Source organism: Paraburkholderia sp. BR14320, assembly GCF_040948665.1.
Lineage (GTDB): Bacteria > Pseudomonadota > Gammaproteobacteria > Burkholderiales > Burkholderiaceae > Paraburkholderia > Paraburkholderia youngii.
The window spans coordinates 55,641-111,489 of record NZ_JBFPKG010000016.1; the positions used below are offsets into that span (position 1 = coordinate 55,641).

Sequence of the window (55,849 nt, forward strand, 5' to 3'; positions counted from 1 at the left end):
TATCGTCGCGGTAAAAACTGCGCAGATACGTGTACAGCCAGTCCGTGCCCCGCGCCCGCGCCTCCACCGACAAATCCGGCGGCGTCGCCCCGAACCACGCTTTCGCGTCGTCCGGGCGCATCGCCACGGTCATCGTGTTGCCGACCTTGTCGGTGGTGAACAGCAGATTCGCCTGGACTTCGTTCGGCGTAATGCCGAGATCGGTCAGGCGGTTGTAGCGCATCAGGTTCGCGCTGTGGCAATTCAGGCAGTAGTTTACAAACAATTGCGCGCCGCGCTGCAAAGAAGCGAAATTGTTCGTGTTGTCCGGCGCGCGATTGAGCGGGAAATTCTCGTCCGCGTGGACCGGAGCGGCCAGCAGCGCAAGCACAGTCGCGCCGACCAGCGCGCACATCGAAAGCAGTTTTTTCATCTTCGTGTTCTCCTGGCTCGCGATTAGTGAGGCTTGAACCGCACCCGTTCCGGTGGCTGCTTGAACTTGCCAAGCCGCGTCCAGAAGGGCATGCCGAGGAAAAAAGCGAAGTAGACCAGCGCGCAGATCTGCGCGATCAGCGTCGCGGCGGGCGATGGCGGCCGCGTGCCGAGGAAGCCGAGCGTAAGGAACGCGATCACGAAGATCCCGAAGAAAACCTTGTGGAAGAACGGCCGGTAGCGAATCGACCTGACCGGCGAGCGGTCCAGCCACGGCAGGAAGAAGAGCGAAATCACCGCGCTGCCCATCACCACGACGCCCCAGAACTTCGATTCGGTGAATACCATCGCGACGATCACCAGCACCGCGAGAACCGGCAACCCGATCTTCCACTTGCCGCGTGCGCGCACCAGCGCGAGCAACCCGAGTAGCGCGATGACGATCATCAGCACGATCTTGAATGGATCGGTGGTGGCGCGCAGCATCGCATAAAAAGCGGTGAAGTACCAGACTGGCGCAATTTCCGGCGGCGTCTGCAGCGGATTCGCGGGAACGAAGTTGTTCGCTTCAAGGAAGTACCCGCCCATTTCCGGCCCGAAGAAGATGATCGCCGCGAAGATCAGCAGGAAGATCGCCACACCCATGAAGTCGTGCACCGAGTAGTACGGGTGGAACGGAATACCGTCGAGCGGCACGCCATCCGGCCCCTTCTTCGCCTTGATCTCGATGCCATCCGGGTTGTTCGAGCCGACTTCGTGCAGCGCGACGAGGTGCGCGATCACGAGGCCGACCAGCACCAGCGGAATCGCGATCACGTGGAACGCGAAGAAGCGGTTCAGCGTGACGTCGGAGACGACGTAGTCGCCGCGAATCCACAGCGACAGATCAGGACCGATGAACGGAATCGCCGAGAACAGATTCACGATCACCTGCGCGCCCCAGAACGACATCTGGCCCCACGGCAGCAGGTAGCCGAAGAACGCCTCGGCCATCAGACACAGGAAGATCAGGCAGCCGAAAATCCACACCAGCTCGCGCGGCTTGCGGTAGGAGCCATACAAAAGCCCGCGAAACATGTGCAGATACACGACGACGAAGAACATCGACGCACCCGTCGAGTGCATGTAGCGGATCAGCCAACCCCACGGCACCTCGCGCATGATGTACTCGACCGACGCAAACGCAAGCGTCGCATCGGGCTTGTAGTTCATCGTCAGCCAGATGCCGGTGACGATCTGGTTGACCAGCACCAGCAATGCAAGCGAACCGAAGAAGTACCAGAAGTTGAAGTTCTTCGGCGCGTAGTACTCGGAAACGTGCTTCTTCCACGTGGCAGTCATCGGGAAGCGCTGGTCGATCCAACCAGCCAGCCCGGTCGTCTCTACTTCGTGTTCGCTCGCCATTACGCTTCTCCTTTTTCGTCCTTCCCGATCACAAGGGCCGTCGCCGACGTGAACATGAAGCGTGGGATGTCGAGGTTCTGCGGGGCGGGTTTGTTCTTAAAGACGCGGCCGGCCATGTCGTAGGTCGAGCCGTGGCACGGGCACAGAAAGCCGCCGGGCCAGTCGTCGGGCAGATTGGCCTGCGGGCCTTCCTGGAATCGCGGCGTCGGCGTGCAGCCCAGATGCGTACAAACGGCGACGGCAACCAGCAGATGCTTGTTCTCGGCGCGTGAACGGAATTCGTTGTTGCAGTAGTCCGGCAGCGGCATCGAGAAGGGATTCTCCGTGTGGGGGTCCGCTACCTGGCTATCGGCTTTTTGAACATCGGCGAGCATGCGGTCGGTGCGGTTGATGATCCACACCGGCTTGCCACGCCAGGCGACCGTCATCATGTCGCCGGGCTTCAGACCACTGATATCGACTTCGACCGGGGCCCCTGCGGCCTTGGCCTTTTCGGATGGTGCAAACGAACTAACAAACGGTACGACAACGGCAACACCTCCTATGCCGCCTGCTACGGTCGTCGCTACCAGCCAGTTACGGCGGCTGCCATCGACGCGTTCCTCTTCTTTGTCTCGCATCACACGCCCCACTTCTGAGTTGGATTTTTCCTTCACGTCGCTTCTACCGCCGCTAGTTTGCTCGAATGGAGTCGCCATTTACAAGGGCCGATTGCCAAAAACCGTGCGAAGCCCTTGATAACTCAGGGTTTGTCCGTACCGATCGCTAACTTTTTTGTACCTCCTTTTAAGTGCCTTCTACGGTATTCGCGCCTTTTTCTTCGTTAATGCAATTCGCAATTCAAACGGGATTCGGAATGTCGATAAACAGGTGTTCGATATCGAACGATTCGGACAGATGCTTGCCCACCGCCTGCACGCCGAAGCGTTCGGTCGCGTGGTGGCCGGCCGCGAGAAACGCGACGCCGCTTTCCGCCGCCGTATGCATCACCGACTCCGATACTTCGCCAGTCACGTAGGCGTCGACGCCCGCGTTGATCGCCGCGTCGAACATCCCTTGCGCGGCGCCCGTGCACCAGCCGACGCGGCGCAGCTGCATATCGGGATCGCCGAACACGAGCGGCGTGCGGCCCAGCGTCTGCTCGATTTCCGCGCTCAGGTGCGACAGCGAAATCGGCATCGGCAACGTGGCGAGCCAGCCGAGATCGTTGTCGCCGAAACGTGCGTCGCTGATCCAGCCCATCTTCTCGCCGATCTGCGCGTTGTTGCCGAAATCGGGGTGATCGTCGAGCGGCAGGTGATAGGCGAACAGGTTCAGGTCGTTGGCGAGCAGCAGCTTCAGTCGAGCATGCTTGCGGCCGGTGATCTGCGGCGCCTCGTTGCGCCAGAAGTAGCCGTGATGGACCAGCACGGCGTCCGCGCCCCAGTCGAGCGCGGCCTCGAGGAAGGCCACCGACGCGGTCACGCCGGTCGCGAGTTTGTTGATCCGGCGGCGGCCTTCGACCTGCAGTCCGTTCGGGCAATAGTCCTTGAAGCGCGCGGTTTCAAGGAGATTGTTCAAGTACAATTCAAGTTCAATCCGATCCATATAGACCTCTTGTCTTCAGATGCTTAGACGCTTTTGGCTGTTATTTGCCCAAGCGGTGACGGTGCTGTTGGCGCTGATGTTCATCATTGCGACCCTCAAACCGCAGTGGCTGCAGCGTCAAGCACAATTCGGCAGACAACTCGCCGAACCGATCGTGGCGCTGCGGGAAGTGGCGCCGGGCATCAGCAAAGGGCATGCCGAAACGTCCTATGCCGAAGCGGCGCAAAAGGCGATGCCCGCGGTCGTCAACGTGTTCTCCAGCAAGGATGGCTCGCTGCCGCCCGACCCGCGCGCCAAAGATCCGCTGTTCCGCTACTTCTTCGGCGACAGGAACAATCGCAAGCAGCAGGAGCAGCCTGCCTCGAACCTCGGCTCAGGCGTGATAGTGAGTTCGGAAGGTTACATTCTAACGAACCAGCACGTCGTCGACGGCGCCGATCAGATCGAAGTCGCGCTCGCCGACGGCCGCACCGCCAGCGCGAAGGTCATCGGCATCGACCCGGAAACCGATCTGGCGGTGCTCAAGGTCAACATGAGCAATCTGCCCACCATCACGCTCGGCCGGATGGACCAGATCCGCGTCGGCGACGTCGTGCTGGCGATCGGTAATCCGTTCGGCGTCGGGCAGACCGTGACGATGGGCATCGTCAGCGCGCTGGGCCGCAACCACCTCGGCATCAATACGTTCGAAAACTTCATCCAGACCGACGCGCCGATCAACCCCGGCAACTCGGGCGGTGCGCTCGTCGACGTGAACGGCAATCTGCTCGGTATCAACACCGCGATCTACTCGCGCTCGGGCGGCTCGCTCGGCATCGGCTTCGCGATTCCGGTGTCGACCGCGCGCAGCGTGCTCGAGAGCATCATCACGACCGGTACGGTCACGCGCGGCTGGATCGGTGTCGAACCGCAGGACGTGACGCCGGAGATCGCGGAGTCGTTCGGGCTCGATCAGAAGTCGGGCGCGATCGTCGCCGGGGTGCTGAAAAGCGGCCCGGCCGACCGCGCGGGCATCAAGCCCGGCGACATTCTGACTAGCGTGAACGGCCAGGTGATCACCGATACCACGCGCCTGTTGAACGTGATCGCGCAGATCAAGCCAGGCACGGCGGCAAAAGTCCATCTGGTGCGCAAAGGCCATCAGATCGATCTCGACGTGATGATCGGCAAACGCCCGCCGCCGCCGAAACAGCCGGAAGACGAAAACGGCGGCGATCAGCCGGATGACGAGGGCGGTTGAGGTCAAGGCCGCGACTCAACGCAACGAAAAAGGGCAGTCCGATGGACTGCCCTTTTCATTTGACGCCCGCCCGGCACCGGCTCGCGGCACCTCAACTAGACGGCGGCGGACTCGCATCCTCGACGACCACCGGCTGCTTGCCGACGATCAAGCGCGCCGCGACGATGCCGGCTTCGTACAGCAGAATCAGCGGAACCGCGAGAATCAGCTGCGAAAACACGTCGGGCGGCGTTACGACGGCCGACACCACGAACGCGCCGACGATCACATACGGCCGGATCTCCTTCAGCTTCTTCAGCGTTACCACGTTCATCCGCACCAACAGGACGACGACGATCGGCACCTCGAAGGTGACACCGAACGCGATGAACATCGTCAGCACGAAGCTCAGGTAATTGTCGATATCGGTTGTCATTTCCGCGCCGAGCGGCGCGTTGTAGTGCGCCATCACGCGGAAGATGGTCGGAAACACGACGAAGTACGCGAACGCCATGCCGCACAGGAACAGCGTGTAGCTGCTCGCCACCAGCGGCGCGACCAGCTTCTTCTCGTGCTGATAGAGCCCCGGCGCGACGAACGCCCAGATCTGGTACAGCACGACCGGCAGCGCGATCACGAAAGCGACCAGCATCGTCACCTTCATCGGCACGAAGAACGAGCCGGTGACGTCGGTGACGATCATCTTGCCGTCCTTCGGCAGATTCATCATCAGCGGACGCGCGAGCAATCTGAAGATATCCGGTGCCCAGTACACGAGCCCGATAAACACGACGATGACGGCGAGCCCCGCACGGATGATGCGGTCACGCAGTTCGACGAGGTGGGAAATGAAGGTCTCTTCGGCGCCTTCGTTCTGGGATTGCTGGGGGTCGCTCACACCGGCCCTCGGTTAGAGATTGTCGATCTGAACATCAGAAAAACCGCGTCGGACGACGCAGGTTGGCAGGTGTGTGCCGCGCAACGCGCGCGGCGCCCGACTGCACGCGCGTGCGGCGCAGGCTCGCTCGCTTGTACCAGGTGGGGGTGGCGCTCTGCTGGACGCGCCAGGTCTTGCGTTTGGGCGCGGCGGCCGGCGTACTGACGGGCCACGAGTCGGCACCGGCGCTGCCGCTGACGCCGCTGCCGGCGTCTTCGAGCGCGCCGCCGGCGATGCTCGGCGACACCGACGTACCACTCTTCCACGCCTCGTTCAGTTCATTCTCATGCTTGCGCAGATTATCCTGAACTGTCGTTTCGACGTTGCTCGCGGCCTTCTCGAACTCGGTCTTCATGCGCCGCAATTCGTCGAGCTCGATTTCGCGCGTGACTTCGGCCTTCACGTCGTTGATGTACCGCTGTGCGCGGCCGAACAGCGCGCCAGCCGTGCGGGCGACACGCGGCAGGCGCTCAGGCCCGAGGACGACCAGCGCGACGACGCCGATCAGCGCCATCTTGGTTAGACCGAGGTCCAGCATGAAGTGGAATGTCCGTCAGAAACGCGGGAACGGCGCAAACGCCGCGGCTTAGCGGTAATCGCCCGATTGCTGCGTCTTTTCTTTCGCTTCGACGTCCACCGCGCCGTTGCGCGGCAGCTCGCGCTGCTGTTGCGCGTCGGCCGACGGCGATTCGGCTTCCTTCATGCCTTCCTTGAAGCCCTTCACAGCGCCGCCCAGATCGCTGCCGATGTTGCGCAGCTTCTTCGTGCCGAACACGAGTGCGACGATCAACAGGACGATCAACCAATGCCAAATACTCAACGAACCCATGACTACTCTCCTTAACCCCGACGCCGCATCTCGATGCGGCAAATTTGCCTAACCTGAAGCGCGTGCGCTTCGTCTGCCTCTATCTCTACGTTACCGCAGGTCGCGCCACCGCGCTCGCAAGGTGCGCCGCAGTGTGAATCGCCGTCATTGTGGTCAGGCGATCACGTCGACGGTATTACACAGCGGTAAAAATAACGGCGGCGCTATTGTCCTCGACCAAAACTCGCAGCGGTGTGCTCTCGCTACGCGGCGCGTGCAACCCATGCGCCCCCGCTCAACCCATGCGATGCCACGGGCGCGGTCCCGCGAGAATGTGCGCGTGCAGGTGATACACCTCCTGACCACCGCCCGGACCGGTATTGATTACCGTGCGAAAGCCCGTTTCGCCGCCGCTATACGCGACCCCCAATTGCTCGGCCAGTCGAGCGGCCAAGACAAGCATTCTACCAAGCAGAGGCGCGTCGCTTTCCGTGCAGTTCGACAGCGTTGCAATGTGCTTGCGAGGGATCACCAGCACATGCGTTTCGGCCGCCGGACGGATGTCGCGGAAGGCGACGAACTCGTCGTCTTCGTGGACTCTGGTTGACGGGATTTCGCCAGCGGCAATCTTGCAGAAAAGACAGTTCGGATCGTGACTCATCGTATTCCTGACGCGGTATGACTTAGGCGAGCGAAGCCGCACGCGACGAGGTTCGACCCGACTGCCGGTCCGCGCGTTCGGACCGGCTAGCGTTCAGACCCAGCCGGCCGGATTCGCGAATGGCTTGTTATCGTACAGATACAGCCAGCCTTTGATAATACGGTACAACATCCATATGCTGACCGCCCACAGCACCGGAATGCCGATCACGACGACCAATAGCAACGCGCCGATCGCATAGCCGACGAGGCCCATCCAGAACGTGCGAATCTGCCATTCGAAGTGCGCTTCGTACGGCGTGCCGGCCACGTCTGGCCGTTTCACGTAGTTGATGATGATCGCGATCAGGATGGTGAGCCCGCCGGTCAGCCAATGGACCGCATACAGCGCGTACAGCACGTGCGTGAGCGTGCGCAGGCTGCGCTCCCGCTCAGGCTCCATCGCGTGGCGGTAGACCGGCGGCGGATAGCTTCCTTGCGGCTGTTCCATGCTTGCGTCCTCACGAAGGTGCGGTTACCGCTATATAGGTGCCAGCGCGCGCGAGTTCAAGCGGAAACGCCAGATTTCCGCTCCGGCTGCTCAGTCGCCGTTTTCCTCACGCTCGCGGCTCTTGCGCAGCGCCTTTTCCTCGATGCCCGACAGGCCTTCGCGACGCTCGAGTTCGGCGATCACGTCGGCGGGGCTCAGATTGAAATGCGACAACATCACGAGGCAGTGGAACCACAGGTCCGCGACCTCGCCGACCAGCGCCTTCGGCGCGCCGCCGTGGCGCGTGTCCTTTGCGGCCAGCACAACTTCGGTGGCTTCTTCGCCGATCTTCTTCAGAATCGCGTCGTCGCCCTTGTGGAACAGGCGCGAGACGTACGAGGTGTCTGGATCGCCGCCCTTGCGGCCATCGATCACCGCCGCGAGGCGCAGCAGCGTGTCGAGCGTGGAAGCCTCGGCGGGCGACGGGTTTTGCATGGATTGCGTCATTTGTAGATGTGTTCGGGGTCTTTCAGCACGGGATCGACGGCCTGCCAGTCGCCGTCGTCCACCGAGCCTTCGAATTTCTGGAAAAAGCACGAGTGGCGGCCGGTGTGGCATGCGATGCCCGACACCTGCTCGACTTTCAGCAGTACGACGTCTTCGTCGCAATCGAGCCGCACTTCGTGCACATGCTGCACGTGGCCCGACTCCTCGCCCTTGAACCACAGGCGCTGGCGCGAACGCGAGAAATACACCGCGCGGCCGGTCTCGACGGTCTTCGCGAGGGCCTCGCGGTTCATCCACGCGAACATCAGCACGTCGTTGGTCGACGCTTCTTGCGCGATCACCGGCACGAGGCCGTTCGCGTCCCACTTGACCTTGTCGAGCCAGTTCACTGCCGAAGGATTCGTCACGTCACAACCTCACGGAAATGCCCTGGTCGGCCATGAAGCGCTTGGCCTCGCCGACCGTGTGTTCGCCGTAGTGGAAGATGCTCGCGGCCAGCACCGCATCCGCGTGACCGCTTTTGATGCCGTCGGCGAGATGCTGCAGATTGCCGACGCCGCCCGAGGCGATCACCGATACCGGCACCGCGTCCGACACCGCGCGCGTCAGCGCAAGGTCGAAGCCGCTCTTGGTGCCGTCGCGATCCATGCTGGTCAGCAGGATTTCGCCGGCGCCGAGTTCGGCCATCTTCCGCGCCCATTCGACCGCGTCGAGACCAGTGGCCTTGCGCCCGCCGTGCGTGAACACTTCCCAGCGCGGCGTTTCGCCGTCGGCGGACACGCGCTTCGCGTCGATCGCGACGACGATGCACTGCGAGCCGTATTTGTCGGTCGCGTCCTTCACGAGCTGCGGATTCGCGACCGCCGACGAGTTCATGCTGATCTTGTCCGCGCCCGCGTTCAGAAGGCGCCGCACGTCTTCGACCGCGCGCACGCCGCCGCCGACCGTCAGCGGAATGAACACCTGCGAGGCGACCGCCTCGATGATCGGCAGGATCAGGTCGCGCTGATCCGAGGTCGCGGTGATGTCGAGGAACGTCAGTTCGTCGGCGCCCTGGTCGTCGTAACGGCGCGCGATTTCGACCGGGTCGCCGGCGTCGCGCAGTTCGACGAAGTTGACGCCCTTGACCACGCGGCCCGCGGTGACGTCGAGACAGGGGATGATGCGTTTAGCTAGAGCCATGATCGTGCAATTCTGCCAATACCGCTGATGAGGCCGCTCGCTTGCGGGCAAGCGGCACAGTGCCGGCGCGAGCGGTTGCGTCGCGCCGCGAGTGGAGTGCTGGCCGCGGGCCGGCGAGGTCCCGGTTGCGTGATCGAGTGAAGCGCGCTACCCGGCAAACCGTCGGTCGAGCGAGTGCCGCAAGCCGAAGGTGAGTGCCACGCCGCACACGGCGCAAGCTTCCCGGCAAACGCGGCCGACGCCGCGCTTAAGCGTCGTCCGCTTCGCGCAGCTTGTCCGCGAGCGTCTGCGCGGCCGCGAAGTCGAGGTCGCCCGAATAGATCGCGCGGCCGCAGATCACGCCTTCGATGCCCTCGCCTTCGACTTCGCACAGCGATTCGATGTCCGCGAGGTTCGACAGACCACCGCTCGCGATCACCGGAATCTTGACCGCGCGCGCAAGGCGCACCGTCGCTTCGATGTTGATGCCTTGCAGCATGCCGTCACGGCCGATGTCGGTGTAGATGATCGACTCGCAGCCGTAGTCCTCGAACTTCCGCGCGAGGTCGGCCACTTCGTGACCGGTCAGCTTGCTCCAGCCGTCGGTGGCGACCTTGCCGTCTTTCGCGTCGAGACCGACGATGATGTGGCCGCCGAACGCGGTGCACGCGTCCTGCAGGAAGCCGGGGTTCTTCACCGCCGCGGTGCCGATGATTACGTACGACAAACCGTCGTCCAGATAGCGCTCGATCGTGTTCAGGTCGCGGATGCCACCACCGAGCTGAACCGGAATTTCACCGCCCACTTCATCGATGATCGCCCGGATTGCATCGCCGTTCTTCGGCTTGCCGGCGAACGCGCCATTCAGATCGACGAGATGCAGACGACGCGCGCCGCGGTCGACCCAATGTCGGGCCATTGCCGCCGGTTCCTCGGAGAAAATCGTCGCCTGGTCCATATCGCCCTGTTTGAGGCGTACACACTGACCATCTTTCAGGTCGATGGCGGGAATCAGCAGCATAGCAATCGGGTGTTATCTGGGAGTGGATTGAAGGTCGGCGGCAGCGGCTGGCGGATCAGCCCGCCGCAATACCGTCTCGCTAGTTTAGTACAACTCTTTCGGCGCTCCAGTGGGGCGCCGGTCGGATGCAGGACCGCGGCACCGCGCGACGCACGCGCGGCAACGGGATAAAGAAAGGTGTTCACGGGTTCCAGTGCACGAAGTTGCGATACACGCGCAAACCCGCTTCGGCGCTCTTTTCGGGGTGAAACTGGGTGGCGAAAATGTTATCCCGCGCGACAGCCGAGGTAAAGGGCACGCCGTAGACCGTCTCGCCCGACGTGTGCGCCGGGTTGTCCGGCACCACGTAGTAGCTGTGCACAAAGTAGAAGAACGCGTTGTCGGCGACACCGTCCCACAGCGGATGCGGGTGCGCCTGACGCACGCGGTTCCAGCCCATCTGCGGGACCTTGAAGCGCGAGCCGTCGTCCTGTAGGCGGCCTTCGAGCTCGAAGCGCACCACCTTGCCTGGCAACAGACCCAGCCCCGGCGTGTCGCCCTCGGCGCTCCAGTCGAACAGCATCTGCTCGCCGACGCACACGCCCATCAGCGGCTTGCTGCGCGACGCCTCGACGACCGCTTCCTGCAGACCGGACGCGCCGAGACTGCGCATGCAGTCGGGCATCGCGCCCTGGCCGGGCAGCACCACGCGGTCGGCCGCACGGATCGCTTCCGGACGATCGACGATCGCCACGTCCGCTTCCGGCGCCGCTTGGCGCAGTGCCTGGGCAACCGAGCGCAGGTTGCCCATTCCGTAATCCACAATCGCTATCGAAGTTTTCATTTCAAGTTTGGCCGCTCTGCCCTCGATCCATCGATGCCGCCGCGCGGCGTCGAACGACGTGCCGGCAAATGCGATCCTGCCCGATGAGTCGCGTGAAGGTGAGTGGCCTGGAGACGTTGGGGGCGGTGAAACCCTGTGTTAAAGCCTGCTACGGCCGTTGCGTCAGAGACTGCCCTTGGTCGACGGAATCTGTCCGGCCGCGCGCTCGTCGAGCTCGACGGCCATGCGCAGCGCGCGCCCGAACGCCTTGAACACCGTTTCGAGCTGGTGGTGAGCGTTGATGCCGCGCAGATTGTCGACATGCAGCGTCACGCCGGCATGGTTCACGAAGCCGCGGAAGAATTCGATCGACAGGTCGACGTCGAACGTGCCGATGCGCGCGCGCGTGAACGGCACGTGGAATTCGAGGCCCGGACGGCCGGAAAAATCGATCACGACGCGCGACAGCGCTTCGTCGAGCGGAACGTAGGAATGACCGTAGCGGCGGATGCCCTTGCGATCGCCGATCGCCTTCGCGACGGCCTGGCCGAGCGTGATACCGGTGTCTTCGACCGTGTGGTGGTCGTCGATATGCAGGTCGCCATGCGCTTCAATCTCGAGGTCGAACAGCCCGTGGCGGGCGATCTGGTCGAGCATGTGGTCCAGGAACGGCACACCGGTGGCCAGCTTCTGCTGGCCGGTGCCGTCCAGGTTGATCTTCACACGGATCTGCGTTTCGCTGGTGTTGCGAACGACTTCCGCAAGGCGCATGGCAATTCCTCGAATCTGGCTTAAAAGCGCTAGTAATGTGGGGTGGACGAATGGCGGGCCGCTCAATGCAGCCGTTCAATGCAGCGGCTCAGTGCCGCCGCTCAATGGAGCGGGTTACCGCAACACGAGTTTCAGGCCGGCGAGCAACTGGGCGTTCTCGTTCGGCGAACCGACAGTCAAACGCACACAGTTGTCCAGCAATGGGTGCATTTTACTCACGTTTTTGATCAGAATACGTGCCGTTAGCAGGGTTTCGAACAATACCGACGCATCGGGCACCCGCACGAGCAGGAAGTTGCCCGCGCTGTCGAACACTTCGGCGCCCGGCAGCGCGGCCACCGCCTGCGCGAGCTTCTCGCGTTCGTCGCGCAACTGCGCGGCCTGCGCGTCGAGCACGCCGATGTGGTCGAGCAGGAAACCGGCGGTGGCCTGCGTCAGCACGTTGGTGTTGTACGGCGGGCGCACCTTGTCGAATTCGGTCAGCCACGCGGGCTTGCCGACCAGGTAACCGAGCCGGATCCCGGCGAGGCCCAGCTTCGAAACCGTGCGCATCACGACGACGTTGTCGAACTGGTCGGCGCGCGGCAGCCAGCTCTTCTGCGCGAATGGCTGATACGCCTCGTCGATCACGACGAGACTCTTGCCCGCCGCGGCGATGATGCGCTCAATTCCGGCCTCATCGAACAGCGTGCCGGTCGGGTTGTTCGGATACGCGAGATAGATAAGCGCCGGTGCGTGCTCGGCGATCGCCGCGAGCATCGCGTCGGTATCGAGCGTGAAGTCGGCTTTCAGCGGCACGCCGACGAATTCGAGATGCGCCAGCTTCGCCGACATCTGATACATGACGAAGCCCGGCACCGGTGCGAGCACCTTCGCGCCCGGCTTCGCGCACGCGACCGACATGATGCTGATGATTTCATCGGAGCCATTGCCGAGCAGCACGTCGCAACCCGCCGGCACGCCCATCACTTGACGGATGCGCTCGATCAACTGCTCGGGACGCGGCGCCGGATAACGGTTCAACGCGACGGCCGCCAGACGCTCGCCGAGATGCGCGGCAAGTTCCGACGGCAGCGTAAACGGGTTCTCCATCGCGTCGAGCTTGATGAAGCCGGTTGCGTCCGGAACCGGATAGCTCGTCATTGCGAGCACGTCGCTGCGGATGATGTCTTGAGGTGTCGTCATAGCTTCGGGGCCGGGCCGTGCGAAGACCGCCGGCTCGGCGTCGGTGCAGGGCGTTCGGGTTAGTCTCTGTGGTCGTTATTGAACGGGGCGGGTGGGCGCGATGCATCGCTCGCGCGGCAGTCTCCGCCCTCGCCGCTTCCGCCTCAGCCGCGTTCGTTGTTGTTCAGCCGCATCCGGAATTCGGCGCTGCGTGCGTGCGCTTGCAGACCTTCGCCATATGCGAGTTCGGCGGCGATCTCGCCGAGCGTCTGCGCGCCTTCCGCGCTGACTTCGATCAGGCTCGAACGCTTGAAGAAATCATAAACGCCGAGCGGCGACGAGAACCGCGCGGTACGCGACGTCGGCAGCACGTGGTTCGGGCCCGCGCAGTAGTCGCCGAGGCTCTCGCTCGTGTAGCGGCCAAGGAAGATCGCACCCGCGTGGCGGATTTGCTGCGCCCACTGATGCGGCTCCAGCGCCGAAATTTCGAGGTGCTCCGGCGCGATGTCGTTGGCGATCGCGCAGGCCTCGGCCATGTCGCGCACCTTGATCAGCGCGCCGCGGTTTTCGAGCGACGTGCGGATCACCTCGTGGCGCGGCATCGTGGGCAACAGTTCGTCGATCGCTTCCTGCACACGCGCGATGAACGCGTCGTCCGGGCACAGCAGGATCGACTGCGCGAGTTCGTCGTGCTCGGCCTGCGAGAACAGGTCCATCGCGACCCAGCGCGGATCGGTCGTGCCGTCGCACAGCACGAGGATTTCCGACGGCCCCGCGATCATGTCGATGCCGACCGTGCCGAACACGCGACGCTTCGCCGACGCGACATACGCGTTGCCGGGGCCGCAGATCTTGTCGACCGCGGGAACGGTCTGCGTGCCGTACGCGAGCGCGCCCACCGCCTGCGCGCCGCCGATCGTGAACACGCGATCGACACCGCCGAGCAATGCCGCCGCGAGCACGAGCGGATTCTTCACACCGTCCGGCGTCGGCACGACCATCACGATTTCGCGCACGCCGGCCACTCGCGCCGGAATCGCGTTCATCAGCACCGACGACGGGTACGCCGCCTTGCCACCCGGCACATAGATGCCCGCGCGATCGAGCGGCGTGACCTTCTGACCGAGCACGGTGCCGTCAGCTTCGGTGTACTGCCAGCTATGGCTGCCGCACTCGATCTTCTGCTTCTCGTGATAGCCGCGCACGCGCGCCGCCGCCGCTTCCAGCGACGCACGCTGCTTCGGCTCGAGACTTTCGAGCGCCGCTTCGAGCTCCGCCATCGGCAGTTCGAGCTCGGCCACGCTTTTCGCATCGATGCGGTCGAAGCGGTTCGTGTACTCGAGCACTGCCTCGTCGCCTCGCGCCTTCACGTCGTTCAGAATCTGCGCGACCGCGCGCTCGATGGCTTCGTCTTCGCTCGCCTCGAACGCGAGCACCGCATGCAGCGACTTGTGAAAGTCGGGAGCGGTGGAATCGAGCTTGCGAATCTTGATAGACATACAGGTATCCGTTTCGGTAAGGCGCTGAGTCGCAGCGTGATCAGAGTGCCATCGTTCAGTCAGGCCGCCGGGGCGCCGGTTTTCGACGACGCATTGGCAAACGCGTCGAGAATCGGCCGCAAAGCGGCGCGTTTCAGCTTCAGCGCTGCCTGGTTCACCACGAGGCGCGACGAAATCTGCATGATCTCCTCCACCTCGACCAGATTGTTCGCGCGCAGCGTATTGCCCGAGCTGACCAGGTCGACGATCGCGTCGGCGAGGCCGACCAGCGGCGCGAGTTCCATCGAACCGTACAGTTTGATCAGATCGACGTGCACGCCCTTGGCGGCAAAATGCTCACGCGCGGTTTCAACATACTTGGTCGCAACCCGCAGACGCGCGCCCTGGCGCACTGCGTTCGCATAATCGAAACCCGCCGCGACCGCGACCGACATCCGGCAACGCGCAATGTCCAGGTCGACCGGCTGATACAGACCGCTGCCGCCATGCTCGAGCAGCACGTCCTTGCCGGCCACACCGAAGTCGGCCGCGCCGTACTCGACATAGGTCGGCACGTCGGTCGCGCGCACGATGATCACGCGCAGGTTCGGGTCGGTGGTCGGCAGGATCAGCTTGCGCGAGCTCTCCGGATCTTCGGCGACTTCGATGCCGGCCGCCGCGAGCAGCGGCAGCGTTTCCTCGAAGATACGCCCTTTCGACAACGCGAGCGTGAGCGGCGCGCTCACCGCCGGCGACGACGACGTTTGCGGCATCGAACTCATGCCTGACTCCCGGAAACGCGGCGCACCTTCGCACCGATCGCGTTGAGCTTCGCTTCCATGCGGTCGTAGCCGCGATCGAGGTGATAGATGCGGTCGATCAGCGTTTCACCCTCGGCGCGCAGCGCGGCGATCACGAGACTCGCGGATGCGCGCAGATCGGTGGCCATCACCTTCGCGCCGGACAGTTTCTCGACGCCGGTGACGAGCGCGGTGTTGCCGTCGATCGTGATGCTCGCGCCGAGACGGTTCAGCTCCTGCACGTGCATGAAGCGGTTTTCGAAGATCGTCTCGACGACCTGCGAGGTACCGTCCGCGATCGTGTTGAGCGCCATGAATTGCGCCTGCATGTCGGTCGGGAACGCCGGGTATTCGGAGGTGCGGAAGGTGACGGCGCTCGGGCGCTTGTCCATCCGCACGCGCATCCAGTCGTCGCCTTCCTCGACCGTCACGCCCGCTTCGCGCAGCTTTTCGGTGACGGCTTCGAGCAGCAGCGGACGCATCTTGCGCAGCGTGACGTCGCCGCCTGCCGCCGCGACCGCGCACAGGAAGGTGCCCGCTTCGATGCGGTCCGGAATCACCGTGTGCTTCGCACCGTGCAGCTTGTCGACGCCCTGGATCACGAGGCGATCCGTGCCGATGCCTTCGATCTTCGCGCCCATCGCGACGAGCAGGTGCGCGAGGTCGACCACTTCGGGTTCGCGCGCGGCGTTCTCGATGATCGTTTCGCCTTCCGCGAGCACCGCCGCCATCAGCAGGTTCTCGGTACCGGTCACGGTGATCATGTCGGTGACGATGCGCGCGCCCTTCAGACGCTTCGCGCGCGCTTCGATGAAGCCGTGCTCGATCGTGATCTCGGCGCCCATCGCCTGCAGACCCTTGATGTGCTGGTCGACCGGACGCGCGCCGATCGCGCAGCCGCCTGGCAGCGACACGCGCGCATGACCGAAGCGCGCGACGAGCGGACCGAGCACGAGGATCGACGCGCGCATCGTCTTCACCATCTCGTACGGCGCGACGAGGTTGTCGACCTTCGACGCGTCGAGCGCGACGCGCCCTTCGCCTGCCTCGATACGCACGCCCATCTGGCCGAGCAGCTTGAGCATCGTGCGCACGTCCTGCAGATCGGGCACGTTCTCCAGATGCACCGGATCGGCGGTCAACAGACCCGCGCACAGGATCGGCAATGCCGCGTTCTTCGCACCCGAGACGACAACTTCACCGGAGAGCGGGTAGCCACCTTCAATGATGAGTTTATCCATGCCTGTCGGTTCCTGATCGGCCCGGTTCGCGCCCGGACCTGCTTTGTCTGTGTTCGGCGCGCCGCTAGCTGCGTCGCGCCCTTCGTGAGTAACTCGCACTAAATTTCCAGATTACGCGTTCTGCCATTCGGCGGGCGTCAGCGTCTTCATGCTGAGCGCGTGGATTTCTTCGCGCATGCGCTCGCCGAGCGCCGCATACACGAGTTGGTGACGCTGGATCAGGCGCTTGCCTTCGAAGCTCGGCGAGACGATCGTCGCAAAGAAATGCTGACCGTCGCCTTCGACTTCGAGATGCTCGCACGCGAGTCCAGCTGCAATGTACTGTTTGACCTGTTCGGGAGTCGGCAACATGAGAGAAGCTCCTGGTCAGTGGCGCAGCTTGTAGCCGGTGGCGAGCATGCGCATCGCCACGACAGCCAGCACCACAAAGAAACCGGCGACGATCGCGAGGCTCACCAGCGGGTCGATATCCGACACGCCGAAAAAGCCATAGCGAAAGCCGTCGATCATGTAGAAAAACGGATTGAGCCGCGATACTTCGCGCCACCCGGGCGGCAGCGTATGCGTCGAGTAGAACACGCCCGACAGGAACGTGAGCGGCATAATCAGAAAGTTCTGGAACGCGGCGAGCTGGTCGAACTTCTCGGCCCAGATGCCGGCAATCAGACCCAGCGTGCCGAGGATCGCCGCGCCGAACATCGCGAACACGATGATGTAGAGCGGCGAGGTGAAAGCGAGCGGCACGAACCAGATCGTCACGATGAACACGCCGAAGCCGACGCACAGCCCGCGCGCCACGGCCGCGAGCACGTAGGCCGCGAACATCTCATAGTGCGACAGCGGCGGCAGCAGCACGAACACGAGGTTGCCGGTGATCTTCGATTGAATCAGCGACGAAGAACTATTCGCGAACGCGTTCTGCAGCACGCTCATCATCACGAGACCTGGAATCAGGAAGCTCGTGTATTCGACGCCCGGATAGACCTCGACGTGGCCGCGCAGCGCGTGGCCGAAGATGGTCAGATAAAGGAGCGCGGTGATGACCGGCGCGAGAACGGTCTGGAACGATACCTTCCAGAAACGCAGCAGTTCTTTGTAAAACAGCGTGCTAAATCCACTGTAGCCGCTCATGCGAGCCCCTCGATCACTTCTGGACCGTTCATCACCTGAACGAATACGTCTTCGAGGTCGGCTTTGCGGACCTCGATTTCTTCGAATGTACAACCGGCCGCGCGGCATTGCGCGAGGATACGCTCGACGTCGTCGTAGCTCGTCAGGCGCAGCAGGTGCTGGCGGCCATTGCCGTTGCCCGCGCCGCTTTCCGCCTCGAGTGGACGCAGATCGGCGGGCAGCACGCCGTGCGCGAAGCGCACGAACAGCTGCATGCCGGCGAAGCGCTGCAGCAGCGTGCTGGTGCGATCGAGCGCAACGACCTCACCACGGCGCAGCATCGCGATGCGGTCGCACAGCGATTCGGCTTCTTCCAGGTAGTGCGTGGTCAGCACGATCGTGTGGCCTTCACGATTCAGGCGCGAGATGAACTTCCACAGCGTCTGGCGCAGCTCGACGTCGACGCCCGCGGTCGGCTCGTCGAGCACGATCACCGGCGGACGGTGCACGAGCGCCTGCGCGACCAGCACGCGGCGCTTCATGCCGCCCGACAGCGCGCGCATGTTCGCATCGGCTTTTTCGGTGAGATCGAGATTGGCCATGATCTCGTCGATCCATGCGTCGTTGTTGCGCAGACCGTAGTAGCCCGACTGGATGCGCAAGGTTTCGCGCACCGTGAAGAACGGATCGAACACGAGTTCCTGCGGCACCACGCCGAGCGCGCGGCGCGCATTGCGGAAATCGTCGACGACGTCGTGACCGCGCACCGCGATGCTGCCTTCGTCGGCGCGGGCGAGACCCGCGAGTATGCTGATGAGCGTCGTCTTGCCCGCGCCGTTCGGACCGAGCAGTCCGAAGAACTCGCCTTCTTCGACCGTGAGGCTGACGCCCTTGAGCGCCTGCAAGTCCTTGTAGCGCTTCTTGACGTTACGAATTTCTATGGCTGACATGACTATGGGCCGCGCGCGTCGCGGCGCCTGAAGTAGCCCCGATGGAGCTTGGGGACGTGCAAATGCTGGAAGAAACGGAACCGGGGCCGATTAGGGGGCCAGTTCAACGCCCCAAAAAAACGTTTGATTATAGGGCAAAAACTGAGACCCCCGGCCTGGCCGGAAGGGGGGAGACGACGCTAGAGGAGCGTCAATGTCGCGCTGACGCAACCATGCTGGAGGCGACAGGAGAGAGAAGCGTATCGACGCCGTAGGCCTGCGCGAGACTGGCGAGACCAGCCGGCAGATTGACGATTTCGAACTTGCCGCCACGCGCCGCCGCGGCCCGCACCCACGCGAGCAGGACGGCGAGCGCCGACGAATCGAATTGCTTGAGCGGCGCGCAATCGACGCCGCGCGCGCCCGCCGCAATGCGTTGCAGACCCGCCGCGAGCGCGGCCTTCGCGCTCTCGTGGGTCAGCGTCGCGCCGCTGTCGAAGCGGTTCGCGACCTGGTTCAGCACGTCGCTCACGACTGCTTGCCCGCGGCGAGTTGCTGATTGCGCTGCGTGAGGAACTGGATCAGTCCGTCCACGCCCTTCTGCTGGATCTGCTCGTTGAACTGCTGCTGATACGCCTGGATCAGCCACGCGCCGAGCACGTTGAGGTCATACACGCGCCAGCCTTGCGCCGTCTTGTACAGACGGTAGTCGAGTTCGATCGGTTGGCCATTGTTCATCACGACCGAGCGCACCACGGTGTCGGTGTCGTCCGGGTTCATGCGGAACGGCTTGAACTGGATCTGCTGGTCGCGCACCTGCGCGAGCGCGCCCGAGTACGTGCGGATCAGCAGCATCTTGAACTGCTCGACCACCTGGTTTTGCTGCTCGGGCGTCGCGGTGCGCCAGTTGCGGCCCATCGCGAGCTGGGTGGTGCGGCGGAAGTCCGTGTACGGCAAGATCTTTTCGTTGACGAGCGCCGTGATGTGGGTGATGTCGCCCTGCTGGATCGACTTGTCGCCGCGAATCGCGTCCATCACCTGTTGGGTGACGGTTTTGATCAGCACCTCGGGGGAGTTGGTGTCGACGGTTTGCGCCGATGCGCCCGCGCTGATGAATGAAAACAACACGGCAAACAACGGAATCAGGAAGAATTTTTTCATATCGAGCTTTGCCTCAAAAATAGTGCAACAGTTTGAACGGACCTTATCACGCGAGTTCGACGGCAATCCATGCGCAAACTGCGAGAGTCGTATCGATCTGTTACGGCTGCACGTTCAATGCAATCTGAACGACGGGAAGTTGAAGCGCGTGGGCGGCACCAGTTGACCGGCCGGAATCTGCGTTTCAGGGCCGCCTTTCAGGTCTAGCGGTGGGGTTTCGGTGCCCGACGCAGCCTCCGGCGCCGACGCGCCCTGCGGTGCCGATGCGCCTTGCGGTGTTGCCACGGCCGCGCCGGATGCGGGAGCCGCCTTTGCCGGAGCACCCTGCGTGCCCGCGGCAGCGCCCGCCGCACCGGTTGCAGCGCCGGCCGGCGCACCTGCCGCCCCCGCGGCCGCGCCCGTCTCGCCTTCCTCGTACTTCGGCAGCGGCGCTTCCTCTTCATAGCTCGGCAGGTCCTGCGGACGCCGGCGGTTATCCGAGAGCAGATACTGGCGGCGCTGCAGATACGCATTGCGCACGAACGAGTATTTGTCGAGCGCCGCGCCTTCCAGCAGGTTGCTCGCGCCGAGCAGGTTCGCGCGCGTATTGACGATGTTCAAGCCCCACAAGGCCCAGCTCAGGCCCGGCGGATCGATGTAGCTGATCGGGTTCACGTAGTAGTTGCCGAGCGAGCCGAATGCGTCGCGCACCGTGCTCGGCCCGAACAGCGGCAGCACGAGGTAAGGGCCCGCCGGCACGCCGTAGTGGCCAAGCGTCAGACCGAGGTCGTTGTCGTGCTTGGGCAGCTTCGCGAGCGTCGCGACGTCGAACAGGCCGCCGACGCCGAACAACGTGTTGATCACGATCCGCATGATGTCCGACACGCCGTCCGCGATGCGCAACTGCAGCAGATTGTTCGCCGCGATATAGATGTCGCCGATGTTCGAGAAGAAGTTCGTCACGCTGTCGCGCACCGGCTGCGGCGTGACAAACACATAGCCCTGCGCGACCGGCTTGATCGCGTACTGGTCGACCTTGTCGTTGATGGTGAAGATCGTGCGGTTCAGCCCTTCAAACGGGTCGCCCTTGGTCGGCGTCTGCACGGTCGTGCAACCGGCGAGTAGCGCAGCCGCCATGGCGACCTTGCCGAACTGTAGGACGCGCGCGCCGCTGCGCGGGGTCTGCAGTTTCGTCTGCATCGTTGTTCTCCTTATTGGCCTGACTGGCCGGCAGCGCCGGAGGCCGGCGCTCCCGGCGCCGGTGTGGGGGCGGATGCAGCGGGCTTCGCTGCGCCGGAATCCGCGGCCTTGCTATACAGGAACTGGCCGATCAGGTTTTCCAGCACGATCGCCGATTGCGTCATCGTGATGGTATCGCCCGCCTTCAGCATTTCCGAGTCGCCGCCCGGCTCGAGCCCGATGTACTGCTCGCCGAGCAGACCCGAGGTCAGGATCTTCGCCGAAGTGTCTCTCGGAAACTCGAATTGCTTGTCGATATCGATCGTGACAAGCGCCTGGTAGGTGTTGCTATCGAAGCCGATCGACGCGACCCGGCCGACCGTCACGCCAGCGCTCTTTACCGGCGCGCGCGGCTTCAGCCCGCCGATGTTGTCGAACTTGAGCTTGACCGGGTAGGTTGCCTGGAACGACAGCGAGCTCATATTGCCGGCCTTCAGCGCAAGAAACAGCAACGCCACAAAACCCAGCACCACGAACAGGCCGACCCAGAAGTCGAGAACATTCTTTTTCATCGTCATCCCAAAGTGAATCCACCGCGCCGCCGCCACTTCCCGCCGTGCGCGGCACATCGTGCGCCGCCGGAAGCCGGCACGCTGCGCGGCCTTAGCTGAACATCAGTGCGGTCAACAGGAAGTCGAGCCCGAGCACCGCGAGCGACGCGTACACGACCGTGCGGGTCGTCGCGCGCGACACGCCTTCCGGCGTCGGCTTCGCCTCGTAGCCCTGAAACAGCGCGACGAAGGTCACCGCGAGACCGAACACCACGCTCTTGACGACCCCGGCGCCGACATCGCGCCACACGTCGACGCCACTTTGCATCTGCGACCAGAACGCGCCGGCATCGACGCCGATCAGCAGCACGCCGACCACGTAACCGCCCAGCACACCGACCGCACTGAAGATCGCCGCGAGGATCGGCATCGAGATGATGCCCGCCCACAGGCGCGGCGCGATCACGACTTTGACCGGATCGACGGCCATCATTTCCATCGCGGTTAGCTGCTCGCCCGCCTTCATCAGGCCAATTTCGGCGGTCAGCGACGTGCCCGCGCGCCCGGCGAACAGCAGCGCGGTCACGACCGGCCCGAGCTCGCGCACCAGCGACAGCGCGACCAGCAGCCCGAGCGCCTGCTCGGAGCCATAACGGTTCAGCGTGTAATAGCCCTGCAGCCCGAGCACGAAGCCGACGAACAGCCCGGACACCGCAATGATCACGAGCGAATAATTACCGACGAAGTGGATCTGCTTCGTGACAAGACGCGGGCGGCGCAGCAGCGGGAAAATTTCGAGCACGAGGCGCAGGAAGAAGCGCGTCGCGTAGCCGGCGGTGCCGAGCCCGGTGATGACCGAGCGACCGATCGTACTGATCATGACTGGCCTCCGCCGATGCCGAAATCCGCCGCGAGCGGCGTCTGCGCCGGATAGTGGAATCGGAACGGGCCGTCCGGCGCGCCGTCGATGAACTGGCGCACGGTCGGGTCGGTCGACGCGCGCAGCTCGTCCGGCGTGCCTTCGGCGAGCACGCCGCCGTTGGACAGGAAATACACGTAATCGGCGATCGCGAACGATTCCGGCACGTCGTGCGTGACGAGAATCGACGTCGCGCCAAGCGCCTGGTTCAGCGTGCGGATCAGGTTCGCGGTGATGCCGAGCGAGATCGGGTCGAGGCCGGCGAACGGCTCGTCGTACATCATCAGTTCGGGGTCGAGTGCGATCGCGCGCGCGAGCGCCACGCGCCGCGCCATGCCGCCCGAAATCTCCGACGGCAGCAAATCGCGAGCGCCGCGCAGGCCGACCGCGTTGAGCTTCATCAGCACGAGGTCGCGCAGCAGGTCTTCGGGGAGATCGGTGTGTTCGCGCAGCGAGAAGGCGACGTTTTCGAACACCGACATGTCGGTGAACAGCGCGCCGAACTGGAACAGCATGCCCATCTTGCGGCGCAGCGCGTAAAGGCCTTCGCGCGTCTGCCCGCCGATGTCCTGGCCATGGAACAGCACCTGGCCGCGTTGCGCGCGCACGAGGCCGCCGATCAGCCGCAGCACCGTGGTCTTGCCGCAACCCGAGCCGCCCATGACCGCGACGACCTGACCGCGACGAAAGCGCAGATTCAGATTCGACAGGACGAGCCGGTCGCCGTAACCGAAGTCGACGTCGCGCAGCTCGAGTATGGTCTCGGGGGAGGAAGGCACCAAACTGACAGTCCTTTTACACGGAAGGCCGAATTATAGGGCCATCATGCAAAAGCTGCCTTGAGGTGCCCCGTTCCTTGACTATGCCTGACGATTATTGCGTAAACGTGTGTTGCAGCGCCGAAACAGCGGCGGCCGGGTCGGCCGCTTCGGTGACCGCGCGCACCACCGCCGCGCAGCCGACGCCAGTCGCGAGCACCTCCGGCAGCACCTGCAGATCGATCCCGCCGATCGCGACGAGCGGCACCACGCCGTCGAGCAGCCGCACATAGCGCGCGAGGCGCCGCAAGCCCTGCGGTGCGGTCGGCATGACCTTGGTCGTGGTCGGGAATACGGCGCCCAATGCAATGTAGCTCGGACGAAAATGCAGCGCCTTCAGCATCTCGTAGAAGCCGTGCGTGGACAGGCCCAGGCGAATGCCCACGTCGGCCAGCGCGGACAGATTCGCGGTATGCACGTCTTCCTGACCAAGGTGAACGCCGTACGCGCCCGCCTCGAGCGCGGCCTGCCAGTGGTCGTTGATGAACACCTGCGCGTCGTGCGCGCGGCCGGCGGCCACACAGCGGGCGATCTCGCGCTTCAGTTCGTCGGCGGGTTCGGCCGACTTGCGGCGCAACTGCACCGTCTTCACGCCGTAGCCGACTACCCGTTCGACCCAGTCCGCGGTCGGCAGCACCGGATACAGACCGAGCTTGTCCGGGCAGCGCGGGAACGCCCTGGCGGGTGCCGGCGGCAGGCCGGTCAGGCGCGGGAAGCGGCCGGGGTCGGACGGGAAAGCGTCGTCGGCGCGGGTCTCGTCGCCGTCGCGCCACGCGAGCGCGAGCACCAGTGCGTCGTGCGGATCGAAACCGCAGTCGAGGAACGCGGCCAGCGCGGGAATCCAGTCTTCCGCCAGATGACCTTCGAGGCCGTACTTCTCACCGCCCAGATGCAGCGTCGCGCGGTTTTCCGCGGCGACGATCACGCCCGCGCCCCGCGTCAGCCAGCGCGCGATCTGCTCGCCGTGCTGCTGCGCGTCGGCGATCACGATCAGGTCGCCACCGTTCGGTTCGTCCGGCGCGGTCAGGCAGATGCGCCACGGCGCGTGGGTCGGCGGCCAGTCGCCGAGCCGCGCGCGGATGCGCTCGGCGGCTTCGATGAGTTCGTCGGCCGTCGGCCAGAACAGATCGCGGTCTTTCAGCGTCAATGACTGCGTCATGCCGCACCTCCATCCTGATGCCAGAACGGCATGCCGACCACCGGCGTGCTCGCGTGCGCACTCTCGCGCTCGGCCATCGGGCCCGCGAGGTACGCCTGCCGGCCCGCCGCGACGCCCAGCGCGAACGCGCGCGCCATTGCGTCGGGGTGCGTCGCCTGCGACACCGCCGTGTTCAGCAGCACGCCGTCGAAACCCCACTCCATCACCTGGGCCGCGTGCGACGGCACGCCGAGCCCGGCATCGACGATCAGCGGCACGTCCGGCAGCCGTTCGCGCAACACGCGCAGCCCGTACGGATTGATCACGCCCTTGCCGGTGCCGATCGGCGCGCCCCACGGCATCAGCGCCTCGCAGCCAGCATCGAGCAGACGGCGGCCGATCACCAGATCTTCGGTGCAGTACGGCAGCACCTTGAAGCCATCCTTGACGAGCCGCGCGGCGGCTTCGATCAGGCCGACCGGGTCGGGCTGCAGCGTGTAGTCGTCGCCGATCAGTTCGAGCTTGATCCACTCGGTCTCGAAGATTTCGCGCGCCATATGCGCAGTGGTCACCGCTTCACCCACGGTCAGGCAGCCCGCCGTATTGGGCAGCAACGGCACGCCGTGGCGCTTGAGCAGATCGAAGAAGCCGGCTTCCGCGTTGCCCTCGTTCATCTGACGGCGCAGCGCGACGGTCACCATGCCGGGGCGCGCGGCGTCGATCGAATCGGACAGCGATTGCAGCGACGGGTAGCGCGACGTGCCGAGCAGCACGCGGCTTGCGAAAGTTTGACCGTATAGCGTCAGCGCGTCGGCGCTCTGGTGAGAAGTCATTTGCATCATCCTGGTTTGCCGTCGCGGCTAGAACCGACCGCGTGACGGCAATGGGTTTTCGGCGACGGTTGCTGCGTTCGGTAAGCGGCAGGCTGGCGCGAGCGCGCTCAGCCGCCCGCGACCGGCTGCACGACGTCGAGCCGGTCGCCCGTTTGCAACGCGCGCGCCGCATGCTGCGCACGCGCGACGAAATCACCGTTGAGCGCGACCGCGAACGGCGGACGCGCGCCAAACGCGGTGAGCGCATCGGCGACGGTCGAGCCTTCGGGCAACGACAACGGCTTCTGATTGATATGAATGTCCATGGTGTTCGAATACGGTTCAATCGATGGCGCAAGCGGCATCGCGCGCGGCACGTTGGCCGCCACGCTCAGGCCGGCTCGCGCGCGAAATGCTGTTGGAACAGCTCGCTCCAGCGCGCCTCGCGCCGCCAGCCGGCAAATGCGTCGGCGTCCCCTACGCGGCCGTCGAGCAGCGCGCTCGCGAAACGTACAGCTTCGTCGGCGACTTCCGGCGCGATCATAAAGCCGTGCCGATACAGGCCGTTCACGCGCAGCGTGCGCGCGCCGTCCCACAGCAGCGCGGGACGGTGATCGGGCAAGGTCGGCCGGCACTGCGAATTCAGCTCGAGGATGCGCGCCTCGCCGAAGCCCGGATGTACCGAGAACGCCGCACTCAGCAATTCGAGCGCCGAACGCACGCTGACGGGCGACATGTCCTCGCCCTCCACCTCGGTCGCGCCGATCACGTAGAGGCCGTTCTGCTTCGGCGCGATATACAGCGGGTAGCGCGGATGCAGCAGCCGCACCGGGCGAGTCAGCTGCAGGTGCGGTGCATGCACGCGCGCAACTTCACCGCGGATGCCGCGCAGCGTCGGTAGCACGGGCTTCGCGCCGAGCCCGCGGCAATCGATCGTGATGCCGGCGTCAGGCAGCGACGCGTCGTCGATCGGCGTGTTCCAGTGCGTGTCGACGCCGCGCTCGGCAAGCCCCGCGGCGAGCGCGGACAGCACCTGGCGATTGTCGAGTTGCCCCTCGCGCGGCAGCAGCCAGCCCTGATTGAAGCGGCCGGCCAACGCGGGTTCGGCGGCGCCGAGCTGCGCGCCCGAAAGCGCGACGAAGCCGCCATCGAGCAACTCGGCCGGCGCGTTCGCGCGCACGCGGCGCTCGAACAGCGGCGCCTCCGTGCGATCCGCGTGATGCCAGACGACGAGCGTGCCGTTGCGCTGGAAAAACACCGGCTCCGGCAGTTCGGCGAGCACGCGCGGCCAGCTTTCGAGCGAACTCACGCCGAGCCGCGTGATCAGCAGCTCGGCGCTGGCGGCTTCTGCCAGCGGCGCGAGCATCGCCGCGGCGACCCACGCGGCAGCCTGCGACCCGGCGGCATTGCCGCGCTCATAGAGCGCTACGCGATGGCCGTCGCCCGCGAGGCGCCACGCGACCAGCCGGCCGCACAAACCGCCGCCGAGCACCGCGAAATCAGGTCGAGCGGAACGGTTCATCGCGCGCTCTCCGTTTGATTGCGGCGGGCAAAACCAAAGCGGCACGGCACGCCGGAAGCGGCGTGACCAAGAGAAAGATGCATGTCTGAAGAATAGGCGGTCATCGAGTCCTTTCCGTACGGCCAAAAACGCACGTACCCAGGACGAAACCGGCGGGTGAAGCCGGCCGGTCACGGCGTGTGCAGGTGAGCTGCGCTCGCCGCCCGGCGGGGAATGGAAGACGGTTGCTTCCGGAAACTTCCCGCGCCGGTATTACCCGGATCGGGTGCAAAGGGTCTCTCTCAGCCTCGCCGCCCCGGCATGAAAATCATGCCGCCTGTGGGCGAAGCACCCCTGTTTCGTCGCAGGTCATTAGACCATAAAAGGCGCGGCGCCCGCAAACCAGCGGTCCGCCGTCGCTGCCGCGATTTTGATCTGGCACCGTCTACCGAGATGTCGATGCGAAGCGGCCCGGCGGTCTGGCACAATGCCGTGACCGGTGCCGAAAAAACGCGGCGCGCGGCACTCGTGGCCGCATGCGTGGCGGCGGAATCACGGCGGACGCCGGCCCCGAAAAATTAATTTTCGCTTAAGGGCGTCACGCCAGAATCGGGCGCCCGTCCGGACTCGCGTTCATCGCGATGGCGCGATGCCCGGCCAGGTACCGCAGACCCGCCGCAGTCACGGCCTCGCAAAGGGCCGGCTGTTAACGGGATCGCCCGACATGGGTAACCAGATCGGACCCGTACGCCGCCGGAATGCACTTCGGGTCAGCACTTCATCAGGACGCTCATGACACCACATACTTCCGCCAGCCCCGCGCTGCCGTCCGACGAAAAGGTCTCCGCCTGGAGCCTGATCAAGCCTTACTGGGTTTCCGAGGAACGAGGCATCGCATGGGCGCTGCTCGTCGCGATCATCGTGATGAACCTGATCGTCGTCTGGATCAACGTGCGCCTGAACCGCTGGAGCGCAGACTTCTACAACGCGCTGCAACAGAAGAACGTCCACGACTTCCCGCATCTGTTGATGATTTTTACCGGACTCGCGTTCGGCTTCATCATCCTCGCCGTGTATGGACGCTATCTGCGCCAGATGCTCGGATTCCGCTGGCGCCAGTGGCTGACCACCCGCTACCTGAACGAGTGGCTCAACGACAGCGCGTTCTACCGCATCGAGCGTGACCGCCTCGCCGACAACCCGGACCAGCGGATCAGCGACGACCTGCAGTCGTTCGCGACCACCACGCTGTCGCTGACGCTCGATCTGCTGTCGACCGTCGTCACGCTGGTGTCGTTCATCACGATCCTGTGGACGCTCGCGGGCGCGCTGAGTATTTCGCTCGGCGGCATGCCGCTGCATATCCCCGGCTATATGGTTTGGGCCGCCGCGCTGTATGCGGTGGTCGGTTCGCTGGTCATGCAGAAGGTCGGTCATCCGCTCGTGTCGATCAACTATCAGGCGCAGAAGGTCGAGGCGGATTTCCGTTTCGGTCTGATCCGGCTGCGTGAGAACGCCGAGCAGATCGCGTTCTACAACGGCATGGAAACCGAGAAGACGAACGCGCGCACGCTGTTCGGCCGCATCCGCGACAACTGGTGGCAGGTGATGAAGTACACGAAGCGCCTGACCTTCGTGCTGAGCTTCTATGGCCAGATCGCGATCATTTTCCCGATCGTCGTCGCCGCGCCGCGCTACTTCGCGGGCGCGTTCACGTTCGGCGTGCTGATGCAGATTTCGAGCGCGTTCGGCACCGTCAGTGATTCGTTCTCGTGGTTCATCAACAGTTATACGAGCCTCGTCGAATGGCGCGCGACCGTGAACCGGCTGCGCGAATTCAAGCGCGTCGTGCATGCGCCGCGTCTGAAGGAATCGGTGTCGCCGGCCACGGAACACGGCGGCATCAACCTGCATTTCGTCGACAGCAACACGCTCACCACCGACAGCCTCACGCTCGCGCTGCCCAATGGCAACCCGCTGTCGCGCATCCGCGATATCGCGATCCGGCCGGGCTCGCGCTGGCTCGTGCGCGGTCCGTCGGGCGCCGGCAAGAGCACGCTGATGCGCGCGCTCGCGGGCCTGTGGCCGTTCGGCGACGGTTCGATCGACGCGCCGGTCAATGCCCGCATGATGTTCATCCCGCAGGTCAGCTACATGCCGATCGGCACGCTGAAGGCGGCGCTCGCGTATCCATCGGCGGCGGACACCTATGGCGACGACGAATGCCGCGACGCGCTCATCACCTGCCATCTGTCGGAATACGCGGACCGTCTGCAGGAAACGGGGCACTGGACCCGCGTGCTGTCGCCGGGTGAGCAGCAGCGCTTCGCCGCCGCGCGCGTGCTGCTGCACAAGCCTGACTACCTGTTCCTCGACGAGGCGACCAGCGCGCTCGACGCGGAAAACGAGGCGCGGCTCTATCGACTGTTCACCGAGCGGCTGCCGAAGGCGGCGATCGTCAGCGTCGCGCATCGCGAATCGCTTGCTGCGTTCCATGACGAAACGCTCGACGTCGAGCGTTCGGCCGAAGCGATAGCGGCGTAAGCGACGCGCGCGGCGCTCAGGTCAAAAAAGCGCACGACGCCGCTCCGCGCGTCGTGCGAAACATCCGGAAAGACACGAGAAGAGTTCGGAAGCATTTGCGAAGCGCACAAGCTGTTCCGCGCTTTGAAAATGCCTGCGAGCAGCGACCATAGTCGTACGGGCCGCGCCATGCGTCGGCCTTCGTTGACGTCAGTCACGTCTTTGATCGCAACCGCTCTCCGGACTTCTCGCCCATGTCATACGCTCGCCGTGTTTCACCTTTTCTCCCGTCTTTGCTCCCGCGCCTCGCGCTCGCCTGCGGCGCGGCGCTGCTCGTCACGAACACCGTCGATGCCGCGCAAACGGCCGAGCCGAATCAGCCCGCCGATATCTGCGCGGCGCTGACGCACATCGTCGATGCGAGCGATTTCCGGCAACTGCCGAGCGAGACCGCAGCGCAACTGCCGGGCGTCTCCCATTCCGACGATTGCCGCGCCACCGCGCACGCGTACGACTGCCACTGGCGCGCGCACTGGCAAGCCGACGGCGTCATCAACGATCCGCTCGAAGAACTCGGCGCCGACATCGCCGCCTGTTTTCCGCGCGTCGTGCACGACGTCAACACACCTGTGCGCCAGCATTTCGTCGTGACCACCGACGCGCGCCGCGTGAACGTCACCGCAAGCGTGCAAGGTCAGAACGAACTGCGACTGCGCGTGACGCGCTGAGCGCGCGGCCGTCGCTGCTTTCGATGACCCAGCGAATCTCGTGACCGGGATCGGGCGCCGCATTATGACCTCGCCGCCAACCGTGCGCGCGCCAGCCGCAACCAAGCCTTCGCGTCTGGGTCGGGTCGCCTCGCTGATATCGCGGCGTCGCTGCGCCCTCGCCGCCTTCGCCGCGACGCTGACACTCACGCTCGACGGCTGCGCATGGACGCTGATCCAGGCCGCCGACGCCACCGGTTCCGTGATCCAGGCCGGCTACGCGATCGCGTCTAACTACTCGTCGCCGACCTTCGTCAATGGCCGGCCCGCGGATGTGCAGCACGTGTGCATCGAAGTGAACCCGACGGTGTCGGTCGGCGATTTCGTGCCGGCGCTGCAGCTCGCGCTCGAGCGGCGCGGCATTCGTTCGGACGTCTACAATCCGGGCACTTCACCCGCCGGCTGCGAAGCGCGGCTCGTCTACAACGCCGCGATCGACTATGGGCGTCGCTCGTTCAGCGACGAATCGATCCAGTACCTGTCGATCATCGATCTGACGCTGATCCAGAGCGGTCGCATTCTGGTCACGGCGCGCTATCAGACGGGCGGCCTGAACACCGACCGCTTCTCGTCGGCCTCGGTGAAGCTTGGCGGCTTGATCGAGCGGATGGTCGTCGATCGAACCGATTTCGCGCGCCAGGAGCAGCAACAGCAGACCTTGCAGACCTCGCAGGCCTTCGCGCCGACCCACTGAATACCCGCAGCTTGGGGTTCGCTTGCAGCGTCTTACACGGGAAAGGATTGGAAAGCGGTATGCGCTTTGCGCGGCCCGTGGGCATCACTAAGATCACCTGAATGAACCAGACCATCCTGATCGTCGATGACGATCCCGTCGTACGCGAGCTCGTCAGCGAGTATCTGCACGGGCGCGGCTTTAACGTCGCCACGCTCGAAAATGGCTCGGCGTTGCAGCGCAGATTGCAGCAGGAGCGCCCCGCTCTCGTCGTGCTCGACATCATGATGCCGGAGCTCGATGGCATCAGCGCGCTGCGCGCATTGCGCGTCGCTGGCGACGACATTCCCGTGATTCTGCTGACCGCGCGCTCCGATCCGATCGATCGCGTGATCGGCCTCGAGCTCGGCGCCGACGACTATCTCGGCAAGCCGTTCGAACCGAGCGAGCTCGTCGCGCGGATTCGCACCGTGCTGCGTCGTCGCGGCTCGATCGCGCCGGGCGCGCCCGAGCAACGCGCGCCCTATCATTTCGGCCGCTTCGAAGTGAACTTCCCCGCGCGCGAACTGCGCCGCGGCGGCGAACGCATCACGCTGCGTTCGAGCGAATTCGCGATGCTGAAGGTGTTCGTCACGCATGCGATGACCGTGCTCACGCGCGCGCAGTTGCTCGAGAAACTGCACGGCAATAGCGACGCGCATCGCAATCGGAGTCTCGACGTGTCGATCTGGCGCTTGCGTCGCCTGATCGAAGTGGACCCGTCGGAACCGCGCTACGTGCAGACAGTGTGGGGACGCGGCTATGTGTTCGTGCCGGACGGCGAGATCGGCGCGGCCGAGCGCGGGCTCGCGCCGCCGCTCGGCTAGCGGTGCGAGTCGAACTGATCGAAGCCAGTTGATGCGATCTGCGCGCCGCGCATAACGGGCACCGCGCTGACGCGGCCGACGGTCAAAACGTCAGCACACTCAGAAACATCCGCTGCAGCCAGCCCATCGTCGTCGCATCGTTGACCATGCCGAGGCCCGCCTGCTCGATGCGCGCGTTCGCGACCTTGCTCGACGCAACGTAATTGCCCGCTTCGATATCCTTGGGATTGACGATGCCCGACAACCGAAGACGGTCACGGGTACCGCTCATCGCGATCACCTTCTCGCCCGACACGACGAGATTGCCGCCCGATACCGTGCCGATCACGGTCACGGCGAGCGTGCCCGTCATGTCGCTGATGTCGCGCAGATTGCCTTGCCCCTTGTAGTCGGTGCTAGCGGAGCCGATATTGAACAGTTTCGCGAGCCGCGCGGCGGCGTTCGTCGATTGGTCCGCCGCGGCCGCGGTGATGCTGCTCGCGCGGTTCGCCGATGCGCTCGCGCTGTTGTTGCCGCTATACGATTCGGACAGCCGGATCGTCAGTACGTCGCCGATATGCTGCGCGCGCGGCGTCTCATACAGCAGCAGCGGTGCGCCGGCCTGATAGATCGCGCCTTGCGTGTTGACGTTCAACGGCGCGGACGCAAGCGGCGGCGCCATCGGCGTTTCGACGATCGAGCTGGTCTGCGTACTCGAACAGGCCGCGAGACAGCTCGCGGCGCCGAACACAAGGATGAGACGTAATGCGGTCATGCTGGCTCCGTGGCGAGAAAGATGAAATGGAGTTGAAGCGTGGCGGCGCTAGTGGGTCGCCCCCCGCTTTCGGCGTTGGGCTCATGCCGATAGTCAGGCTTGCCAGACAATCATCAGCCCGCGTCGGCGCCGCTCGCCTGCCACTGCCGCACGACCGCTTTCATCCACGCATCCGAGCCCTTCAGCAGATACGTGAGCGTGCCGTTGCGGCTGCGCGGCAGAAAGCAAAGCGTGATCGAACTGACCGCGTTCTCCCATACGTACATCGGCATCGCGCCCGGCGCCGCCGTGTTGCGCGTCGCGAGACGCGGCGGCCCATAACGATCCTCGAGCGCGTCGCGCAGATCCTCCGCGGTCAGCTCGTCGATCACGAACGACATCTCGTAGAGACGCAATGCGCCTTGCCCGTCGATACGCGTAAAGCGCATCACATGTTCGAGTGCCGGCGCGCCATCGACCACCGCCTGCGACACCGCCCAGCGCTCATCATCGCGATGCGCCCAGCGGCACGCGACGCTCAGGCTATCGTGCGATTTCAGCCGCATGCCCAGCGCACCTGCCTGCACGTCGGTCTCGCAGATCGGCACGCTGCCGATCGGCGTCGCGCGCACGGCCGAGCCCGCGCGGAATTCGTCGATCGTGATGCCGAGCGCGACGCCGCGAAACGAAAACGGCGCGTCCGGCGAGCGCCGCCGCGTGTCGGTGACGACGCTACTCGATGCCGCGCTGGCCGCCTTCGGACTGCGCGCGTCAGGCTGCGCATGCGCGGCGCACGTCAGCACACCGCCGAGCAGCATCAATGCACCGACCATCCTGGTGAGCGTCATGATTCAGTCGATCGCGGAAGCGCACATGTCGAAAGGCGTCGCCGCCGCATGGCCAACGACCGGCAGCACTTTCAGGGTCGCCGCCGTGACCCGGCACGGAAGCGCCGCGGCGCCGCAGCCGCCGAGCGGCAACAGCAGCGCGCAGGCAAGGAGCCAGGCCAGGGCGCGACGCCGACGCTCAGTAGTTCTGGATAACAGCACGCGGACCTCGCCAGTTCACGCCGTCGTGTTGACCAGATGACCGATGAGTCCCGTCCCCGGCACAGGTAGTGCAGGCTGCTGTAGCACGCTGCTTTGCTGCAATTTCGCCGCTGCGCTGGTGGAACCCGAACTGCTGGACTTTTCAGTGACTGGCGTCTTCGCCAGCGTGGAGAAAGGCGTGGAACTGAGCGTGTTGTGGATCGTCATGATGGACCTCGCGAAGGTGCGCATTGCGCGCTGGTGTCGGTTGAACGACGCACGCCGTCGTCCGAGGCAGCGGACCTCGTTCGGCTTGCGGCGCGACTTGCTGCGGAACGAATCATCGCGCCGCGCAAGTGCCGACGATGGGCCAAGCAAAGCGCGCTTTCGCGCGGTTGTTACGATCCGTTCCGTGGGCTTGCGAGGACTTTCCAGTGCTTGCCAGGCGTGGCCATCGCGTGGCGGTCGCTGCGGAGAGCAGGGGCAGGCAGTGCTAAAGTAGGCGCGGAACCTTCGCTGATTCGCCCCGGCGCGAGCCCGCCAGCGCCCCGCGGCGCACAGTAAGCGTTGGTAAGGAAATGCGCGGTCGCGCGTCGGGCGCGCCAGTCTAGAATTTCGCCATGAATCCACAGGTCCTTATCGTCGACGACGATCCGGTCGTACGCGATCTGCTTTGCAAGTTTCTGCAGTCGAACGGTTTCGATGCGTCCGTGCTGCATGACGGCACTCATTTGCAGCGCCGTCTCGAGCGTGAGCGGCCGTCGGTCGTCGTGCTCGACATCATGATGCCGAACACCGACGGCCTGCGCGCGCTCACCGCGTTGCGCGCCGCCGGCGACGACATCCCGGTGATCTTCGTGACCGCGCGCGGCACGGTGGCCGATCGCATCGTCGGTCTGTCGCTCGGCGCGGACGACTATCTGACCAAGCCATTCGATCCGCGCGAACTGCTGGTGCGTATCCAGACCGTGCTGCGCCGGCGCGGGCCGTCCACCACGAGCGCGCCCGAAGCCCGCAAGCGCTATCGCTTCGGTCCGTTCGAACTGGACTTCGCGACGCGCTCGCTGAGCCGCGACGACGCCAAGCTGCCGCTACGCGACAGCGAATTCGCGCTGCTGAAGATCTTCGTCAACAATCCGTACAAGGTGCTCTCGCGCGTGCTGATTCACGATCTCGTGCATCGCGACGATCTCGCCTTCCGCGACCGCAGCCTCGACGTGCCGATCTGGCGCCTGCGCCGCGTGATCGAGGACGATCCGTCGAACCCGTGCTACGTGCAAACGGTGCGCGGCAAGGGCTACGTCTTCGTGCCCGACGCCAACGGCACCCCCTTCGAGGACGGGGCCACCCCGAGCGCATGAGAAATCCGCTGAACACGCTGTTCGGCAGAATGGCGTTGCTGTCGGCGGCGGTGCTGTTCGCGATTCAGGCGAGTTGGTTCGTGCTGGTGACGATGCAGCCGCCGCGCCATGAAATCGACGGCTTCGCGCGCGGCATTCTGCTCGTGCTGCAGGCGATCAACGGCGAGCCGATCAAGGGCGCCGCGCTCGCGCCGGCGATGCGCGTGCATCTGGTACCCACCTGGAACATGCCGACCAGCGTGCATCTGCGCGAGCCGCACGAGCATATGCTGATCGAGTTGAGCCGGCATCTGCGCGAGAACCTGCCGGCCGGCACGCAGATCGCCGTCGACGATCTGCGTCCGCCGCAACTGTGGGTATTGTCTCCGGGCAAGTCGAACTGGGTCGTCGTTCCGGTCGACGTTCCGCCGCCGCCGCGCTTTCTGATCGAATCCGTCTCGATGCTGGCCGCCGGACTGATCCTGTCGCTGTTCGCGGTTTGGCAGATGCAACGGCCGTTGCTGCGCGTCGCCGATGCGTCGCGCGCATTCGGCTCGGGCGGCCGGCCCGAACCCGTGCCGGTGCAGGGCCCGCGCGAACTGCGCGATCTGATCGGCTCGTTCAACGACATGATGCGGCGCCTGAACGAAGCCGGCGACGACCAGGCGGTGATGCTCGCCGGCGTCGCGCACGATCTGAAGGCGCCGCTTACGCGCCTGAAGCTGCGCGCAAGCGTGCTGGTCGATGAAAACGAGCGCGCGGGCCTGATCCGCGACGTCGATGCGCTGACCAACATCGTCCAGCAGTTCCTCGAATTCGCGGGCCAATCGGCGGACGCCGGCCCGCCGGTCGAAGTCGACGAGTTCTTGCGCGAGCAGTTTTCCTCGAGCGATTACCCGGAGGCCGCTGAACCCGCCGAAGCCGCGGACCCCGCCGAAACCCCGCTCTTCGCACTCGACTTGCGCGCCGGCCCGTCGTTCACGCTGCCGCGCACGCTGCTCGACCGGCTGGTGACGAACCTCGTCGACAACGCGCTCGAACACGGCATGCCGCCGGTGGAAATCTCAACCGCGTGCAACGAGGGGCATTGGATCATCAGCGTGCGCGACCACGGCCCCGGCATTCCCGACGACCGCATCGCCGCGGCGATGAAGCCGTTCGTGCGGCTCGACGCCGCGCGCGGCGGCGAAGGCCACTGCGGCCTCGGTCTCGCGATCGTCGCGCGGCTCGCGCACCATCGCGGCGGACGCTGCCTCGTGCGCAATCACGCGCGGGGCGGGCTCGACGTACGGATCGAATTGCCGGTGGACCCGGCGCTGACGTGAGGATGCGCGTAGGTCAGGGGGCGCGCTAAGCGCACTTACCTGTCCTTACCGCATCGGCTGTCGCGCGGGTTGCGGCCTTATAGTTGCCCCCGGCAACCTCGATGCCGCCCTTCTCCGTCCGCCCGCTCCTCTGGGGCGGACTTTTTTTCGCCATCGGACGGCCGAAGCGCGTTAATGCACGAGCCGATTGCGCAGCGCGTCGACCGTTGCCGTGGAAAGGCCGAGGCCTTGCGTCAGGTAGCTCGCCATCGTGCCGTAGCTCGCCTGGACCTGGTCGAAGCCCGCCTGCAGATAATTCTCGTCGACGTCGAACAACGGCGCTCTCGCCGCGGCGATGGCCGCGCCTTCCTGCGCGCGCAACGTGGTGGTTTGGGCAGCTATCGATGGCGCGAGATAGACGTTGCTGAGCAGGTAGTCCTGCATGATCACGTCGAGCGGAACGTTGGCGATGCTGAGCAGCAGCGCCGCGACCCAGCCCGCGCGGTCCTTGCCCGCACTCGAATGGAATAGCTGCGCGCCCGTGCCGTTGGCCAGCGCGCTGAGCAACGCGCCATAGGCGGCCCGCTGCGGCGCGCCCGTCACATACGCGCGCGCCTGCGCCTGCATGAATGCGACGGCGTCGACGGGCGAGTCGACCGGGGGCGTGACGAAGTCGTTCGTGCCGAGCACATTCAGCGTGGCGGATGTCGCGCCGCCCGTCAGCACGTCGGCGGTGCGCGCGATTTCGGCGGGCGTGCGCAGGTCGAAAACCGACACGATGCCGAACCTGCCGAGTGTCGCCGCGTCCGTGCCGCTCAGCGTCAGCGCATTCGCGCGAAAGAACACGCCGCGCCGCATCTGCTTGCCGTCGACGGTCAGATAGCCGGCCGCCGCGCCGCCGACATCGCGGAAATTGCTGACCGACACGAGTCGCGGCGTAGCCGGCTGCTCGGCTTCGAGACTGCCGCCGCACGCGGACAGCAGCGTGCTGCCGAAGCCCGCGGCCAGCATCGCACCGGCCGAGCCCCTCAGAAAGCGTCGCCGCGCCGCAGAGGTTTCGCCCAGCACGCCTCGCTCCGCGGGCACGGTCGTGCTCGTAAGGGCGCGGAAAGGCGAACGGTTTTTCGCGGTGACGGGCATCGGGGGCGACGGGTTATAGGAGGATCGAGTGGGCAGCCGGGCTGCAAACGCAGTTTAACGTCGACCAATAAGTTTTGCGTTACATCGTAGGGTTTAGTAAGAAAAAAGAGGGCCGGGTGCGCGACAACACATGCCGCGTGACGCTCGCACGCTATCGCAAATGAGGCGGACAGAACGCACTGCGGCGAGCCAAAAAGAAAACCGGGCTCCCCCTTTCAGGCGAGCCCGGTTTCTTTTTTACTGCATCGCTTTACCGCTACAGGCGCCCTTCTTGGGGCACCTTGTCGTCTCCACGTCTTCCTGCAAATTGAAGACGCTTAACGTGGCAGTTCGGAATGACCCATCAGGAACGCATCGACCGAACGTGCGCACTGACGGCCTTCGCGGATCGCCCATACCACGAGCGACTGGCCGCGACGCATGTCGCCCGCCGTGAACACCTTGTCCACCGACGTGTAGTACGCCTTGTCGCCCTCGGTCGTGGCGCGCACGTTGCCGCGCGCATCCTTGTCGACGCCGAATGCTTCGAGCACCGGCGAGACCGGCTGCGTGAAGCCCATCGCGAGCAGCACGAGGTCGGCCTTCATTTCGAATTCGGAGTTCGGCACTTCGACCATCTTGCCGTCCTTCCATTCGACGCGCGCGGCGATCAGCTTCTCGACCTTGCCGTTCTTGCCTTCGAGGCGCTTGGTCGCAACCGCCCAATCGCGCTCGCAGCCTTCCTCGTGCGACGACGACGTGCGCAGCTTGATCGGCCAGTACGGCCACACGAGCGGCTTGTTCTCTTCTTCCGGCGGCTGCGGCAGCAGTTCGAACTGCGTGACGCTCTTTGCGCCATGACGGTTCGACGTACCCACGCAGTCCGAACCGGTATCGCCACCGCCGATCACGACGACGTGCTTGCCCTTCGCGATCAGCTGGTTCGGCACCTTGTCGCCGGCGTTGACCTTGTTCTGCTGCGGCAGGAACTCCATCGCGTAGTACACGCCTTCGAGCTCGCGGCCCGGCACCGGCAGATCGCGCGGCGTTTCCGAACCACCGGCGATCACGACCGCGTCGAACTGTTCGTTCAGTTCGGCCGGCGTGATGGTTTCCTTCGCGGTGTTGCCGATGTGCGCCGGCAGCGAGTCCGGCTTGCCGATGAACACGTTGGTGCGGAACGTCACGCCTTCGGCTTCCATCTGGCGCATGCGGCGGTCGATCTGCCACTTCTCCAGCTTGAAGTCGGGGATGCCGTAACGCAGCAGGCCGCCGATCCGGTCGTTCTTCTCGAACACGGTCACGTCATGACCGGCGCGCGCGAGCTGCTGGGCAGCCGCGAGACCCGCGGGGCCCGAACCGACCACCGCGACCTTCTTGCCGCTCTTGTGCTTCGGCGTTTGCGGCGCAACCCAGCCTTCGGCCCAAGCCTTGTCGATGATCGCGTGCTCGATCGACTTGATGCCGACGGGGTCATCGTTGATGCCGAGCGTGCACGCCGCTTCGCACGGCGCCGGGCAGATGCGGCCCGTGAACTCGGGGAAGTTGTTGGTCGAGTGCAGCACTTCGATCGCGTTCTTCCAATCCTGACGGAACACCAGGTCGTTGAAGTCCGGGATGATGTTGTTGACCGGACAGCCGTTGTTGCAGAACGGAATGCCGCAGTCCATGCAACGCGCGCCTTGAATCTTCGCTTCGTCGTCGGTCAGTGCCGCGACGAATTCCTTGTAGTGCTTCACACGCGTGAGCGGAGCCTCGTACGTCTCGTGGCGACGTTCGAACTCGAGAAAACCGGTTGCCTTGCCCATGTGGTTCTCTTCTCTATCTGTATCTAGGGGTAATCTGGACCCGCCGCGCGTCGATCGAACGGCACGCGGCGGGTACGTCTAAATGTGACTTGCGACGGCAGCTCAGGCGGCGAGCACTTCGCTGTTCGCCTTCTTCGCGGCGAGTTCGCCGAGAGCGCGCTTGTATTCGGTCGGGAACACCTTCACGAACTGACGGCGTGCCGCGTCCCAGTTTTCGAGCAGCGCCTTCGCGCGCGGGGAGCCCGTGAACTGGAACTGACGCTCGATGAGCCCCTTGAGCAGCGCTTCGTCGGTCGTGTCGCGATGCCACACGCCCTTGTCGACCGTGCGCTCCTGTTCGGCCTGTTGCAGCACCGGGTCGAGCGAAACCATCGACTTGTTGCACTTGCTCGCGAAGGTGCCGTCCGGATCGAACACGTACGCGATACCGCCCGACATGCCGGCCGCGAAGTTGCGGCCCGTCTCGCCGAGCACGACCACCGTGCCGCCCGTCATGTATTCGCAACCGTGATCGCCCGTGCCTTCGACGACCGCCGTCGCGCCCGAGTTACGCACGCAGAAACGCTCGCCCGCGACGCCGCGGAAGAAGGCTTCACCTTCGATCGCGCCGTACATCACCGTGTTACCGCAGATGATGTTCTCTTCCGACTTGCCGCGGAAATCGTTGGTCGGACGGATGATGATGCGGCCACCCGACAGACCCTTGCCGACGTAGTCGTTGCCGTCGCCGACCAGATCCAGCGTGATGCCCTTTGCGAGGAACGCGCCGAAGCTCTGACCCGCGGTGCCTTTCAGCTGGATGTGGATCGCGTCGTCCGCGAGACCTTCGTGGCCGTATTTCTTCGCGATCGTGCCCGACAGCATCGCGCCGACCGTGCGGTTCACGTTGCGCACCGGCTGGATGAACGACACATGCTCGCCCTTCTCGATCGCGGCCTTCGCCTTCTCGATCAGCGTGTGGTCGAGTGCGCGGTCGAGGCCGTGATCCTGCACGTCGACGTGCTTGCGTGCGACTTCGGCCGGCACTTGCGGCTGATAGAACACGCGCGAGAAGTCGAGACCCTTCGCCTTCCAGTGCTCGATGCCCTTCTTCGTGTCGAGCAGTTCCGCGCGGCCGATCAGGTCGTCGAACTTGCGGATACCGAGTTGCGCCATGATTTCGCGCGCTTCTTCCGCAACGAAGAAGAAGAAGTTCACGACGTGTTCCGGCTGGCCTTGGAACTTCGCACGCAGCACCGGATCTTGCGTCGCGACGCCCACCGGGCACGTGTTCAGATGGCACTTGCGCATCATGATGCAGCCTTCGACGACGAGCGGCGCCGTCGCGAAGCCGAATTCGTCAGCGCCGAGCAGCGCGCCGATCACGACGTCGCGGCCGGTCTTCATCTGACCGTCGGCCTGAACGCGGATACGGCCGCGCAACTGGTTCAGCACCAGCGTCTGCTGCGTTTCGGCGAGACCCAGTTCCCACGGCGTGCCCGCATGCTTGATCGACGACAGCGGCGACGCTCCCGTACCGCCGTCATGACCGGCGATCACGACGTGATCCGCCTTCGCCTTCGCGACACCGGCGGCAACCGTACCGACGCCCGACTCAGACACAAGCTTCACCGAGATGCTCGACGATGCGTTCACGTTCTTCAGATCGTGAATGAGCTGTGCCAGGTCTTCGATCGAGTAGATGTCATGGTGCGGCGGCGGCGAGATCAGGCCGACGCCCGGCACCGAGTAACGCAGCTTGCCGATGTAGTCCGACACCTTGTGGCCCGGCAGCTGACCGCCTTCGCCCGGTTTCGCGCCCTGCGCCATCTTGATCTGGATCTGGTCGGCCGATGCGAGGTATTCCGCCGTCACGCCAAAGCGGCCCGACGCGACCTGCTTGATGCGCGAGCGCAGCGAATCGCCTTCCTTCAACGGAATGTCGACGACCACTTCGTCGCCGATCACGGACTTCATCGTGTCGCCGTTCCTGATCGGAATGCCGCGCAGTTCGTTGCGATAACGGTTCGCGTCTTCACCGCCTTCACCGGTGTTCGACTTGCCACCGATGCGGTTCATCGCGACGGCGAGCGTAGCGTGCGCTTCGGTGCTGATCGAGCCCATCGACATTGCGCCGGTCGCGAAACGCTTGACGATTTCCTTCGCCGGCTCGACTTCGTCGAGCGGGATCGCCTTGGTCGGATCGAACTTGAACTCGAACAGGCCGCGGAAGGTCATGTGACGCTTGGTCTGATCGTTGATCAGATGCGCGTATTCCTTGTACGTCTGGTACGAGTTGCTGCGCGCCGAGTGCTGCAGCTTGGCGATCGCATCCGGCGTCCACATGTGTTCTTCGCCGCGCACGCGGTATGCGTACTCGCCGCCCGCGTCGAGCATGTTCGCGAGAACCGGGTTGTCGCCGAACGCCTCGCGATGCAGACGGATCGCTTCTTCCGCGACGTCGAACAGACCAATGCCGCCGACCTTCGACGACGTGCCGTGGAAGTACTTCGCCACCAGATCCGAAGCAAGACCGACCGCCTCGAAAATTTGCGCGCCGGTGTACGACATGTAGGTCGAAATGCCCATCTTCGACATGACCTTCTGCAGGCCCTTGCCGACTGCCTTCGTGAAGTTGTAGACCGCCTTTTCAGCCGACAGGTCGCCCTTCAGGCCGGCCGCGAGCTGGCTCAGCGTTTCCATCGCGAGGTAGGGGTGCACGGCTTCCGCGCCATAGCCCGCGAGCAGCGCGAAGTGGTGCGTTTCACGCGCCGAACCGGTTTCGACGACCAGACCCGTGCTCGTGCGCAGACCTTGCTGCACGAGGTGTGTGTGGATCGCGGCGGTTGCGAGCAACGCCGGAATCGCGACGTTGTCGCGGTCGGTCTTGCGGTCCGACACGATCAGCATGTTGTAGCCGGACTTGACCGCATCGACGGCTTCGGCGCACAGCGACGCGAGACGCGCTTCGATGCCTTCCTTGCCCCAGGCGACCGGATAGCAGATGTTCAGTTCGTACGAGCTGAACTTGCCGCCGGTGTACTGATCGATCGCGCGGATCTTCGCGATGTCCTTGAAGTCGAGCACCGGCTGCGACACTTCGAGACGCATCGGCGGGTTGATGTTGTTCGTGTCGAGCAGGTTCGGCTTCGGGCCGATGAACGACACGAGCGACATCACCATGTTTTCACGGATCGGGTCGATCGGCGGGTTCGTGACCTGCGCGAACAGCTGCTTGAAGTAGTGGTACAGCGTCTTGTTCTTGTTGGACATGACCGCGAGCGGCGAGTCGTTGCCCATCGAGCCGACGGCTTCCTCACCCGCTTGCGCCATCGGCGCCATCAGGAACTTCAGGTCTTCCTGGGTGTAGCCGAACGCCTGCTGGCGATCCAGCAGCGCAGCAGCTTCGCGGCGTTCCGTCACGACGTCTTCGGCCTTCGGCTCGATCTCGTCGAGCTTGATGCGCACGGCGTCGATCCAGCTCTTGTACGGCTTGGCGTTGGCGAGGTTGTCCTTCAGTTCCTTGTCGTCGATGATGCGGCCGTGCTCCATGTCGATCAGGAACATCTTGCCCGGCTGCAGACGCCACTTCTTGACGATCTTCGATTCGGGAATAGGCAGCGTACCGGCTTCCGACGCCATGATGACGAGGTCGTCGTCGGTGACGATGTAGCGCGCCGGACGCAGACCGTTACGGTCGAGCGTCGCGCCGATCTGGCGGCCGTCGGTGAACGCGATCGCGGCGGGGCCGTCCCACGGTTCCATCATCGCGGCGTGGTATTCGTAGAACGCCTTGCGGTTCTCGTCCATCAGCGTGTGCTGTTCCCAGGCTTCCGGGATCATCATCATCATCGCGTGAACGAGCGGATAGCCGGCCATCACCAGCAGTTCGAGACAGTTGTCGAACGATGCCGTATCCGATTGGCCCGGATAGATCAGCGGCCACAGCTTCGGCAGATCGTCGCCGAGCACGTGCGAGGCGATCGCGCCGGTACGCGCGTTCAGCCAGTTGACGTTGCCTTTCACCGTGTTGATTTCGCCGTTGTGGGCGATCATGCGGTACGGGTGTGCCAGTTCCCACGCCGGGAACGTGTTGGTCGAGAAGCGCTGGTGCACAAGGGCGAGCGCCGACACGACGCGCTCGTCCTGCAGGTCGCGGTAGTACACGCCGACCTGGCCCGCGAGCAGCAGACCCTTGTAGACGACCGTGCGTGCAGAACACGACGGCACGAAGTATTCCTTGCCGTGCTTGAGCTTCAGCGCCTGGATGCGGTGGCTCGCGGTCTTGCGGATGATGTACAGCTTCCGCTCGAGCGCGTCGGTCACCATGATGTCCTTGCCGCGGCCGATGAAGATCTGGCGGATCAGCGGCTCGCTCGCCTTCACGGTCGGCGAGATCGGCATCGCGTGGTCGACCGGCACGTCGCGCCAGCCGAGCACGACCTGACCTTCTGCCTTCACCGTGCGCTCGAGCTCCTGTTCGCAGGCGATGCGCGACGCGTGCTCCTTTGGCAGGAAGATCATGCCGACGCCGTATTCGCCAGCGGGCGGCAGCGTCACGCCCTGGCGGGCCATCTCTTCGCGATAGAAGCCGTCCGGAATCTGGATCAGGATGCCCGCGCCGTCGCCCATCAGCGGATCGGCGCCGACGGCGCCCCGGTGGTCGAGGTTCTCGAGAATCTTCAAGCCCTGCTGGATGATTTCGTGACTCTTGTGGCCCTTGATATGGGCGACGAAGCCGACGCCGCAAGCGTCATGCTCGTTTTGCGGGTCGTACAGACCTTGGGCGGCGGGAACCGGGTGAATCGGTTGCTGGTGGTCGTTCATGGGGACACCGTCTGTGAGGAGGCCGGACAGGCCGTTAAACCATTGTTTTTTTGCCGCAGTGCGCTTCGCGACCACGACGGCGCTCTTCTGGCAGCAAGACTGCGCGGGACGAAAAGCGTCGGAAATCGGAATATACGCGACGAATCAAGGAAATAGCAAATAAAACGTAGTGATCCGCCCCCGATTATCAAATTGGTGCATTGCGGCTATTTTTTATTGGTGCCACATCGATTTGAAGCAAAAGAAAACGGCATACGAAATGCCGTCTTCATGCAGTCCTTTGATGCAAAACGCTTTATTCCGATTTAAAGCGGCTCTATCGGCGGCGCTGGGTAGCAAGCGTCGCCGCGTCACTGCGTATGCGGCGTCTCGCGCACCTTGCGTGGCCGGCCACGCGGAAGCGGCGACACACGTCGGTTCGCGGCGCGCGCCGCCCACTCGCGGTAAGTGTCGCTGCCGAGTACCCAACCCTTCAATGTGGCTTGCTGGAGCTGACTGGCTTCGCGCTCGTCGAGCGGTTGCTCGCACAGTTCGCGATAAGCACGCTGTCGCTCGAACGGCGTATTGCCGAGCGACCAGTAGAGAGGGTGATCCGTGATCAGGCTGTCGAGGGTAAGGCCGATGTGATGACGATAGCTCGACCAACGATAGTCCTCGGCCGCGTTGACCAGTTGCAAGCGCACCGGACACATTTCGACCACCCGGCTCGCCAGCAGGAAGTAGCGCTCACCTTCGATCACCGTGGCCCGGTAACGGCCCTCCCACAAGGTGCCGCGACGCGCATAGCGCCGGTTGAAGTGCGCGACGTAGCGCCGCCCGACAGCCTGCATCGCCTTGGGCAGGCTCGACTCCTCGGTGGGCGTCACGAGCAGTTGCACGGCGCCCGGCATCAAGGCGTAAGCGTGGATGGAAAGGTGATGGTCCCGGGAAGCCGCCTTCAGACAGTCGATGAAAAGCTCGTAGTCCTGGTCGTCGACGAAGGCGGGCTGCTCATCGAGCCCGCGGAGGATGACGTGCTGCGGCTGGTCGGGGACATAAAGACGTGCAAGCCGTGCCATGCTGGAGTGTCCAATAGTCGCGTTGGTATATACCCGAAGGTCCGAAGATCCGCATGCGCGCAAGGTTCGGCGCCATGCGGCCAAGCCAGAAACCACGCGGCGCTTAGGGAGAAAACTCTAACCGCCGCGTATGGTTTGTTTCAAACGTTGTAGTCATAATGAGCGGGCCTTTTTTGGAGGAGCACATATGAAATTAAAACAGGCCGTAACGGGGATGGCAGTGCTTGCCTGCATGAGCACGGCAGCGCACGCACAATCGGCCGGCAGCTTTTACGTCACGACGGGCTGGTTCCACCTGGCGCCCCAATCGAGCAGCGACCCGCTGACCGTGACCAGCATTGGCGGTAGCCCAACCAACATCACCGAAGCCAACACCGGCGCTTCGCTGGGTTCGGCCGACACCATCGGCTTCACCGCCGGATACTTCGTCACCGACCACATCGCAACCGAATTCGTCATTGGCGTGCCGCCTACTTTCGACCTGTCAGGCACGGGCAGCCTCGCGCAGTTCGGTAAGATCGGGCAGGCCAAACAGTGGAGCCCGACTCTGCTGTTCAAGTACTACTTCAACGCGCCGACCGCTGCGTTCCGGCCGTATCTCGGTGTGGGTGTGAGCCGCATCTGGTTCACCGACGAGCACATCACCAACAGCTCATTCCAAGCCAACGTTCTGCATGGTCCGACCAGTGTCTCGACGGATAGTTCGTGGGAACCCGTGTTTAATGCGGGCTTCCATTACTCCTTCAATCAACACTGGTTCGCCGGCGTGTCGATCTCATACCTGCCGCTCAGCACGACCGCGAAGCTCAATTCGGCAGCGACCACGCCCGTCGGCACGCTGAACGTGCAATCGCAAACCAAGATCAAACTGAACCCGATCGTCACCTACGTCAACATCGGTTACCGTTTCTAACGCATCGCGACAGCAGGTGGCTTGAATTAGGGTAGTCGAATTTTCGCGCCGTGGGGTACGCCGTCATCGAGCAGATGACGGCGTTCTTGTTTTGGCGTCGCGGTGGCATCGGCATGGCAGTGTCATCCGGCATCGGCGTTTGTAAATTTGACGCGAATGCGGCGCGCCTGCGTGCAATATCTGGCAACGTTATGGCCACGCGAAGCGTGCCGCGAGGCGCGCGCTGCCACGTTACGGGCGATGCGACGCTTGGCATCGAAGTTGCGTTGGATGGCGTTTCCTACGCTGCGACGTGATACTGCGTCTGCGCATAGCGTGTCCGCGCGACGATGCGCGGGGCCTTTCAACTCATCGACGGAGCGACCATGACAGCACTTCCAAATACGCGAGACGCCCTCGGCGAATCCTGGACCAGCGCGAGTCGCCGTGCGCGGCGCATCGCTCGCCATAGCCGCCATGCGGCCGAAGATATCGCGGTCGAGTTGCGCACCCTGCTGTCGGAACTCGAATCGACCTTGGCCGACGGCACGCAGGCCGACGCCGTGGCCTTGCGCGGCAGGCTGCGCAAACAGTTGGACGCCGCGCGCGAGCGGCTGAACGACACGCGCGATGCAATGCGCGACCGCGCGGGCGTCGCGATCTCGGACGCCGATCACTATGTGCATGAGAATCCGTGGCAGACGATTGCGATCGTCGGCGGGCTTGCGCTGGTGGCGGGGGCGCTGTTCGCGTCGCGTTCGCGATGACGCTGGCTTGCGCGGTTTGAGGGTGCTGGCAAGGAGGCGCGACGGCCGCTTCGATGCGGCAAGGTCGAACGTTGCCCCCCTTGCCGCAGCTAGCCGCTAGCGACTAGTTATCGTCGATCACGAACAGCCGCCGATACTCCTTCAACGCGTAGCGATCGGTCATCCCCGCGATGTAATGCGCGATCAGACGTGGCTGGCGCGCCGCATCGCTCGATTGATAGTCCGGCGGCAGCAGGCGCGGATCGTCGGTGAACGCGTCGAACAGCCCGACCACGACGCGGCGTGCCTTGTTGGCCATGCGCATCACGCGATAGTGGCGGTACATGTTTCTGAACAGAAAGCGCTTGAGCGCCGCGGCCTGCGCGGCGATCGCATCACTGTGCGCAACGAGCGGGGGCGCCGCGCGCACGTCGTCGAGTGACGCCGGTGCGTAGCGCGCGAGATTGGCCCGCGTCGTCTCGATCAGATCGACAATCAGCGTATTGATCACGCGCCGCACCGTCTCGTGAATCAGCCGACGCCCTTCGATCTGCGGGTAGTCGCCGCGCGCCGCCTCACAATGCGTCTGCCAGAGCTCCACTTCGGCGAGTTGCTCGAGCGACAGCAGACCGGAGCGCAAACCGTCGTCCACATCGTGATTGTTGTACGCGATTTCGTCAGCGACGTTGGCGATCTGCGCTTCGAGGGACGGTTGACGTCCTTCGAGAAAACGCTCGCCCAACTCGCCGAGCCGGCGCGCGTTGTCGCGCGAGCAATGTTTGAGAATGCCCTCGCGCGTCTCGAAACACAGGTTCAGGCCGTTGAATGCTCCGTAGTGCTCTTCAAGTTCATCGACGACCGCGAGGCTCTGCAGATTGTGCTCGAAGCCGCCATGCTCGCGCATGCATTCGTTCAACGCGTCCTGGCCGGCGTGACCGAACGGCGTATGGCCGAGATCGTGCGCGAGCGAAATCGCTTCGACGAGATCTTCATTGACGCGGAGGTTACGCGCGACCGAGCGCGCGATCTGCGCAACTTCGAGGCTATGGGTAAGACGCGTGCGAAACAGGTCGCCCTCGTGATTGACGAATACCTGAGTCTTGTATTCGAGCCGCCGGAACGCGGTGGAGTGAACGATGCGGTCGCGGTCGCGCTGAAACTCGGTGCGCGCGCTCGGCGCGGTTTCCGCATAGCGACGTCCACGCGACTGGCTCGAATGCGCCGCGTACGGCGCGAGATGCGCTTCGAGCGCCTGCTGGGTCGGCGCGGGGACGGCGGGTGCGGCCACCGCGGCAGCGGCATCCGCGGCGATGGCCGTGGCGCCGATGGCGCCGTTCCCGGCGCCCGCGCGCGCGCTTGCCGCGTCATGCTGGATATCGTCGCTGCGCCTGTCAGTCACCGGGTTCTCCGAAACATGGGCGGCGCCTCGTGACGCGGGTGCGTGAAGCGTGGCTGCAGGGCCGTGTTGAATCTAGACGGCGGCGGCCAGCGTCGCATGCACTTCGGCGTCGGGCGCGCGGGTGATCAGTGTCTCACCGAAACGCTTCAGCAGAATGAACTTGATCGTGCCGCCTTCTGCTTTCTTGTCGATCTGCATCAGCTCGACGTAGCGATCCGTGCCGAGCGCGGGAGCACGCGCGGGCAGATGCGCGGCAAGCACCAGGTCGACGAGTCGCTTGCGCGACGCTTCGTCCAGATGGCCGAGGCGCACGGACAGATCCGCCGCCATCACCATCCCGCAGCCGACCGCCTCGCCGTGCAGCCACTCGCCATAGCCGAGTCCGGCTTCGATCGCGTGGCCGAACGTATGGCCGAAGTTCAGGATCGCGCGCAGACCACCTTCGCGCTCGTCCTGCGCCACCACCGACGCCTTGATCTCGCACGAACGTTTGACCGCCTCGGTCAACGCCGCCGGCTCGCAGCGGTTCAAAGCCTCGACATTGGCCTCGATCCAGGTGAAGAAGCCGGCATCGGCGATCGCGCCGGTCTTGATGACTTCCGCAATGCCCGCAGCGAGTTCGCGCGCGGGCAGCGACCGCAATACGCCGATGTCGGCGATCACCGCCTGCGGCTGGTAGAACGCGCCGATCATGTTCTTGCCGAGCGGATGGTTGATGCCGGTCTTGCCGCCGACCGACGAATCCACCTGCGACAGCAACGTGGTCGGCACCTGGATGAACGGCACGCCGCGCATGTAGCACGCGGCGGCAAACCCGGTCATGTCGCCGATCACACCGCCGCCGAGCGCGATCAGCGTGGTCTTGCGGTCGGCGCGCGAGCCGAGCAGCGCGTCGAAGATCAGGTTCAGCGTCTGCAGGTTCTTGTGCGCTTCGCCGTCCGGCAGAACCACCGTGGACACCTGCTTGTTCAGCGGCGCGAGCGCGGCGCGCAGCTTGTCGCCGTAGAGCGGATCGACGGTGCTGTTGGTGACGATCGTGACTGAGTTGCCCGCGATATGCGGCTTGAACAGATCGGTCCGGCCGATCAGGTCGGCACCGATATGAATGGGATAGGCGCGCTCGCCCAGTTCGACGTTGACGGTAATCATACGGTCCATTATGACGCAGGATGTTTGGCGACGCCGGCCATCTCGAGCTGCATCAGAACCATGTTGACGAGCCCGTTGACCGAGGGCCGGCCGGTTTCAATCACGAAGTGCGCGCATTCGCGGTACAGCGGGTCGCGCACTGCATAGAGCGCTTCGAGGCGCGCCTTGGGGTCTTCCGTTTGCAGCAGCGGACGATTCTTGTCGCGGCGCGTGCGCAGCCACAGGTCATGCGGATTGGCGCGCAGATAGATCACGAGGCCGCGGCTTTTCAGCGCTTCGCGGTTTTCCGGCCGCAGCACCGCGCCGCCCCCGGTCGCGAGCACGATATTGTCGCGCGCGGTCAGCTCCGAGATCACGCTCGCTTCGCGATCGCGAAAGCCCGCTTCGCCCTCTAGCTCGAAGATCACGGGAATGCGCGCGCCCGTGCGCGCCTCGATTTCATGGTCGGAATCGAAGAACGGGCGCTCGAGACGGCGCGCAACCGCCCGACCCACAGTGGTCTTTCCTGCCCCCATGAGCCCTACGAAAAAAACATTGGCGTGTGCGTCCCGCGCTTGCAACGGTGTCCTCTGGCTAATCCGGTGTAGTTCGTGCCGCAGCTTAATGGCAAAGCGGCTGCCTTGTCGAGCCTGCGCGCCGCCGACGGACGGCGGCGCAAGCGTGCCCTATATGCCCTAATTTTCCCGCACCACGCGCGGCGTGATGAAAACCGCCAGTTCGCTGCGCGCGTCGCGATGAGTCCGATGGCGGAACAACGCGCCCAGAACCGGTATTTTGCCAAGAATGGGCACCCGTTCGACGTCGTCGCGGTCATCGGTCTCGTAAATTCCGCCGATCGACACCGTACCACCATCCTCGACCTCGACGCGCGTTTGCACGTGCTTGGTGTTGATCGCGGGCCCGGCGTCGGTCTGCTCGCCGACGCTGTCCTTCGCGACATCGAGATCGAGCACTACGCGGCCATCCGGCATGATCTGCGGCTCGACCTCCAGTTTGAGCGTCGCGCGGCGAAACTGCACGCCAGATACGCCTTGGCCGACCTTCGCCTGATATGGCAGTTCGGTGCCCTGCTCGACGATCGCCTTCATCCGGTCGGCGGTGACGACCCGCGGGCTCGACACGATTTTCCCATGTCCCTCTGATTCGAGCGCCGAGAGTTCGATATTCAGCAGCCGTGTCGCGTGCGCGGCGAATAGCGTGAGGCCAGCGGTCGCGGCATCGAATCCGGAGATCGGACGGGCCGACAGATCGTACACGGTGCCGTCCGTTCCTCCCGTCAGCCCCCTCGACGTACCATCCGCGCTCATGCCGGCCAGCGACAGCCGCACCCCAAGATTGCGCGAAAAACCCTGGTCGCCTTCGACGATCTGAGCCTCGATCAGCACCTGGCGAGTCGGCCGGTCGACGGAGGCGATCAGCGCCGCGATCTGCTCGAGCCGCCCCGCGAGATCGGTGACGAACAGCAGGTTGGTACGCGGATCGGCGGTGACGGCGCCGCGTTTGGACAGCACGCGCTGGGTGCCGGAACCGGTCAGCAGGCGCCGCACGTCCTCGGCGTGCGCGTAGTGCAGCTCGAACGTGCGGCTCGCGAGCGGTTCGAGGTCCGCGGCGCGCGCGTGAGCTTCGAAGCGCTGACGTTCGCGCGCGGCGAGTTCGGCGGCGGGCGCGACCCAGATGACGTTGCCGTGGCGCTCCATCGCCAGATTGTTGACGTCGAGCAGCGTGTCGAACGCGGTGCGCCACGGCACCTGATCGAGCCGTATCGACACGGCGCCGCGCAACTTGTCGCTGGCGACGATGTTCAGGCCGGTGAACTCGGCGAACGCTTTCAGGACCGCGCCCAGTTGCGCATGCTGGAAGTTCAGCGAGATCGGCTTGTTGCCCGCGGGAAGGCCCGAGTCGGCATCGGCCGCTGCGTCGGCGAGGCGCGGCCGCGGCGGCAGCGGGACCGGCGGGCCCTCCAGACTGGGCGTGCCGGCGCCGTCGTCGCGAGCCGGAGCCGCGGGTTGTTTTGGCGGCGGCGGCAGGTTCGGGCCGTTGGCGGCGTCGTCCGGGGAAGCGTTGGGCGCGACGGCGGCACGCGGGGCCGGCTCAAGGGTGTCCGGTTCTGGGGCCGCGCTTGACGCAGAGACGTAGGCGAACGGATTCGCTGCCTGACCGATGCCGCCGCTCGGCAGCGGCGCTGTCTCATGGGCGGTCTCGGTCGATGCGGCTGGATCGTCGAGCGCGGCGTAAGTCGGCAACGGCGGCAGCAGCGGTGGCGTCGCTGCCCGTGCGACGCCCGCGCCGAGCGTCGCTGCGGCGTAGAGCCCGAAACACAGCCCGGCGACGACGCGGACCTCGCGTTCGCCCGTCAACCTCGCCACGCTCCATCGTTTGAGTATGCGCATCATGACGCCTCCGTCTGCGTCAGCGTCAGGGTGCGCGTCGCGCCGCCGTTCGCGAGCGTAATGCCGAGCGCGTCGAGCTGCGTGACTCGCTCGACGCCCAGTTGCTGCCCGGCCGCGACCGTCGTCGTGCCGTCTGGTGTGTCGAGCAGGGCGAGCCCGCGGGTACGATCGCGCAGCAGACAATAAGGCGCAACTCGGAAACATCGCCCGGCTCGCCGCTCGCGGAGATCTGCGGCTTCGCGAACGGATCGAAGAATACGAGGCCTTCGTCGTCATCGTCGGCGTCAGTGCTTACGCCGGCGCTCGCAGCCGGGGTCTCAGGCGCCGGTCGCAGCGCGTCGTGCACCTGCAGCGTCGCGGCCACCGCGAGAACTTTGCCGTCCTGCTTGACGGTCACATCGGCGGGAACGATCAGCACCGGCAGTTGCGCGAGCCCGTGAAAAAACGCCATCAGATGGACGAAGTCCGTGCGCGCGGTGAGCTGCAGCTCGCGCTTGCGTTCGACGCCCTCGCCGCTCGCCGCGCCCGGTTCAACTGCGAGCAACGCGACGCCGCTCTGCGTAGCCAGCTCGGAGACGATGCGCACGTCGTCGGCGGAATTCCACGGCGTGGCGCTCGACACCGTGGCCGACATCGCCGCGGCTGCCCGGCGCAGCGACGGCAGCTGTGCGAGCACGTGCCGCGCCTCCGCGAGACGCTGCGAACTGAGCGCGAGCGCCGCGCGGCTCGCTTCCAGTCCGGCGAGATCGGCCGTGTTCCAACTGTACGCGCCGAAGCCGAACACGAGCGCAGCGATCGCCGCCGCGACGAGCCAGCGACGGCGCGAGCTCCACGCCTCGAGCGGCATACGCGCCCGCTTGACCCAGCGTGATAAAACCGCGGTGCCGTGCGCCGCACCGCCCGGCTCGAAAAAGGTCGTGCTCATCGCGCCCCTCCCTTTCGTGCGGCCCTCGACGCGTGCGTCGCCCGAGGCGGCGGATCGCCCCAGCGCAGTCGCGCATCGAATTCCACCGGTCCGCCGATCGCCGGTTCCGTCGACGCGCCGCCCTTCCCCGTCGGCCGACGCAAATCGCGCATCTCCGCACCCTGCACGCCGTGGATTGCGCCGAGCCGCTTGAGCCACTCAGCGGATGCGATATGGCCGCTCGAAGTCGCCAGCAATTCGGTCTCGTACTCGCGCTGCCGGAACTGCCGCAACACGATGCGATCGCCGGGCTCGAAGCTCAGCGCGTCGAGCAGATTCCGCAGATGCGCGAGCGGCTTCGCGAGACTCGCGGCGCGCGCCGCGGCTTCGCGTTGGTCCTGTTCAGCCCGCGACAACTTCGCGTGCTCCGCGAGCGGCGCGGCGAGCGGGGCCAACGCCTGTTCGATCGCAGCGCGCCGCGCATCCAACCGCGCCGCGGCGAAGCTCTGCCAACCGGCGACGAGCAACACGCCTGCGGCACCGACGCAAGCCGCCACAGCCCAGTCGCGCATGCAGCGGCGCCGCGCGAGTCGCGCGTTGCGTTGGCGATACGGCAGCAAATTGAAGCCGCCGAGCCACGGCACAGCGGCACGCTGATCACCCCGATCGGGACTCGCTGCCACGCCAGAAGAAAACGACAGAACGCCCCTCATTCCAGCACCCCGCGCAACGCGAGCCCAAACGCCACCGCGCCAGCCGGCTCGTGCAGCAACGCGTCGTCGAGCGGCCGCGCGTGGCTGCCGAGCAGCGCGCACTCGAACGGGAGGGCCGAGCAGCCGAGCACGTCGCCGATATCGGCGAGCGAGAAGCCAACGCCGTCGAGCAGATCGATTTCGCCGCCGATCAGCGCGCAGTCGAACTCCGGCCCGTGCGTGAGATCGCGCAACGCGTCGGCGAGATCGGCATGCTCGGGCGCCGGATAGCGCATCTCGCCGACGTTCGCGCCATCGACGACACTCCAGCCGTACACGCCGTCCGTGCCGACCCACACCGCCGCGTATGGTTCGTTCGGGTCGAGCTCGCGACTCGCCGCATGGCGCAGTGCGCGCAATGCCGCGTGCGGTTCGCCATCGATAGCGGATAACGAAATGCCCGCGGTCGCCGCGCATTCGATCCGCGCTTCCAGATGCTGACGCGAGGTCGCCGCGATCTTGACCGAGCGCTGCGGCGACGGCGTCTCGTCGACGTACCAGTCGACCGCGAGCGCATGACGCTCGAGCCCGGCGATACGCTCCGCTTCGCCCATCACCGCGGGCGCAAGTCCGGCGAGCGCAACGCCACCGTCCTCCGCCTCGCAGTCGCTCTGTGCGGCGAGCCGCGCGAGCGGCACTGTCGTCGTCAGCGTGGCCGACGAAGGCACGGCCATCGCGCAGCGCAGCGCGTGCGTCGCGCATACGCGCGGCAAGCCGGCGAACGCATCGCGCAATGCCCGCGAAACGGCCTGCCGATCGACTATCTCCGCGCCCGCCATTACGCCGGCCGCGAGCGGCACCGTGCTGATATGTTCGAGATGCAGCGCACCCCGTGCGCGTTGACTCACCACCACGAGACGCACGTTTTGCGGACCGACGTCGATGCCGGCGGCGAAACGCTGCCGGCCCTCCCGCACCGCCTGAAGCCATGAATTTTTATAAGCCATACCGTCCTCCCTCGGAACGCGAATAACGAGGGATCATTGTCGGCAGACGCGCGTCCTAACGACATTCAGCCGAATGGCTAACGCGGCTGCGAAGCCGCCCCGAGCGGCATCAAAGCGACTACAGTTGGGACTACAGCGAAGTCGTTCCCGCGCCGCCTGGCGAGTGCCGATTGCACGCCATTCGTAAGGCTTCCGAAAGCAGAAAAACCCTGGCGGCTATAATCGCGGGACTGTTTTTCCGGTACTCCTATGCAAGCCACGTCTCCTACGTCTCCGCCGCCCGCGCCGAAAAAGCGCAAACGCCCGCTATGGCTGAAGCTGATCCTCGGCTTTGTCGGGTTGATCGTGGCGGGCATCGTGTGCGTAGCGCTGGTGCTCGGCTACGCGCTCGTCGTCGCAACGCCGAACCTGCCGTCACTCGATGCGCTGACCGACTACCAACCCAAAGTGCCGCTGCGGATCTACACGGCCGACCACGTGCTGATCGGCGAATTCGGCGAGGAGCGGCGCGACATCGTGCACATTCAGGACGTGCCCGACAGCCTGAAGAAAGCGATCCTCGCGATCGAGGACGCGCGCTTCTACGAACACGGCGGCGTCGACCTGACCGGCATCGCGCGAGCCGGCATCGTCGCGCTGACCAACGGCCATGCGACGCAAGGCGCGAGCACGATCACGATGCAGGTGGCGCGCAATTTCTTTTTGTCCAGCGAGAAAACCTATACGCGCAAGATCTACGAGATGCTGCTCGCGTACAAGATCGAGTCGAAGCTGAGCAAGGATCAGATTCTCGAGGTGTACATGAATCAGATCTATCTCGGTCAGCGGGCGTATGGATTCGCGAGCGCCGCGCGCGTGTACTTCGGCAAGGATCTGAAAGACCTGACGCTCGCCGAATCGGCGATGCTCGCCGGTCTGCCGAAGGCGCCGTCCGCGTATAACCCCGTCGTCAATCCGAAGCGCGCGAAGGTGCGCCAGGAGTACATCCTGCAGCGCATGTACGAGTTGCACTACATCACTCCGGAACAGTACGACGAGGCGAGCCGGCAGCGGCTCGTCGTGAAGGGCATGGGCAAGGAGTACAGCGTGCACGCGGAATACGTCGCGGAAATGGTGCGGCAGATGATGTACGCGCAATATCGCGAGGAAGCCTACACGCGCGGCCTGAACGTCGTGACCACGATCGACTCGGCCGATCAGGACGTCGCCTATCACGCGGTGCGCAAAGGCTTGATGGACTACGAACGCCGTCACGGCTATCGCGGCCCGGAGGCGTTCATCGATCTGCCGGCCGACGCCGACGAGCGCGAGCAGGCCATCGACGACGCGCTGCTCGAGCATCCCGACAACGGCGAAATCATCGCGGCCGTCGTCACGGCGGCGAGTCCGAAGGAGGTCCAGGCGGCCTTCATCGACGGCAACGTCGCAACGATTCAGGGCGATGGCCTGCGCTATGCGCAGTTCGCGCTCGGCCCGCGCGCGCAGCCGAATCAGCGCATCCGGCCCGGCGCGATCGTGCGGCTCGTGAAGAACGACGAGGGCGACTGGTCGATCACGCAATTGCCGCAGGTGGAAGGCGCGTTCATCTCGGTGGTGCCGCAGGACGGGGCGATCCGTTCGCTGGTCGGCGGCTTCGACTTCAACAAGAACAAGTTCAATCACGTGACGCAGGCGTGGCGTCAGCCGGGCTCGAGCTTCAAGCCGTTCATCTATTCGGCGTCGCTCGAAAAAGGCCTTGGGCCCGCGACGATCATCAACGACGCGCCGCTCTTTTTCAGCGCCGCCGAAACCGGCGGCCAGGCGTGGGAACCGAAGAACTACGGCGGCGGCTTCGACGGTCCGATGACGATGCGCACCGCGCTGCAGAAATCGAAGAATCTCGTGTCGATCCGCATCCTGAATCAGATCGGCCCGAAGTACGCGCAGCAATACATCACGCGCTTCGGCTTCGACGCGGACCGCCATCCCGCCTATCTGCCGATGGCGCTCGGCGCGGGCCTCGTGACACCGCTGCAGATGGCGGGCGCGTTCTCGGTGTTCGCCAACGGCGGCTACCGGATCAATCCTTACCTGATCGCGGAAGTCACCGATCAGCGCGGCGGCGTCGT

The 55,849-nt window shown here is 64.8% G+C and carries 56 protein-coding genes, 1 pseudogene and 1 riboswitch (2 of these 58 only partly in view); of the genes and pseudogenes, 10 read left to right on the plus strand and 47 right to left on the minus strand.

Annotated elements, in window-relative coordinates; translation table 11 throughout:
- From AB3X89_RS17080 to AB3X89_RS17095, 4 genes are all read right to left on the minus strand, one after another.
- Positions 1-412, minus strand: partial view of a cytochrome c1 gene (locus AB3X89_RS17080; RefSeq protein ID WP_368584340.1) — the 5' portion only. The gene continues 344 nt to the left of window position 1, outside the view; 412 of the gene's 756 nt are visible here — the first part of the coding sequence; the start codon lies at positions 410-412; its stop codon lies off the left edge, out of view.
- A 23-nt stretch (positions 413-435) separates the two neighbouring features.
- Positions 436-1,815 (minus strand): cytochrome bc complex cytochrome b subunit, encoded by a 1,380-nt coding sequence (locus tag AB3X89_RS17085; RefSeq protein ID WP_368584341.1) that lies wholly within the window; start codon positions 1,813-1,815, stop codon positions 436-438.
- On the minus strand, positions 1,815-2,435 hold the full coding sequence (gene petA, locus AB3X89_RS17090; protein WP_368584399.1) for a ubiquinol-cytochrome c reductase iron-sulfur subunit: 621 nt from the start codon (positions 2,433-2,435) through the stop codon (positions 1,815-1,817). The genes AB3X89_RS17085 and petA overlap by 1 nt, the downstream gene beginning before the upstream one ends.
- Positions 2,436-2,655: 220 nt before the next feature.
- The gene (locus tag AB3X89_RS17095; RefSeq protein ID WP_368584342.1) at positions 2,656-3,402 is read right to left on the minus strand and encodes a Nif3-like dinuclear metal center hexameric protein; all 747 of its coding nucleotides are present in this window, start codon (positions 3,400-3,402) and stop codon (positions 2,656-2,658) included.
- 19 nt (positions 3,403-3,421) lie between these two features.
- On the opposite strand from AB3X89_RS17095, the gene AB3X89_RS17100 reads away from it, so the two are divergent.
- Entirely contained in the window at positions 3,422-4,642 is a 1,221-nt protein-coding gene (locus AB3X89_RS17100; protein ID WP_368584343.1) for a Do family serine endopeptidase, read from the plus strand.
- Between the two features lie 91 nt (positions 4,643-4,733).
- On the opposite strand, the gene tatC is transcribed toward AB3X89_RS17100, so the two are convergent.
- The 28 genes from tatC to AB3X89_RS17240 form a co-directional block, all read right to left on the minus strand.
- On the minus strand, positions 4,734-5,519 hold the full coding sequence (gene tatC / locus AB3X89_RS17105) for a twin-arginine translocase subunit TatC (RefSeq protein ID WP_368584344.1): 786 nt from the start codon (positions 5,517-5,519) through the stop codon (positions 4,734-4,736).
- A gap of 34 nt (positions 5,520-5,553) precedes the next feature.
- Entirely contained in the window at positions 5,554-6,096 is a 543-nt protein-coding gene (gene tatB / locus AB3X89_RS17110) for a Sec-independent protein translocase protein TatB (protein ID WP_368584345.1), read from the minus strand.
- 48 nt (positions 6,097-6,144) lie between these two features.
- Positions 6,145-6,387, minus strand: coding sequence for a Sec-independent protein translocase subunit TatA (gene tatA, locus AB3X89_RS17115; protein WP_013090688.1), 243 nt, complete (start codon positions 6,385-6,387; stop codon positions 6,145-6,147).
- 274 nt (positions 6,388-6,661) lie between these two features.
- Positions 6,662-7,027: a histidine triad nucleotide-binding protein gene (locus AB3X89_RS17120; RefSeq protein ID WP_013090689.1), complete on the minus strand. Its 366-nt coding sequence runs from the start codon at positions 7,025-7,027 to the stop codon at positions 6,662-6,664.
- A gap of 93 nt (positions 7,028-7,120) precedes the next feature.
- A complete protein-coding gene (locus AB3X89_RS17125; RefSeq protein WP_013090690.1) occupies positions 7,121-7,516 on the minus strand; it encodes a membrane protein in 396 nt (131 codons plus the stop codon).
- A 90-nt stretch (positions 7,517-7,606) separates the two neighbouring features.
- Positions 7,607-8,002 carry a phosphoribosyl-ATP diphosphatase gene (locus AB3X89_RS17130; protein ID WP_368584346.1) on the minus strand — a complete coding sequence of 132 codons (396 nt, stop codon included), beginning with the start codon at positions 8,000-8,002 and terminating at the stop codon, positions 7,607-7,609.
- Positions 7,999-8,409 carry a phosphoribosyl-AMP cyclohydrolase gene (gene hisI, locus AB3X89_RS17135; RefSeq protein WP_090802086.1) on the minus strand — a complete coding sequence of 137 codons (411 nt, stop codon included), beginning with the start codon at positions 8,407-8,409 and terminating at the stop codon, positions 7,999-8,001. The genes AB3X89_RS17130 and hisI overlap by 4 nt, the downstream gene beginning before the upstream one ends.
- A 1-nt stretch (position 8,410) precedes the next feature.
- Positions 8,411-9,184 (minus strand): imidazole glycerol phosphate synthase subunit HisF, encoded by a 774-nt coding sequence (gene hisF / locus AB3X89_RS17140; protein WP_062128440.1) that lies wholly within the window; start codon positions 9,182-9,184, stop codon positions 8,411-8,413.
- A gap of 247 nt (positions 9,185-9,431) precedes the next feature.
- A complete protein-coding gene (hisA, locus tag AB3X89_RS17145; protein ID WP_169500003.1) occupies positions 9,432-10,184 on the minus strand; it encodes a 1-(5-phosphoribosyl)-5-[(5-phosphoribosylamino)methylideneamino]imidazole-4-carboxamide isomerase in 753 nt (250 codons plus the stop codon).
- A 181-nt stretch (positions 10,185-10,365) separates the two neighbouring features.
- Positions 10,366-11,007: an imidazole glycerol phosphate synthase subunit HisH gene (gene hisH, locus AB3X89_RS17150; protein ID WP_368584347.1), complete on the minus strand. Its 642-nt coding sequence runs from the start codon at positions 11,005-11,007 to the stop codon at positions 10,366-10,368.
- 162 nt (positions 11,008-11,169) lie between these two features.
- Complete coding sequence (hisB, locus tag AB3X89_RS17155; RefSeq protein WP_176110143.1) at positions 11,170-11,757, minus strand: imidazoleglycerol-phosphate dehydratase HisB; 588 nt, start codon at positions 11,755-11,757, stop codon at positions 11,170-11,172.
- 114 nt (positions 11,758-11,871) lie between these two features.
- On the minus strand, positions 11,872-12,942 hold the full coding sequence (gene hisC / locus AB3X89_RS17160) for a histidinol-phosphate transaminase (protein WP_368584348.1): 1,071 nt from the start codon (positions 12,940-12,942) through the stop codon (positions 11,872-11,874).
- Positions 12,943-13,085: 143 nt separating this feature from the next.
- Positions 13,086-14,420: a histidinol dehydrogenase gene (gene hisD, locus AB3X89_RS17165; protein ID WP_368584349.1), complete on the minus strand. Its 1,335-nt coding sequence runs from the start codon at positions 14,418-14,420 to the stop codon at positions 13,086-13,088.
- A gap of 59 nt (positions 14,421-14,479) precedes the next feature.
- Complete coding sequence (gene hisG / locus AB3X89_RS17170) at positions 14,480-15,181, minus strand: ATP phosphoribosyltransferase (RefSeq protein ID WP_176124279.1); 702 nt, start codon at positions 15,179-15,181, stop codon at positions 14,480-14,482.
- Entirely contained in the window at positions 15,178-16,440 is a 1,263-nt protein-coding gene (gene murA / locus AB3X89_RS17175) for a UDP-N-acetylglucosamine 1-carboxyvinyltransferase (protein WP_176124278.1), read from the minus strand. Before murA ends, hisG begins: the two co-directional genes overlap by 4 nt.
- A 111-nt stretch (positions 16,441-16,551) precedes the next feature.
- Positions 16,552-16,791, minus strand: coding sequence for a BolA family protein (locus tag AB3X89_RS17180; RefSeq protein WP_013090701.1), 240 nt, complete (start codon positions 16,789-16,791; stop codon positions 16,552-16,554).
- Positions 16,792-16,806: 15 nt separating this feature from the next.
- Positions 16,807-17,571, minus strand: coding sequence for an ABC transporter permease (locus tag AB3X89_RS17185; RefSeq protein ID WP_368584350.1), 765 nt, complete (start codon positions 17,569-17,571; stop codon positions 16,807-16,809).
- Positions 17,568-18,500: an ABC transporter ATP-binding protein gene (locus tag AB3X89_RS17190; protein WP_013090703.1), complete on the minus strand. Its 933-nt coding sequence runs from the start codon at positions 18,498-18,500 to the stop codon at positions 17,568-17,570. Before AB3X89_RS17190 ends, AB3X89_RS17185 begins: the two co-directional genes overlap by 4 nt.
- 190 nt (positions 18,501-18,690) lie before the next feature.
- Positions 18,691-19,011 (minus strand): lipid asymmetry maintenance protein MlaB, encoded by a 321-nt coding sequence (locus AB3X89_RS17195; RefSeq protein ID WP_368584351.1) that lies wholly within the window; start codon positions 19,009-19,011, stop codon positions 18,691-18,693.
- Positions 19,008-19,640 (minus strand): phospholipid-binding protein MlaC, encoded by a 633-nt coding sequence (locus AB3X89_RS17200; protein ID WP_368584352.1) that lies wholly within the window; start codon positions 19,638-19,640, stop codon positions 19,008-19,010. Before AB3X89_RS17200 ends, AB3X89_RS17195 begins: the two co-directional genes overlap by 4 nt.
- A 114-nt stretch (positions 19,641-19,754) precedes the next feature.
- On the minus strand, positions 19,755-20,819 hold the full coding sequence (locus AB3X89_RS17205; RefSeq protein ID WP_368584353.1) for a VacJ family lipoprotein: 1,065 nt from the start codon (positions 20,817-20,819) through the stop codon (positions 19,755-19,757).
- An 11-nt stretch (positions 20,820-20,830) separates the two neighbouring features.
- Positions 20,831-21,370: an outer membrane lipid asymmetry maintenance protein MlaD gene (gene mlaD / locus AB3X89_RS17210; protein ID WP_368584354.1), complete on the minus strand. Its 540-nt coding sequence runs from the start codon at positions 21,368-21,370 to the stop codon at positions 20,831-20,833.
- Positions 21,371-21,461: 91 nt separating this feature from the next.
- A complete protein-coding gene (gene mlaE / locus AB3X89_RS17215; protein ID WP_013090708.1) occupies positions 21,462-22,229 on the minus strand; it encodes a lipid asymmetry maintenance ABC transporter permease subunit MlaE in 768 nt (255 codons plus the stop codon).
- Positions 22,226-23,047 carry an ABC transporter ATP-binding protein gene (locus AB3X89_RS17220; RefSeq protein ID WP_368584355.1) on the minus strand — a complete coding sequence of 274 codons (822 nt, stop codon included), beginning with the start codon at positions 23,045-23,047 and terminating at the stop codon, positions 22,226-22,228. Before AB3X89_RS17220 ends, mlaE begins: the two co-directional genes overlap by 4 nt.
- 94 nt (positions 23,048-23,141) lie before the next feature.
- On the minus strand, positions 23,142-24,245 hold the full coding sequence (thiE, locus tag AB3X89_RS17225; protein WP_368584356.1) for a thiamine phosphate synthase: 1,104 nt from the start codon (positions 24,243-24,245) through the stop codon (positions 23,142-23,144).
- Positions 24,242-25,057 carry a thiazole synthase gene (locus AB3X89_RS17230; RefSeq protein ID WP_368584357.1) on the minus strand — a complete coding sequence of 272 codons (816 nt, stop codon included), beginning with the start codon at positions 25,055-25,057 and terminating at the stop codon, positions 24,242-24,244. Before AB3X89_RS17230 ends, thiE begins: the two co-directional genes overlap by 4 nt.
- A gap of 107 nt (positions 25,058-25,164) precedes the next feature.
- Entirely contained in the window at positions 25,165-25,362 is a 198-nt protein-coding gene (thiS, locus tag AB3X89_RS17235; RefSeq protein WP_368584358.1) for a sulfur carrier protein ThiS, read from the minus strand.
- Between the two features lie 65 nt (positions 25,363-25,427).
- The gene (locus AB3X89_RS17240; protein WP_368584359.1) at positions 25,428-26,558 is read right to left on the minus strand and encodes an FAD-dependent oxidoreductase; all 1,131 of its coding nucleotides are present in this window, start codon (positions 26,556-26,558) and stop codon (positions 25,428-25,430) included.
- A 221-nt stretch (positions 26,559-26,779) separates the two neighbouring features.
- Positions 26,780-26,903: riboswitch (TPP riboswitch) on the minus strand.
- Positions 26,904-27,329: 426 nt separating this feature from the next.
- Here AB3X89_RS17240 and AB3X89_RS17245 point away from each other — a divergent pair.
- The 4 genes from AB3X89_RS17245 to AB3X89_RS17260 all read left to right on the plus strand — a co-directional run bounded on the left by AB3X89_RS17245 (position 27,330) and on the right by AB3X89_RS17260 (position 31,366).
- Positions 27,330-29,081, plus strand: a complete 1,752-nt coding sequence (locus tag AB3X89_RS17245; RefSeq protein WP_368584360.1) for an ABC transporter ATP-binding protein/permease — start codon at positions 27,330-27,332, stop codon at positions 29,079-29,081.
- Positions 29,082-29,314: 233 nt separating this feature from the next.
- On the plus strand, positions 29,315-29,788 hold the full coding sequence (locus AB3X89_RS17250) for a hypothetical protein (RefSeq protein WP_368584361.1): 474 nt from the start codon (positions 29,315-29,317) through the stop codon (positions 29,786-29,788).
- Positions 29,789-29,852: 64 nt separating this feature from the next.
- A complete protein-coding gene (locus tag AB3X89_RS17255) occupies positions 29,853-30,521 on the plus strand; it encodes a hypothetical protein (RefSeq protein WP_368584362.1) in 669 nt (222 codons plus the stop codon).
- A gap of 101 nt (positions 30,522-30,622) precedes the next feature.
- The gene (locus AB3X89_RS17260; protein WP_368584363.1) at positions 30,623-31,366 is read left to right on the plus strand and encodes a response regulator; all 744 of its coding nucleotides are present in this window, start codon (positions 30,623-30,625) and stop codon (positions 31,364-31,366) included.
- An 82-nt stretch (positions 31,367-31,448) separates the two neighbouring features.
- Here the strand turns inward: AB3X89_RS17260 and AB3X89_RS17265 are convergent, their stop codons facing one another.
- The 4 genes from AB3X89_RS17265 to AB3X89_RS17280 all read right to left on the minus strand — a co-directional run bounded on the left by AB3X89_RS17265 (position 31,449) and on the right by AB3X89_RS17280 (position 33,355).
- Entirely contained in the window at positions 31,449-32,120 is a 672-nt protein-coding gene (locus AB3X89_RS17265) for a flagellar basal body L-ring protein FlgH (RefSeq protein WP_368584364.1), read from the minus strand.
- A 113-nt stretch (positions 32,121-32,233) separates the two neighbouring features.
- On the minus strand, positions 32,234-32,947 hold the full coding sequence (locus AB3X89_RS17270; RefSeq protein ID WP_368584365.1) for a hypothetical protein: 714 nt from the start codon (positions 32,945-32,947) through the stop codon (positions 32,234-32,236).
- A 3-nt stretch (positions 32,948-32,950) separates the two neighbouring features.
- Complete coding sequence (locus AB3X89_RS17275) at positions 32,951-33,148, minus strand: DUF6726 family protein (protein ID WP_368584366.1); 198 nt, start codon at positions 33,146-33,148, stop codon at positions 32,951-32,953.
- 15 nt (positions 33,149-33,163) lie between these two features.
- Positions 33,164-33,355: a hypothetical protein gene (locus AB3X89_RS17280; protein WP_368584367.1), complete on the minus strand. Its 192-nt coding sequence runs from the start codon at positions 33,353-33,355 to the stop codon at positions 33,164-33,166.
- Between the two features lie 392 nt (positions 33,356-33,747).
- On the opposite strand from AB3X89_RS17280, the gene AB3X89_RS17285 reads away from it, so the two are divergent.
- The gene (locus AB3X89_RS17285; RefSeq protein ID WP_368584368.1) at positions 33,748-34,488 is read left to right on the plus strand and encodes a response regulator; all 741 of its coding nucleotides are present in this window, start codon (positions 33,748-33,750) and stop codon (positions 34,486-34,488) included.
- Positions 34,485-35,792, plus strand: a complete 1,308-nt coding sequence (locus AB3X89_RS17290; RefSeq protein ID WP_368584369.1) for an ATP-binding protein — start codon at positions 34,485-34,487, stop codon at positions 35,790-35,792. Before AB3X89_RS17285 ends, AB3X89_RS17290 begins: the two co-directional genes overlap by 4 nt.
- A 171-nt stretch (positions 35,793-35,963) precedes the next feature.
- On the opposite strand, the gene AB3X89_RS17295 is transcribed toward AB3X89_RS17290, so the two are convergent.
- From AB3X89_RS17295 to AB3X89_RS17310, 4 genes are all read right to left on the minus strand, one after another.
- Entirely contained in the window at positions 35,964-36,911 is a 948-nt protein-coding gene (locus AB3X89_RS17295) for a tyrosine-protein phosphatase (protein ID WP_368584370.1), read from the minus strand.
- Between the two features lie 317 nt (positions 36,912-37,228).
- Positions 37,229-38,698, minus strand: coding sequence for a glutamate synthase subunit beta (locus tag AB3X89_RS17300; RefSeq protein WP_368584371.1), 1,470 nt, complete (start codon positions 38,696-38,698; stop codon positions 37,229-37,231).
- A gap of 102 nt (positions 38,699-38,800) precedes the next feature.
- Positions 38,801-43,504: a glutamate synthase-related protein gene (locus AB3X89_RS17305; RefSeq protein WP_368584372.1), complete on the minus strand. Its 4,704-nt coding sequence runs from the start codon at positions 43,502-43,504 to the stop codon at positions 38,801-38,803.
- Positions 43,505-43,854: 350 nt separating this feature from the next.
- Entirely contained in the window at positions 43,855-44,562 is a 708-nt protein-coding gene (locus AB3X89_RS17310; RefSeq protein ID WP_368584373.1) for a transposase, read from the minus strand.
- A 187-nt stretch (positions 44,563-44,749) separates the two neighbouring features.
- Between AB3X89_RS17310 and AB3X89_RS17315 the strand changes: the two genes are divergently transcribed.
- Together AB3X89_RS17315 and AB3X89_RS17320 are read left to right on the plus strand one after the other, a co-directional pair.
- Complete coding sequence (locus AB3X89_RS17315) at positions 44,750-45,475, plus strand: OmpW family protein (RefSeq protein WP_368584374.1); 726 nt, start codon at positions 44,750-44,752, stop codon at positions 45,473-45,475.
- Positions 45,476-45,840: 365 nt separating this feature from the next.
- Positions 45,841-46,221: a YqjD family protein gene (locus AB3X89_RS17320; RefSeq protein WP_013090729.1), complete on the plus strand. Its 381-nt coding sequence runs from the start codon at positions 45,841-45,843 to the stop codon at positions 46,219-46,221.
- Positions 46,222-46,324: 103 nt separating this feature from the next.
- Here the strand turns inward: AB3X89_RS17320 and AB3X89_RS17325 are convergent, their stop codons facing one another.
- The 7 genes and pseudogenes from AB3X89_RS17325 to pilM form a co-directional block, all read right to left on the minus strand.
- Positions 46,325-47,512 carry a deoxyguanosinetriphosphate triphosphohydrolase gene (locus AB3X89_RS17325; protein WP_368584400.1) on the minus strand — a complete coding sequence of 396 codons (1,188 nt, stop codon included), beginning with the start codon at positions 47,510-47,512 and terminating at the stop codon, positions 46,325-46,327.
- A 159-nt stretch (positions 47,513-47,671) separates the two neighbouring features.
- A complete protein-coding gene (gene aroB, locus AB3X89_RS17330; RefSeq protein WP_368584375.1) occupies positions 47,672-48,757 on the minus strand; it encodes a 3-dehydroquinate synthase in 1,086 nt (361 codons plus the stop codon).
- Positions 48,757-49,308, minus strand: a complete 552-nt coding sequence (locus tag AB3X89_RS17335; protein ID WP_368584376.1) for a shikimate kinase — start codon at positions 49,306-49,308, stop codon at positions 48,757-48,759. The genes aroB and AB3X89_RS17335 overlap by 1 nt, the downstream gene beginning before the upstream one ends.
- A 114-nt stretch (positions 49,309-49,422) precedes the next feature.
- Positions 49,423-51,141, minus strand: coding sequence for a type IV pilus secretin PilQ (locus tag AB3X89_RS17340; protein WP_368584377.1), 1,719 nt, complete (start codon positions 51,139-51,141; stop codon positions 49,423-49,425).
- Positions 51,138-52,063, minus strand: a pseudogene (locus tag AB3X89_RS17345) (hypothetical protein). Before AB3X89_RS17345 ends, AB3X89_RS17340 begins: the two are co-directional and overlap by 4 nt.
- Entirely contained in the window at positions 52,060-52,755 is a 696-nt protein-coding gene (locus AB3X89_RS17350; protein ID WP_368584378.1) for a fimbrial assembly protein, read from the minus strand. The pseudogene AB3X89_RS17345 and the gene AB3X89_RS17350 overlap by 4 nt, the downstream one beginning before the upstream one ends.
- Complete coding sequence (gene pilM, locus AB3X89_RS17355) at positions 52,752-53,741, minus strand: pilus assembly protein PilM (RefSeq protein ID WP_368584379.1); 990 nt, start codon at positions 53,739-53,741, stop codon at positions 52,752-52,754. Before pilM ends, AB3X89_RS17350 begins: the two co-directional genes overlap by 4 nt.
- A 249-nt stretch (positions 53,742-53,990) precedes the next feature.
- Here pilM and AB3X89_RS17360 point away from each other — a divergent pair, with 249 nt between their 5' ends.
- Positions 53,991-55,849: the 5' portion of a penicillin-binding protein 1A gene (locus AB3X89_RS17360; protein ID WP_368584380.1), read on the plus strand. The gene runs 538 nt beyond the window's last position; only the first 1,859 of its 2,397 coding nucleotides appear in the window; its start codon is at positions 53,991-53,993; its stop codon lies off the right edge, out of view.

Excerpts from the sequence above, each read along its gene's own strand:
- AB3X89_RS17085 (WP_368584341.1), bottom strand. The coding sequence starts at position 1,815 with ATGGCGAGCGAACACGAAGTAGAGACGACCGGGCTGGCTGGTTGGATC.
- petA (WP_368584399.1), bottom strand. The coding sequence starts at position 2,435 with ATGCGAGACAAAGAAGAGGAACGCGTCGATGGCAGCCGCCGTAACTGG.
- AB3X89_RS17095 (WP_368584342.1), bottom strand. The coding sequence starts at position 3,402 with ATGGATCGGATTGAACTTGAATTGTACTTGAACAATCTCCTTGAAACC.
- AB3X89_RS17100 (WP_368584343.1), top strand. The coding sequence starts at position 3,422 with ATGCTTAGACGCTTTTGGCTGTTATTTGCCCAAGCGGTGACGGTGCTG.
- tatB (WP_368584345.1), bottom strand. The coding sequence starts at position 6,096 with ATGCTGGACCTCGGTCTAACCAAGATGGCGCTGATCGGCGTCGTCGCG.
- tatA (WP_013090688.1), bottom strand. The coding sequence starts at position 6,387 with ATGGGTTCGTTGAGTATTTGGCATTGGTTGATCGTCCTGTTGATCGTC.
- AB3X89_RS17120 (WP_013090689.1), bottom strand. The coding sequence starts at position 7,027 with ATGAGTCACGATCCGAACTGTCTTTTCTGCAAGATTGCCGCTGGCGAA.
- AB3X89_RS17125 (WP_013090690.1), bottom strand. The coding sequence starts at position 7,516 with ATGGAACAGCCGCAAGGAAGCTATCCGCCGCCGGTCTACCGCCACGCG.
- AB3X89_RS17130 (WP_368584346.1), bottom strand. The coding sequence starts at position 8,002 with ATGACGCAATCCATGCAAAACCCGTCGCCCGCCGAGGCTTCCACGCTC.
- hisF (WP_062128440.1), bottom strand. The coding sequence starts at position 9,184 with ATGGCTCTAGCTAAACGCATCATCCCCTGTCTCGACGTCACCGCGGGC.
- hisA (WP_169500003.1), bottom strand. The coding sequence starts at position 10,184 with ATGCTGCTGATTCCCGCCATCGACCTGAAAGATGGTCAGTGTGTACGC.
- hisH (WP_368584347.1), bottom strand. The coding sequence starts at position 11,007 with ATGAAAACTTCGATAGCGATTGTGGATTACGGAATGGGCAACCTGCGC.
- hisB (WP_176110143.1), bottom strand. The coding sequence starts at position 11,757 with ATGCGCCTTGCGGAAGTCGTTCGCAACACCAGCGAAACGCAGATCCGT.
- hisC (WP_368584348.1), bottom strand. The coding sequence starts at position 12,942 with ATGACGACACCTCAAGACATCATCCGCAGCGACGTGCTCGCAATGACG.
- hisD (WP_368584349.1), bottom strand. The coding sequence starts at position 14,420 with ATGTCTATCAAGATTCGCAAGCTCGATTCCACCGCTCCCGACTTTCAC.
- hisG (WP_176124279.1), bottom strand. The coding sequence starts at position 15,181 with ATGAGTTCGATGCCGCAAACGTCGTCGTCGCCGGCGGTGAGCGCGCCG.
- murA (WP_176124278.1), bottom strand. The coding sequence starts at position 16,440 with ATGGATAAACTCATCATTGAAGGTGGCTACCCGCTCTCCGGTGAAGTT.
- AB3X89_RS17180 (WP_013090701.1), bottom strand. The coding sequence starts at position 16,791 with ATGTTGCCGACTCCCGAACAGGTCAAACAGTACATTGCAGCTGGACTC.
- AB3X89_RS17185 (WP_368584350.1), bottom strand. The coding sequence starts at position 17,571 with ATGAGCGGCTACAGTGGATTTAGCACGCTGTTTTACAAAGAACTGCTG.
- AB3X89_RS17190 (WP_013090703.1), bottom strand. The coding sequence starts at position 18,500 with ATGTCAGCCATAGAAATTCGTAACGTCAAGAAGCGCTACAAGGACTTG.
- AB3X89_RS17200 (WP_368584352.1), bottom strand. The coding sequence starts at position 19,640 with ATGAAAAAATTCTTCCTGATTCCGTTGTTTGCCGTGTTGTTTTCATTC.
- AB3X89_RS17205 (WP_368584353.1), bottom strand. The coding sequence starts at position 20,819 with ATGCAGACGAAACTGCAGACCCCGCGCAGCGGCGCGCGCGTCCTACAG.
- mlaD (WP_368584354.1), bottom strand. The coding sequence starts at position 21,370 with ATGAAAAAGAATGTTCTCGACTTCTGGGTCGGCCTGTTCGTGGTGCTG.
- mlaE (WP_013090708.1), bottom strand. The coding sequence starts at position 22,229 with ATGATCAGTACGATCGGTCGCTCGGTCATCACCGGGCTCGGCACCGCC.
- thiE (WP_368584356.1), bottom strand. The coding sequence starts at position 24,245 with ATGACGCAGTCATTGACGCTGAAAGACCGCGATCTGTTCTGGCCGACG.
- AB3X89_RS17230 (WP_368584357.1), bottom strand. The coding sequence starts at position 25,057 with ATGACTTCTCACCAGAGCGCCGACGCGCTGACGCTATACGGTCAAACT.
- thiS (WP_368584358.1), bottom strand. The coding sequence starts at position 25,362 with ATGGACATTCATATCAATCAGAAGCCGTTGTCGTTGCCCGAAGGCTCG.
- AB3X89_RS17240 (WP_368584359.1), bottom strand. The coding sequence starts at position 26,558 with ATGAACCGTTCCGCTCGACCTGATTTCGCGGTGCTCGGCGGCGGTTTG.
- AB3X89_RS17245 (WP_368584360.1), top strand. The coding sequence starts at position 27,330 with ATGACACCACATACTTCCGCCAGCCCCGCGCTGCCGTCCGACGAAAAG.
- AB3X89_RS17250 (WP_368584361.1), top strand. The coding sequence starts at position 29,315 with ATGTCATACGCTCGCCGTGTTTCACCTTTTCTCCCGTCTTTGCTCCCG.
- AB3X89_RS17255 (WP_368584362.1), top strand. The coding sequence starts at position 29,853 with ATGACCTCGCCGCCAACCGTGCGCGCGCCAGCCGCAACCAAGCCTTCG.
- AB3X89_RS17260 (WP_368584363.1), top strand. The coding sequence starts at position 30,623 with ATGAACCAGACCATCCTGATCGTCGATGACGATCCCGTCGTACGCGAG.
- AB3X89_RS17265 (WP_368584364.1), bottom strand. The coding sequence starts at position 32,120 with ATGACCGCATTACGTCTCATCCTTGTGTTCGGCGCCGCGAGCTGTCTC.
- AB3X89_RS17270 (WP_368584365.1), bottom strand. The coding sequence starts at position 32,947 with ATGACGCTCACCAGGATGGTCGGTGCATTGATGCTGCTCGGCGGTGTG.
- AB3X89_RS17280 (WP_368584367.1), bottom strand. The coding sequence starts at position 33,355 with ATGACGATCCACAACACGCTCAGTTCCACGCCTTTCTCCACGCTGGCG.
- AB3X89_RS17285 (WP_368584368.1), top strand. The coding sequence starts at position 33,748 with ATGAATCCACAGGTCCTTATCGTCGACGACGATCCGGTCGTACGCGAT.
- AB3X89_RS17290 (WP_368584369.1), top strand. The coding sequence starts at position 34,485 with ATGAGAAATCCGCTGAACACGCTGTTCGGCAGAATGGCGTTGCTGTCG.
- AB3X89_RS17295 (WP_368584370.1), bottom strand. The coding sequence starts at position 36,911 with ATGCCCGTCACCGCGAAAAACCGTTCGCCTTTCCGCGCCCTTACGAGC.
- AB3X89_RS17300 (WP_368584371.1), bottom strand. The coding sequence starts at position 38,698 with ATGGGCAAGGCAACCGGTTTTCTCGAGTTCGAACGTCGCCACGAGACG.
- AB3X89_RS17305 (WP_368584372.1), bottom strand. The coding sequence starts at position 43,504 with ATGAACGACCACCAGCAACCGATTCACCCGGTTCCCGCCGCCCAAGGT.
- AB3X89_RS17310 (WP_368584373.1), bottom strand. The coding sequence starts at position 44,562 with ATGGCACGGCTTGCACGTCTTTATGTCCCCGACCAGCCGCAGCACGTC.
- AB3X89_RS17315 (WP_368584374.1), top strand. The coding sequence starts at position 44,750 with ATGAAATTAAAACAGGCCGTAACGGGGATGGCAGTGCTTGCCTGCATG.
- AB3X89_RS17320 (WP_013090729.1), top strand. The coding sequence starts at position 45,841 with ATGACAGCACTTCCAAATACGCGAGACGCCCTCGGCGAATCCTGGACC.
- aroB (WP_368584375.1), bottom strand. The coding sequence starts at position 48,757 with ATGGACCGTATGATTACCGTCAACGTCGAACTGGGCGAGCGCGCCTAT.
- AB3X89_RS17340 (WP_368584377.1), bottom strand. The coding sequence starts at position 51,141 with ATGATGCGCATACTCAAACGATGGAGCGTGGCGAGGTTGACGGGCGAA.
- AB3X89_RS17350 (WP_368584378.1), bottom strand. The coding sequence starts at position 52,755 with ATGAGGGGCGTTCTGTCGTTTTCTTCTGGCGTGGCAGCGAGTCCCGAT.
- pilM (WP_368584379.1), bottom strand. The coding sequence starts at position 53,741 with ATGGCTTATAAAAATTCATGGCTTCAGGCGGTGCGGGAGGGCCGGCAG.